Origin of the sequence: Geofilum sp. OHC36d9, from assembly GCF_052400685.1 — a bacterium.
Taxonomy (GTDB): Bacteria; Bacteroidota; Bacteroidia; order Bacteroidales; family Marinilabiliaceae; genus CAZHHH01.
Map to the genome: position 1 here is coordinate 178,238 of NZ_JBQTGJ010000001.1, position 57,671 is coordinate 235,908.

Below are 57,671 nucleotides of genomic sequence, written 5' to 3' on the forward strand. Positions count from 1 at the left end.
ACTGTCTCATGGTATCGGAGGTTACTGTCTCATGGTATCGGAGGTTACTGTCTCATGGTATCGGAGGTTACTGTCTCATGGTATCGGAGGTTACTGTCTCACGGTATCGAAGGTTACTGTCTCATGGTATCGAAGGTTACTGTCTCATGGTATCGTAGGTTACTGTCTCACGGTATCGAAGGTTATTACCTCAAGGCGTATGAGACTACTGTCTCAAGGTGTATGATGCCATTTACTGGGGGTGCCCGATGCCATTTACTGGGGGTGCCCGATACCATTTACTGGGGGTGCCCGATACCATTTACTGGGAGTGCCCGATACCATTTACTAGGGGTGCCCGATACCATTTACTCAAGGTGTATGAGACTACTGTCTCAAGGTGTCCGGGGTTACTAGCTCAAGGAGTGTAGTCCATTTTGTTATAAAAATGCAAATATTACGACCACAATAATGCCGGCTGTGAACCACCAGATGCCACGCCGTATGAAACCGTTTTTTCCCGGCACCATAACGAGTCCTGAAATGGCCAGAAAGATTAATACAATGGCATAGATGTCGGCAATGGGCCCCCAGCCTTTAACCTGGTTTTCGTGCAGTTGGCTCATGAAGATGACCAGCGGGCGATCTTGATAGGTCTCGTAGGTGGTGCTGCCTGTAGCCGTTTGGTAGTTACCCAGACCGCCCGGAAAATAAAATAGCTTTTTGTCTGCCCGATCTTCCACATAAGTGATGCCCTTATAGGTTGTGTGCGCGAGCCATTCGGATTTTAGTGCATCAACCGGAAGATCTTTTTGTAATTGAATGCTTCCTGAAATCGTTTTAACACCCATTTTGTGGTGCAGAAAGAACCCCGAAAGCGCATACATCAGGGTTATTCCTACTACCAAATAGCCGGCATCGCGGTGGATTCGGCGCAGCCATAATCGTATTTTGTTTTTTGCCAGCATAAATTTTATTCTACAATTTTGTAATTAGTTCCGTCCACATAAAATACAGAGTAGAAATCTTTATTATTGGCCGTCATCCAATCGCGCATTTCCTTAATGTTAGATAACTCCGCACTGCATTGGTTTTGGTCAATTTCGGCCTGCTCTTTTTGGTTGATAGTTTTTTGTTCCCATTGGTTAATGTATTTTTCAGAAAGCCGTTTTTCCCGGATAAAACCTTTTACCACCATACGTGTTCCGTTTAGTTCTGAGTTAAATCCGCCGATGTCTCCTTTTGCTTCTATCCGTATGGAGGTGTCGGTACTTTCGTCTTTTAAAAAGCAGCGTTTCCCTGAGTGTTTGCACACATGTGTGACGACTCCTTTTATGACGATTTCCTGATCGACGTTATCGGCTGCTATTTTCATGAGCCGGTCAACATTTATCGCTTTGGAAGTGTCTACGGTAACCGCTTCTGAAGTTTCAGCAGGGATGGTTTCTGTTGTGTTTTTAGATTTACTGCCCGACGACCCACAGGCTGTCAGTAAAAATGCAGTTGTCAGTAAAAAGAATAGTTGTTTCATTTTTTTGAGATTTAGTAATTTATTATTTGTGTTGCTATTTTAATTGTCGGCATTTTCACTATCACCAAGAATCAATGTGCTCAGTAAACCAAAGATCCCGGTTAGCGCAATTAAGATCACGGAATAGACGGGTACCCTTCGTTTTTGTTTTTTGCTGACGAGGAGGTACCCCAAAAGTAGTAAAACAGCTGATATGAGGTAGCCAAAACCGGTGAACTGTAATCGAGGCTTTACGTATTCGTCATTAACCGAGGTGAAATTCAGGCTAAACGGGAAAAGTGCATTGAATGCCATACGTTTTTTTTCAGGACCCTGAAATGACAGGCTATCCTTCAATTGATAACCGGAGCCATCGATGGCATAAATGGTTTGTTTTTTTTCAGAGGTCACCTGAACATTCCAATTGAAAAGGTTACCCATTACCAACAGGTTATCTTTTTCGGGGTCGAAAGGTGAAGCAGGTATTTCTTTTACAGCGTATCCATCTGTGAAAATTGTAAACAGGCGGCCATCTTCCGATATAAGAAATGCATAGAACTGCCGAGCACTGTACTCGGTAACTGTTAACCATATTGGCGTGACGTCAGCAGGCAGCTTGATATACCCCACATAAGGGCGCCCATTAACCATTTTTAAATGAAACAGATGGTTGTGGCTGTCCACAATGAAGTAACCCTCATCGTAAGCTTTGCGTGTTGTAGGGTTTCCTGCCACTATTTTTGCAGGGCCTTGAAATCCTTTATTTTGCAGGGCGTCATCGAACCTGATGCTCTTATTTTTGTCGATGGTATTGCTTTCAGGTTTCACAAACGTCAGGTGGTTCGTCAGTCTGAAGCGGTCACCGGGCATTTCCAGATCCACTCTTTTGGGCATCGACTCAAAGAGTGTATACAGCGGAATGGAGGGCTTGTTTTTGTCGGAAGGACGGTAACGGAAATAGAAGCTGTTACGGGAAATGATGCTTTGATTTATTTCCACGCCGTGAATGGAGTCGGGCAGGTTGCCTTCCCTCGCCAGTTGCCGGTAATACACCATCGGCAGGAGACTGTCGAATTGTGTCTGATTATAAGTATTGCCGTGTGCATCTTTTAAAATCGTTTGTTCATTTATGGTTTCCCTGATTCCAAAAGTTTCGGCCACACAACTGTAATAAGTAAACGGATAACGACTTTGACTGTCGGTGGCAATTTTCCATAACCAGGGTAGCACCCAGGCTAGTATGAATACTGTTGTGATGGAAAGTAATATTTTAATGATCTTCATTGTTATTATTTTAAATAGTGTTTGTCTATCAAGTCAATTACTATGTTGTGATTTTCATAAAAAAGTTATCTATGAAAAGTCAACGCCTTGATCTTTATGGCTTCACAAGCCTTGTTTTTAAACACTTAGTTTACGGCAGGGCTCTCAATTGTGTTCCGCTTCTTTAGTTTCCGCTTGCTTTGTATGGAAAATGTCTAAAAATTCATGTGAGACATTGTGTTACTTATTGTTTTCCCACTTTTAATCGGTAGACTGATAGCCATAGAAACAATATAAGCAAGATGGTAATAACCACCATTGGAATGGTCATGTGGGCATAGGCAGCCGGGAAATCCACCAGAAAGAGCATCCTGATCAGAGCGACTGAAATAAGTATGTTGGGAATGCGCATTCGCCAGGTGGGTTCTACGGCCACAAATACGCAGGCCAGATAGGCCCATACGCCGGCCACATACCACGGAATGACGGTTAGGATGCCCTGAAGGACAATTTCAGGTGCAAACAATAGACGCATACCAGTGATTAATGCTGCTACCTGAATTATGAATAGAGCTGTTAATAGTACGAATCCATAGCCGACCATCCATGTGGTGATGGTTTTTTCGGGCATGGGTAAATGAAATGTAAGTTTAATACGACGGCTTGTAATTTCCGGGATAAACTGCGACAGTCCTAGCAACGCACCGTCAAGTAATGGCAGAAATTTCAGCTCCGAAAACAAAAATTGGTTACGGGTTATGACGACGTCCCAGATATGTTCTGCTCCCACCAGCCGGAAAGAACGTCCTACACGCATAAACATGTATATGTGTAACACCATTCCTACTATGGCAATGGCCAGCAGAAACCAGCGTGTTTTGATCCATTCTTTGTATAATAATCCTTTTATCATAGTTTTAGTATTTACCGGTCAAGCCGATGAAGGCTTCTTCGAGCGTTAACGATTCTTCCTGTATGTTATTGGCCTCAAATCCCTGTTGCTGTAATTTTTGTATTATGTTGTCTTTTCCGGCGTCTGAATAGAATTCGATTTTATTGCGGATGCTTTCGGGATTTACAACGGGCATAAGATGCCATTGCGGCGGCGTGTTGGTGACCATCCGATAGCGTTTAAAGGATTCGAGGAACTGGTTTACGGGTTTTTGAAGCAGTAATTTGCCATAGTCCAGAATCATGCAGTCGTCTATGAGTCGTTCCATGTCCTGAATAATGTGTGACGTCACGAATACCGTTTTTTCTTCGGCCTGCGCATATTCACTGAGATAATCAACGAAGAGACGCCGATAGCCCGGATCCAGACCCATGGAGAAATCATCAAGGATTAGCAGATCGGCATTCTGTGCTAAAATAATGCCCAATGCAACCTGTGAGCGCTGTCCGCATGACATTCTGGCTATTCGTTGTTTGGGGGCTATTCGAAGTTTGTTCATCAACTCCCAGAATGGCGTCTTGTTCCATTTGGGGTAAAATGAGGCATAGAATTTTTCTATCTGTACAATATTCATAAATGAGTATTGTACATGCCCTTCAAGCAATAGTGCCACCTTCTGTTTGACAGCGGGTGTTAGTCTGCCGGCTTGTTGCCCAAACATAAGACATTCTCCTGACTTGGGTTGCAGGTAACCGTTAAGAATATTGATGGTGGTTGTTTTGCCGGTTCCGTTTTTACCCAATAGGCCGACGATTCGTCCTTTGGGTATAGCAAAATTGAGGTTTTCGTAAATGCATCTGTCTCCATAATAATGGGTCAGATTTCGGCATTCAATGACGTTTTCCATTTTATGTCTTTTTCTAACTTTTTGTGTAACCTTCCTCAGTTTATTTTAAAATCAGTCCCAGCGAAATGCCCAGACTGACAGCCGGGCTGCCTGTTGTCTTTATGAATTCACAATTGGTTTTTATTTGCCATGCGACGTCTTTTTGGGTGTTTTGTATTCGTTTTACCTCAATAGTTGCGAATATTTTGTTGTCTGACCGATAATTGAAATCAGGAATCAGGGTGTTTTGCACGATGAGGTTATTTTTATCCACCAGCAACTCATTACTGATGTTGCGCAGCCACCCTCCTGCAATTTTTATCCCGGTAAAAGATTGGCTTTGCAGTCGTTGTATTTCAAAGGAAGGATGGATGATCCATTGATTTACCGATTCTTGCCAGGCGGTGGTTTTATATTCGGAGGCAGTGGCTAACAGCCCTGTTTTTAATCCGGGAATGAGTATCAGATTTTGGTGTGTGAACCACCCTTTGACTAACAGCGTTATTGATGAGTTTTGTTGTTTAAATTTTTGATTTTTTGACAGAAGCCGTGTTTCTTTAGTTGCAGTAAGTGAATCTACAATAATGGTTTCGTAATAATATTCGGTTCCTGTGCCCACAATGTGGTTGGCATTCAATGTTATTCGATATTGGTGATTGGCCGGTTTCCATTGATGACCGCCAATAATATTTGTGTTTCGGGTAGTGAAGCTGCCCCTGGTGCGTTGGCTATAACGGGCATTTATGGTTTCTTTTGTATATGGAATTTTTAAAAACCATCCCTTTTCTTTTAGGGGTTGAAGTTGAAGCTGTAATGTGTAGTTGTTACCCTTGTAATCGGCTGAGTAATTTGATGAGGTGCCCGATAGGTTTTGGTTGAAATAGCCATAGCCGTACATGAAGTAGAACAGATCGGTCCGGTTTTCTTCATACGATTTGATACTTAATTGTTGGTCGTATCGCCCGTATGTTGCAGATATAGCTGCCAAATGCGACGGCCCTATGGGGCTGGCCCATGCGGCAGTCATTTTAAAGTCGGAGATGACTGAATAACTTCGTGGGTCTTTGGTGCGGTAACTGCTTTGAGCCCGGTAATGCGCCGACAGGCCATAAATACCAAAATTGGTTTGGTGGGAAAGGCCGCCTGACAACAGATAGGTTTCATATTGTTTGTTACCGGTGGTGCTGTCGGCAATGATATATGGGCCTATGCGTTGTTGATCGTCCACCTGCGACCATGTTATGTTTTTGATGTTACCGTTGACGTAGACGGCTTCTCCAAATATCGCTGTGTTTTTGTTTTTGTGATATCCAATTGCCCTGCTGGTGAAATTGGTGTGTTTGTCTCCCTGGTAGTGATAGTGGAGTGATTGGTTGTTTTGATAGGTGGTATTTGTCGCAATGGCCGTGTATTTTTCCAAAGGGAAAAAGTATTTGAGGGCCGGCTGGTTTTCTGCCAGCCGGATTGAAAGATGTGCGTCGGAATGCCAGAGATGGCTGCGACCAATAACCGATAACGTATCGGCACCCTGCATTTCCGCCTGACATACAAATATTAATATCATGATAAGTCGTTGGGTCATCTTTTTATCCCTCAATTCTTTTTTTTATTCTTCTATGATGCCGGGTTTTGGATCTACGGTACTCAGGAAGTCAACGGCCGAGTTGTTGGTGTCCATATAGATTATGCGGTTATCTTCGACTGTCTGCACTTTTCTGCGTACTACTTTCCCATATCTGGCATCGTCACCGTCACCACAGTTGATATAGCTGAGGTCGAGAGCCGGAGAGAGTGCTTTGCTGAGAAAATCTGAAGGGGTTCCCATTTCCACCGCATCTATGATTGAACTGTTTGATACCTTATAACGAATGGAGGTACTACCATTGGCATTTTGCTTTTCAATGAGGTTGGTTTCCATGAAGTCCGTCATTGCTTCTTCCGGTCTGAAAATGACATAAGACTTAAAGCCGCGGTTGTGAGGCGTCCAGATAGATGCTGAGGAGCTGAAATTTTTGATCAGATTGGGTACTTCCGGAACATCCACATCCAGTTTATGCTCGTCGTACCATTCAAAATCGGCTCCCGATAAATCTATGGAATTGGCATTGTCAGCTGTATGATCTATCCCAACATCGGCCAAAACAAGGCTTTCACCCGGTTGCACAGGATATTCAGAGCCGCTCCCCGGAATGGTATAAATCACCTGTGTTACAAAGTAATCGTCAATAATGTTGGCCCAAATATTGAGTTCCGACGAAGTGGTATGATCTGATTCTCCGATGGAAATGCCATCTGCATATAGCACCTCACTGGTGTTGTTATAAATTTCGAAGTATTTATCCTTATAGTAACTCTTTCCTTCGGGGGTTTGCGATCCGGTTACGTATAATTCTTTAAACACCCATCCCTGGCCGGCAGATGCGATGAAGAGATTTATTTCTGTGTTGAATGATGTGCCGGAGATGCTGATATTTTCAGTTAATCCGGTGAGTGTTACAGTCTGTTCAAACTGGTCGTCTCCAATTTGTGAAATATAACTCTTTTCACCGCTAACCAGAATGTTGTATATTCCTTCCTCCAGCGTTACGGTATAGATGCCAGAGGCGTTCAGCACGTCTGTTGTTTCACTTCCATTGATGGTGTTGGTCAGCGTTATTGCCAGACCTTCGGCAGTTACATCGTCATCCATTACTTCGGGTAGTGTAATTGTTATGGTAAATTCCGACATGGGGATGGTTTCGTCATCGTCGCAGGATGCTGCAAAAAACAACATTGCTACTGCTAATAGTAGGTTTATGTACTTCATCGTTTATTGTTTAAATTATAAATTTTAGTTCCATTCCAAAATAGGGTTGTACACTGCGTATATATGTGGTTCCTGTTCTAAGTTTATATTCGGGCAGATAATTGATGAGGCGATTCACATAAAAGGCAAATGTCAGGTGGTCTCCAACTTCCTTGCTTACTTTGAGGTTGATGCCTAAATCGATGGGCGTTTTTTGTACATCAAAATGGTATGGGGTAAAGGTGCGTGTTAAGAGCCCCAGTATCGGGTCGTTCTTATCGGCCTCTGTGTAGGGGTGGTAATTGCCTTTGTTATCCAGATAAGCTATGGGAGTTCCGTCATAGGGCAGATACCTTTCCTTTTTGTACCAGGTGGTTTGAATAGCCAGTGTTAGCAGTAAGCGGTGTTGAGACAGGTGCGTATCAAATCGGAAGTTGGTGTTTAACAATTCTTTTTCTTCGCTGTCGTTATCGTTTACTTCAAAAATTCCAACGTAAGGAAATTCTGCTCCTTTATATATAATGGACTGTTTTTCATATTGCGGAATGGAGATATGATATCTGGTTTTAAACCATGCACCGCTAATGGTTATTCGGGTCTGTATTTGATTTATTTTTGGTGTCACCAGCTGATATTCCAACCCTTTTTTGTGAAGTTCAGAGCCGTTTACGTATTGGCTGAAGTTGTATAGCTGGCTTTTTTCCTCCGAAGTAAAAAGGTCAATAGTGGGTGGTGATTTCAGATTAGTTGATGCGACGGATGTGGCGTCGTAATAATTGTAAGTATACGACACAAATTGGGATGCGGCAACAATTCCATTGTCGAGAAATTCATCAAAAAGCGATAGCGAAAGACGCGTTTTTCCTATGTGGGCATCCAATCCTATTTCTTTTTTAAGATTTGTGACAGGCTGGAGATTATAATTGGTACGGTCTTCAATTTCTGTCATTACGTATAATTGGCGCAGATCAGGGTTTTGAGAATAATAGTTGAGTTCAACAATGTCGAAATATTCTTTCTGGGGATAGAGCATCGCAAGCGACGGCATGCGTGTCATTTGTCCCAGGGCGGCATTGACTGTGACACTAACCTTGCGTCCGGCAACCCTGATGTTTGGTGCGGTATAGGAAATATGTCCGCGTAAATCCATGAAGTGTTTTCCGTGCATCTCAAAATCCGGACTCAGACCCGGAAGCATCTGAACTCTGACTCCGGGTTTCATCTTAATACGATGTTCATCTATTCTGAAGGTTAATTCTTCTTCAGCATAAAGTGAGAGGTTGTTGAGGGCCGGGACGTTGCTGAAATTGTATGGTCTGCCTCCTTGTGTCGGGGAAATGGGGCGGGAAACATCAAACTGGTCTCCTTTTCCGATGTTTTTAAGATATTGCCAGTCAATACCGCTGTTAAATTGATGCCTAAAGCTGTTTTGTGTTCCGTTTAATGAAAAATCCAACGAGGCATAGATATTTAAGGGCTGGTCATCTCTCTCGAAATTGGCTTCGTAACGCGATGGCAGGTATTCGCCGTAACTTTTTCCTTCTTGCGTAGCGGTGGGAATGGGTTGGGGGCCTGTTAAGGAAACTATTTTTTCCCTAATGATGGCGTTCTTTGTGTGACTCGCTTTTATTTTTAACGCCAATATTTTATTAATATTTCCAGGAACTGTCAGTTTACTTTGAATGCTTAAGTCTGTTTTAGATAGACTTGAACGATATTCATCTTTCATCCCGTAATTTAACTGCGGGTCATCCTTGTCGCGATCAATGGTTAGAAGATAATCCAGACCTGTTTTCAACATTATGGTGCTTTCTCCAATGTTATAATAGTTAGAATATCGCAGGGAAGACTGGTTTCTAAGATAGGATTCGAGCGGATTTCGAGGGTCGGCTTTATACGACAAAAGTTCTGTCCCTATATTCAGAATGCCGCGATTTTTTCCAAGATTTATGCCTTTACTGATTGCGAAGACTTTGTTTGTCAGGTCGGTCTTGGCACGCGCTGTAAGGTGTGTTGCTCCCCATTTTCGGGTTATGATAATCGCCCCCGAGGACAGATTGCCCTGTTTTACCGACGGTAGGCCACGTATAATTTCAACTTGCTCAATATCATCAGTAGGAATCTGACGCATATCAATACCATTTGCCACATTGATGCGGCCCTCGACCTTGATGTTGGTTGATGACAAATTGTTGCCCTCCATAGACGCATCGGTGCTGACTGGCATGCCATCTACATAAAAAGCGGTGCCATAAGCGGTGTTGTCGTCATTGTCAACCTGACGGAGGCTGATGCTATTGATTTTTGATAAATCTTGTTTCTCCCAGCGGTATCCCGGTAATAATTCCTGTAAATCACCAAAACTTGATGGTTGAAGGTGCTGCATGGCTTCCCGGTTGATGATTGATGTCCCCGATTCATTGGCTTTTTCGATGGCCGTTACGGTTACTTCTTTAATTTTGAGATTGAGATCAGACAGGTATATGGTTTGACTCCATTCGTCTTGAAAATTAATTTCTTGTTCGATGTTTTTATAGCCAAGGCAATGAACCACCAATGTGTATGTGCCCGAAGCTATGTTTATAAAGCTGAAGTTGCCTTTTGTATCTGTATATTGCCACCGGTTTAATTCTTTTATGCCTACAGCAGCATATTGGATGGGCTCATTATTGCTTTTTTCAATAACGGTCCCCGAAATAGTATGGTTTTGCTGTGCAAATGATTGTGCCGATAATATGGCAAGCAGCAAAAAAACTACACCCTTTTTTGCTGTCAGTTTGAGAATTCGGTTTCTTTTTAATATTCCTGTATTTTGCAACTTCAATGCAGTATTTTTTTATTGCAAGACAAAAATAGAAGATGCGTTTCGAAGCATCAATCCCTATTTATAGGGGGTTTTGAAATGATAATGGAGCACAATAAAGATCCAAATCAGCGCCTGACAGGGGTATCGTTTAGTGAAATACTAACTTTTGTTGTTATAAAGGGACATCCCTTTAAATGGGGATCCTGAAGCGCCAGGTAATTTATGACTGTTGTTTGTATCTAAAGTTTATTACTATTGTACCATCTCTCAGACTTGCACATTTTACCGAAATACACAAATGAAAAGAGAATATGCATATCAGTAAAACAGATTCGTTTTATGAGTGAAGAAAAATTTAAACATAAATACAGGATAAAATCAGCGCGGCATCCGGATTGGGATTATGCAAATTTTGGGGCCTATTTTGTAACCATTTGTACACACAACAGGAGATGTTATTTTGGAGATATTATAGATGGGTCAATGATTTTGTCTGAAATTGGTAAAATTGTCGAAACCGAATGGTTAAAAACGTTTGAAATGCGCCCGGATATGAATTTACAAATGGGCGAATATGTTATTATGCCCAATCATTTCCATGCCATCATTATTATTGGAGAAAATGAATATAATACCAAACGTGGTGATGATGGTTGTGGTGGCGGTGATGATGAATGTGGTGATGATGGTTGTGGTTCCCGTAGAGACGCAATGCATTGCGTCTCTACGCCCCATCCCACCCCTCATCCCACCACCAATAAATTCGGCCCGCAATCAAAAAATTTGGCATCCATTATTCGGGGTTTTAAAATTGGGGTGACGAAAAATGTTCATAAAATTCATCCCGATTTTGCATGGCAATCACGTTTTTACGACAGGATTATTCGAAATAATCATGAATTTGAAAATGTGAGGGCCTATATTTATAATAATCCCCAAAATTGGGTAAAAGAGAACCTGAAGAAACGATGAACGGAATGTTATCAAAAGACAGATCGAATTATCGATATACTTTGTCGCGATGACGGTATTAGCGGACCAATGCGTTAACCTGACCAATTTCATGAATTTTATTTTTGAAAAAGACGGGTTGGTCTCAAGGAGTCTGAGACTACTGTCTCAAGGTGTTCGGGGTTACTACCTCAAGGCGTGCAGTCCATTTTGTTATAAAAATGCAAAGATTTTGACCACTATAATGCCGGCTGTGAACCACCAGAAAACCTTTTTCCCGGCACCATAAATAGTTCAGAGATAGCCTGGAAGATCAATATTACGGCATATATGTCGGCTATGGGTCCCCATTCTTTGACCTGATTTTCGTGTAGTTGGCTCATGATAAAGCCCAAGGCTGAAACCGGGATGTTATTCCATATTGCTCCATTTAAGGAACGAGAACTCGACGGCTACGTGTCTCCGCCGCCTTCGACAGAACCTGATTGCGACCTGAATAAGTTTTTAGAAACTAGGTTAAAGAAAAAAGCAACTTATTTTGAAACACGTAATTAAAACTACTGGACAGGGTTCAGATTACTCTCCCCTTCCTTTTTACTTGATAAAGAAATTTTATCTTTGCGATATTATCTATTAAATAAAAAAATGGAATATTTATCTGTTGTAATTATCACCAAAAATAACGAATCAATTATCGAAAAGTGCTTGCAATCTGTAGCATGGGCAGATGAGATTGTTGTTATAGACTCTGGATCAACAGATAACACTATTGGTATTTGCAACAAATATAAATGCAAAGTTATAAAAAGTGATTGGTTAGGTTTTGGTCGTACAAAGCAATTAGCTGTAGAACATGCTTCACATAATTGGATATTTTCAATTGATTCTGATGAAGTGTGTACGAAAAAATTAAAAGAAGAGATTATTCAAATAATTAATAATGAAAATGTAGTATCTGGATACCGTATTAAAAGACAGACCTATTATTTAGATAAGCCAATACGTTATTGTGGCTGGCAAAATGATTATCCATTAAGATTATTTCGTAGAGACAAAGGTACTTTCAACTCTAATGAAATTCATGAATTTGTTGAACTGGAAGGTGAAATTAAAACTATTCCGTCTTTATTATTACACTACTCATTCCCAACAATTTCATCACACTTCGAAAAAATGAACAAATACTCCTCCCTTAGTGCCAAGGTCTCGTTCGAAAAAAACAAACAATCTTCTTTATTATCTGCACTATTAAAAGGTTCCTTTAAATTCTTTAAAATGTATATTCTTCAGTTGGGTTTTATGGACGGAATGACTGGTTTAATACTTTCAAAGAACTCTGCATTTGGCGTTTATATGAAATATATAAAGATTTACGAATTGAATAAAAAACAGCATGTTTAACCTATTTTTAAATCAAAAATGACCCAACACAAAACTATTTGTTTTATAAACTCGGTTAAATCATGGGGTGGCGGAGAAAAATGGCACTTTGAAATGGCATTGCGCCTAAAAAATCAAGGCCACAATATTATTTTTATATGCAGGAAGAATAGTGAGCTTGATAAAAAATTGAGGTCGAGCGATATACGGGTGAAACATTTTGAAATAAGCAACTTGAGCTTTCTTAATCTTTTTAAGATAAATAGTCTCCGTAAATTTTTAGAAATAACTGAGGTAGAAATATTAATCATGAATTTTTCGGCCGATATTAAAACAGCCGGACCCGCAGCTAAAATGGCAGGAGTAAGGAGAATTATTTACCGAAGAGGGAGTGCAATTCCCATAAAAAACTCAATCCTGAACAGGTTGCTTTTTAAAAAAGTACTTACAGATATTATTGCAAATTCAGAAGCTACAAAAAAAACAATACTTCAGAACAACCCAAATCTTTTCAACGCAGAAAAAATAAGGGTAATATATAATGGAATAGATATAGACAAAACAGATAGCTCAATATTTTATAAAAGAAGGAATAACGAAATTTTATTGGGCAACGCTGGTCGGTTGGTTCATCAAAAAGGCCAACGTTTTCTAATCGAAATAGCTAAAGCATTAAAAGAAAAAGGGATTAACTTCACCATACTGATTGCAGGCAATGGTCCTTTAGAAAGAGAATTAGCTGAACAGATAAAAACAGCTGATCTTGAAAACGAAATTAAACTAATGGGTTTTGTAAAAAACATAAATGAGTTTATGAGGTCAATAGATATATTTCTACTAACCTCACTTTGGGAAGGTTTTGGCTTTGTTCTGGCAGAGGCTATGCTCAATAAAAAGCCAATTGTAGCCTGGGATATAAGCTCTAATCCAGAGTTAGTAAACCACAATGTAAATGGCTATTTAGCCCCTCCTTTTAAAGTGGAAATATTTACACAACAAATCATTAATCTGATAGAGAATCCCGCTAAACAAACCGAGTTTGGTGAAAAAGGGAGAGTTCTGGCTGAAGCAAAATTTTCTTATGACGAAACAACTAATCAGTTATGCCGTTTTCTAGATATTTAAACATTGGTTATAAATACTCATAAAGCTATTCCCTATGTATTGGGGCGTAAAACGTTGCGCATAATCGTAACCTTGTTTGATCATAGAAGACTGCAAATCTTCGTCATTTAGGACCCTCAAAATAGCCTCTTTCAATTCTTCAACATTAGTTGCATCTACATAGATACTAGAAGGACCACCGGCCTCAGAAAAACAACCATCTTTCGAAGTAATCACGGGGGTGCCGGAAAAAAGAGCTTCTATAATTGGAATTCCAAATCCTTCAAATAAGGAGGGATAAATAAAAAGTTGGGCCAATTGATAAAGCATAGCCAACTCTTCATTTGAAATTCCTTTTAAAAAGGTGACCTTTGATGCAATATTATTTGCCGCAATATATTCTTTCACCTTTTGAGTATAGGATGTTTCGGCTCCAACAATTACAAGATGTGTATCAATGTCTTTAATGGCTTTTATGCCTGTAAGAATATTCTTTCGCTCTTCAATTGTCCCAACATTCAAAATAAACTTATCCGGAAGATTAAATTTTTGTTGAACTAAACTTTTAGCCTCAGCTGAAAAATTTTGCTTGAACACATTCTGACATCCTTGATATATAACTTTTATTTTTTCAGGTTTAACATCAAAAAACTCCACTATATCATCCTTTGTCTGTTCACTGACAGCGACAATAACATCGGAATTTTTGACTGCATACTTAGCCTTAATTTTATGAATATGTCTGTCAAAAAAGGTGTAAAATTGGGGGTAACGCAAGAAAATTAAATCATGAATAGTTACAACAACAGGGATGCCTGTCTTTTGAATCCCAAGGGGAATTTCTCCGGTTAAGCCATGAAAAACATCAATTTTATCTGCCACAATATCTTTGCAGATATTTTTTTGTCGCCATAAATTATAAAAGAATGTATTTATTCTGTTTTTTGGCCTTTTTTCAATCACATTGGCCGCAGGAGAAGTAAATAAATTATTCTTAGATGCCTTTGGATTATATAATAAATACTCATTATCAGGATAATAATGATTCAATATACGAACCAGATCCCTGCTGTAATTGCCCAAACCGGTGCGGTTATGGTATATCCTTTTCGCATCAAATCCTAGTTTCATATCTTTATAATTAGATTTTTAAGTTGCCATGTGAAACTCACAGGGATAATAATCCACCTTTATGATAGATTTCTCTCATGTTCGTTTCATATGATTATATTTTGTTTTTTAAGGTCATATGGAACTCGCCAGGATAATCATACTTCTGTGTGTGAATCAATTCCCATGGCTCGTTTCATATGTTTAAATTTATCTTTCAATGGTCATATGGAACTCTCGATGAATTTTAATCATTCTACTGTGTGTATTTTAGAATGCTAAAATTCATGTTCGTTTCATATGATTATAATTTATTTTTTTAAGGCCCCTTATTCTTGCGTTGATAAACAGAAGCTTAAACGCTTTAATTTCCCTCCATACAATTCTGCATAGTTCTATGGAAGTACTGTTGAATTGTCAAAAGGCTAATTAATTTTTCTTGTTTTCTATCCAGGAATTGCTCAACATGTTTGTGAGCATTTTCAATTATTTTCAATGCTTCATCTGAGTGTTCCGTATAATAAATCAACTTTTCTTCCAGGTCTGAATAATCATCAGCAATGGAAACATAGTGGTAATCCGGGATTAATGTCCCTTCCATAAACCAGGTTTCATATCTGGGAACAGGCATTACGGCCAAAGAATTAGATGACATAACCCACTTCAAATTTGTTGCTACATCATTACCTTCCAGACATAATATAAACTTGTAATTCAAATGTTGCCGTATAGATGCCTTCGGAACCAACCATTGGGGGTTTCTTCCATCATCATTAATTTTTCCTATATCACAAAGAGGATGATTATGATATTTCTTTAAAAACAATTCTCTGTTTTTATGCAATGCAAATACTTTTGCCCTACCAAAAAGGATGTTTTTTTTATCTTTAAAAGGTACATTATCTTTAACAAAATTGAAATGACGTACTGCATTTAATTTAAGCAATACCGAATTCCGATTATTTGTGCCTACGGGACGACTTTTTACAAAAGCAGGGACCAAAGGGACCTCTTTTACATCTCCAAAAAGATAATGAAAACGACAATCTCCCTGAAAATAGCGTAAGTATTTAATAAGGTCAAAAAAATAAGTTTTTAGTTTTGGCCGGTACTTAAATTGATCAATACGAGAGGCCGTATTATCTATTATACTTTCGGGTAAAAGTTTGTTGTAATAGTTAACTCTTTTCAAAATTATTTCCTGCTCACAATCCAACATGCCATTGCGAGCACGTTTAAATGCCCCTTTATAAAAGATGTGAGGTATTAAAAGCCGTAAATAATTAGTAAAATAGTAGCAGAACTTATTTTTACCCATAATCTGAATTCTTTAATTACTGCTTTTTACGTTGTATTCTAAAAAATAATGTTTATACCATCTGGAAAACTGATTCAGACCTTCTTGTATTCCTATGCGCGGACTATATCCAAAGTCTTTTTGAGCAGCCGAAATATCGGCACAAGTAAAGACGACATCGCCAGCCTGCATTGGAAGGTAGTCAATTTTAGCTTTTCGGCCTATAGCAGTTTCAAGAGACTTAATGAAATCCATTATTTTCACCGGCTGATGATTGCCCAGATTGTATATTTTGTAGTTATCCAAATGGTCAATATTTTCAATGAGTTGGTTTACGCCTGCGGTAATATCATCTACATAGGTGAAGTCGCGTACCATTTCGCCCTGGTTAAATACCGGTATTGGTTCACCTTTAAGTATTTTTTTTGTGAAGTTAAAGTAGGCCATATCCGGTCGTCCCCATGGCCCATAAACCGAGAAGAAACGTAATCCGATGGTCTGAATGCCAAATTGCTGTGCATAGCTATAAGCCATCACTTCATTGGCTTTTTTTGTGGCGGCGTATAGTGATTCGGGATGATCGGTGTTACACGATTCACTAAAGGCTCCATCTGTGCGGTTGCCGTACACCGAACTGGACGAGGCAAAAATTAATTTTTTGATTTGTTGTTGACGGGTAGCCTCCAGAATGTTCATGAAACCGATGAGGTTGCTTTCGGCATATTTGTGGGGCGCATCCAAACTGTAACGAACACCAGGTTGTGCCGCCAGATGAATAACCAGATCGAATGAATTGGAGGCAAAAAGGGCTTCTACATCTGTACGGTTACAGATATTAACGCCTGCGAAGCTGAAATTCTGATATGGTTTGAGAATTTCCAGCCGGTCTTGTTTTATCTGCGTGGAATAATAGCCGTTAACTGAATCTACACCAAATATTTCGTCACCTTTATCAAGTAAAAGTTTTGAGAGATGAAAGCCTATAAATCCGGCGGCACCGGTAATGAGAATTTTCATATGATTATAATTTGTTTCTCAATTGCCATATGGAACTCGCCGGAATAATCATTCACCTGTGTGAGAGCTTACTCTCATGGCTCGTTTCATATGTTTAAATTTATCTTTCAATGGTCATATGGAACTCTCGATGAATTTTAATCATTCTCCTGTGTGTATTTTAGAATGCTAAAATTCATGTTCGTTTCATATGCTTATAATTTTTTTTTAAGGCCATATGGAACTCACCGAAATTGATCATACTCCTGTTTGTGAAGCAATTCCCATGGTTCGTTTCATCCTATTTACGATTCAATTATTAATTTCGCGTTTGCTTTTCTTTTCAAGAAAGGCTTCCAATTCATTAATCATTTTGTTTTCCGAAAAGCTGTTGCGCATTTTTGCTAACGCATTTTTACCCATAAGTTGTCTGGCTGTTGCATTGTCGGCTACCTGGCATATTCCGTTATATAATGCTTGGGCATCATGCGGTTGCACCAATATTCCTTCTTTTTCGTTGTCAATAAGTTCATTATTGCCGTTTACCGATGTTACAACACAGCATTTTCCCAGCCCCATGGCTTCCATTACCGCATTGGGCATGCCTTCGTAAAAGGAAGGAAGCACAAACAGATCAGCTCCTTGCACATAAGGCAGCACATTTTCTATAAAACCTAAAAAGAGAACCCTTTCTGTTAGTTTTTTAGTGGCGGCTATTTGTTTGAGTTTATTTTCCAGTTTTCCTTTCCCGGCAATAAAGAAAAACCAGTTCTTTTGATTTTGAGATGCCATTTCGGCGGTACTCAGAAGAATATCTAATCCTTTTTGTTGGGCCAACCGTCCGGCACTAATGATAATAATGGCGTCGTTGGGTAGGTTAAACTTTTTTTTATAATCAAATGGCTGTACGTTTTGGGGTGGTGTAAAACCATTGTGAATCACCTCTACAAAGTCGTTTTTAAACCAGCCATAGGCGTCGTAAGTTTGTTTGATTGAGGCGGAGTTGGTGATAATACCGTCGACCAAATGGCTGAAAATATATTTGTATTTGATTTTTTTGCTGATGAGTTGAAGACCGTGACGTGCCAGTACCGTTACGTTACCGGTGCAGCGGGCTGCTATGGCGCCAATTTTGGAGTCCTTATTTTGGCCACAAACCAGATGTGTTATTTGGTATTTTTTGAGGATCGTTAATAAGCGAATGAACCCCGGAAGATCAAAATCGGAATTGAAGGATATGTTTACAATCGGGAGCGCTAATGTTTCGGCATTTTTGCGGATGACTGAATTTTTGGCGCAGCCAATGAATGCCTGATGACCTTTACGAGTCAGTCCGGCTGCAGCCATGAGCATCCATTTTTCGCCACCGCCCCATTTTTTTCTGCCAATGGAATTCAAAAATAAAATCCGCATATGTAATGCCTTTGATTTTTTTATTGGGTTATTATCAGATTAATTTTTTCTTTCACCATTTCGGGCGTTATCAGTTGCATACAGGCAAAGTCGCCCCGGTAGCATTTTTTATTCCCAAAAACAGAACATGGCCGGCACGGCAAATCTGTCTGAACCGCCCACTCAACGGGCTGTTGCCAGCCATAAAATCCGGCATAAGGATGAGTGGCGCCCCACAGGCTGACCACTGGGGTGTTTACCAGGCGGGCTAAGTGCATATTTGCCGAGTCCATTGATACCATAACATTTAGTAATGACATGGCCTTGAGCTCATCGTTGATGCTGAGGCGCCCGGCCAGACTGTGAATCTGTTCCATTCCGGATGCCCAATTTTCCAATATTTGTTGTTCTTTGCCACGCCCGCCAAATAAATAGACCTGATGGCCTTCGGCTGCCAGTTGGGCAATGAGTTGTCTCATTTTTTCTTCGGGCCATGTTTTCCATTGATGACCCGCAAATGGGGCTACTCCTATATGATGCCCCGGCTGCTTAAAGGCTGTGTGGGGGGGCTCAAAAGCTGATGGGATATATTGTTTTCGTCCGTCAAAGATTTCCAGTTTAAGGGGATATCCCGCAGCAACAAATACATCGCGATAGCGTTCGAAGGTGGATTTGAGAGGTTTTAACTGTTTGTCATTTTTGCGAACCAACTTCTTTTTTTCTTGTCTTCCCTTGTCTATTATATAGCAACGGGTACCCGTAATTTTAAAGAAAGTTCGAAGTATTTTGGTTCGTAAAACATCGTGCAGATCGGCGATATATTCATAGGGCCCCAGGCGCTGGAGCTCTTTGAACAGGCGCCACAAACCGATAAACCCTTTGTGCTTGTTTCTGGCGTCTAAAGCGACGAAAGTAATTTGGCTAAATGGTGCCAGAAGTTCTTTGGCAAAAGGTCGCGAAACCATGACTATTTCCTTTTCGGGATAATCATGAATCAATGAGGCAATGACCGGTATTGTCATTGCCACATCACCCAGTGCGCTAAAGCGAAAGATTAATATTTTCCCTTTAATGCTCACTTGCCGGTTTTATAAAGTACCGGATTCAGAGAAGGATCATTGTACATCTTCATTTGCTTGTACAATTTCATGTATTTTCGTCCGGTTTTAATGTCTTCCAGCAACTCGTCAATGGCACCACTCAGGTCAATTCGTTGAGTCAGTAGCACGTTGAGTTTGGTTTGGCAATTGTCGATGTGCTCTTTGGATGCGTTGGCCCGTTTGGTCTCCTGTTCCATGTGGTATATTTTGAGCGCCAAAATGGAGAGACGGTCAACGGCCCAGGCCGGCGTTTCGGTATTTAAACCGGCATTGGCCTCAGGGGTTATATCTTTGTATTGGTTCATGAAGTAACCATCGATATATTCAACCAAATCGGTACGATCCTGATTTGACTGGTCAATTCTTCGTTTTATTTTGAGTGCTTCAACGGGACTAATTTCGGGGTCGCGAATAATATCTTCAAGGTGCCACTGCACTGCATCAATCCAGTTTTTGGAGAATAGCAGAAATTCAAGTGAGCCTTGCTGGTATGGGTTAACGGGTTTTGCATCCACATCATCGGTTACATGGTAAAGAGCTGTTGTCTCTCCAAAAATTTTGTTACACAGTTGGCTAAAACTCATATTTGGATAGTTTAAAATTTGCTAACAAAGGTATCATTTTTATTGCAAACCTTGAAAGTCTAAATGAAGATTGGTCTTTTAATAACGGCCGCTTATCAAATTGGGAGATGAAAGAAGCTTGAACTGTTTGTGTGATGTAACAGGACGATAGAAAGAATTAGTGGCTAATTGTTTTTTTTGTCCATCTATTATTTTGATGGTCAGCATAACAACCATATTGGACTCTCCCTTCTGATTTTAGTTATTGTCTGCCCATAAAGCCGGGAGTTTTAGCAAGAAAGTTCAAATTTGAGGTTTGCACCGCTTGAAAAGTGTTAGTTTACTAACATAAATGGCCATTTTGAAAGCGAGTGTAACAAAGAAATAGCCTTTTTTGCTAAGGCTGTTTAGGTTTACTCCGGAAAATCCTATAGGGCAATAATTTTTACGTGATTTTGATATTTTTTATTTGGTCTGGGTTGATAATGGTGAGCTATTGGGAAGCCGCATTATGTTTTTTTATTTATCAGATTCCTTCTTTTCTACATCTTTTTCTTTAGGGGTGTTATCGTCCATAAGTATTACCACCTTGTCATTAAGACACTCAACAACTCCTCCTTTGCATGGAAAGAGATGTTCGTTTCCGACTCTGCTTATGACCCTAACGGTGCCGGTTACCAGATTTGAGATGATAGGGCCGTGACCGCGTAATAGTGTAAAGCGGCCTGAAGCCCCTGGAATATCGACTAAACCAATGGGGCCTTCAAATAATATTTCGTTGGGTGTTACAATTTCCAGGTGCAGATCGCTCATTAGTGTGCCTCCTTCAATAATTTTTCACCTTTTTCTATGGCCTGTTCAATGGTACCGACAAGGTTGAAGGCTGCTTCCGGATATTTATCCAGTTGGCCTGACAGTATCATGTTAAATCCTTTAATGGTTTCTTCGATGGGTACTAACTGACCCTTAAGGCCTGTGAATTGCTCGGCTACGAAGAATGGTTGAGACAAAAAGCGTTGTACGCGTCGGGCGCGGTGGACTACAATTTTATCTTCTTCGGAGAGTTCTTCCATCCCCAGTATGGCAATGATATCCTGAAGTTCTTTGTAGCGCTGTAATATTTCTTTAACGTTTTGAGCACACTGATAATGCGCTTCACCAACAATGTCGGGTGATAAAATACGCGATGAGGAATCCAGCGGGTCAACTGCCGGATAAATACCAAGTTCCGATATTTTTCGGCTAAGAACAGTTGTGGCATCGAGGTGCGAAAACGTCGTGGCCGGTGCCGGGTCGGTAAGGTCATCGGCAGGAACATACACAGCCTGAACCGATGTTATGGAGCCGTGTTGAGTTGAGGTAATGCGTTCCTGTAGAGCCCCCATCTCCGACGATAATGTTGGTTGGTATCCAACGGCCGACGGCATTCGTCCCAATAAAGCCGACACTTCTGAGCCTGCCTGCGTGAATCTGAATATGTTATCGATAAATAACAAAACATCATTTCCTTTACCTGTTTTATCACCATCACGAAAGCCTTCGGCAATGGTAAGGGCTGAAAGGGCTACACGGGCACGGGCTCCCGGTGGCTCGTTCATTTGACCAAAAACCATGCTTACCTGGCTGTTTTTCATTGCTTCCAGATCTACTTTGTCGAGGTCCCAATGTCCGGCTTCCAGACTTTTGCGAAATTCTTCGCCATAATCAACGATACCCGATTCAACCATTTCGCGTAGTAAATCGTTGCCTTCACGGGTGCGTTCGCCAACGCCTCCAAATACTGACAGACCTGAATAGCCTCTGGCTATGTTGTTTATAAGTTCTTGTATGAGTACGGTTTTTCCTACGCCGGCACCACCAAATAATCCAATTTTGCCGCCTTTGGAATAAGGCTCTATTAAATCGATGACTTTAATGCCTGTAAATAATATCTCTGTTTCTGTTGACAGATCTTTAAATTCCGGCGCCGATCGGTGTATAGGCTGTGTTTGTTCGGTTTTAACTTCTGGAAGTCCGTCAATAGCGCGGCCTACAACATTCAGAAGGCGGCCTTTTACTAAATCGCCTGTTGGCATTGTAATGGCATTGCCACGTGCAATGACCGTCATGCCTCGCTGAAGCCCATCGGTCGAATCCATTGCAATACAACGAATGGTGTGCTCGCCAATGTGTTGCTGACATTCAATGACTATATTCTGAATTTCTGAAATAATGTCGAGCGCTTCGTCAATTTCCGGAAGTTCTTTTATCTGGGCGTCAAATTCCACATCAACCACCGGGCCAATGACCTGTATAACTTTCCCTTTGATCTGTGCCATAATGGAATGTTGTTTAAAAAACTCAACTAAGTTAAGTAAAAACGATGAATTGTGTTATTATGCCAAAGGATATTTATCCCTAGTTTACCGGGATCGGGTTATCATTTGGTGTGCTTGCTGAATCAACTCTTCCTTGATGAGATCAGAACCATTGATTTTGTTCAGCGATTCGATGGACCTTTCGAAGTAGTAATTCATGATCTTTTTTGTCTGCTCCGAAACGTTGGCAACCTTATAAAGGTTACGAACTGAGGATATTTTTTCCTGCTTATCAAATTTTTTTTGAGCGCACCAGTTTTCGAGTTCTGATTTTTGTTGCCCTGGTAAATTGTTGAGCGCTTTGATTAACAGGTAGGTTTTTTTGTTATTAAGGATGTCGCCACCTATTGGTTTTCCAAATTCGGCTTCATCGCCAAAAACATCAAGCCAGTCATCCTGAAGTTGAAAGGAAAGACCGATGTTAACGCCAAAGTCGTATAGGAGTTGTGCGTCGTTTGCGGGAGCGCCACCAATGATCGCTCCGATTTTAAGGCTTCCACCCAGTAATACCGCTGTTTTGAGGCGTATCATTTCAAGATACTCTTCTTCCTTTACATCGTTTCTGGTTTCAAAGTCCATATCATATTGTTGGCCTTCGCATACTTCCAGTGCTGTTTGGTTAAAGACTTCCAGTATTTGTGGCAACTTCTCGGACGGACTTTGTGCTAAAAGTTGATAAGCCAGTATTACCATTGCATCGCCCGATAAAATTGCGGTATTATCATTCCATTTTTTATGAACAGTTGGTTGATTACGACGTATGGGCGACTGGTCCATAATATCATCGTGCAGCAGTGTGAAGTTATGAAAGACTTCCATCGACAATGCGGCAGGCAGACAGTGGTTAACCATTTGTTCGTTAAAAAGGGCACAGCCGGCCAGGCAAAATGCCGGTCGCAGGCGTTTCCCTCCAAGTGAAAGAATGTAATCAACGGGCGTATAAAGACCCGTCGGTTTTTTTTCTTCGTTAAGCGTCTTCAGTGCGTTTTCTATCTGAATACGGTATTTTGATATAACAGACATTTTTTTTGTTTATTGGTCATCTTTTGCAATAATACTGTTTTTTCTGTTAGTTGGGTTTATTACCAGTTCATCAATCTCTATGTCTTCGTCTTCGTTATATATTTGAAGTAAGGGTTCTTTAAAGTGCTGGTTGGTTATTAACCGTTCAAAGGCTAATAAGATGGATGGCAGCAGAATTAGGTTTGAGAACATGGCAATTAGCAATGTGAAGGCAACGAGAAGGCCTAGTGCAACAGTGCCTCCGAAGTTGGACAGACTAAAAACTCCAAATCCGAAGAATAATATGATAGATGTGTAAATCATGCTGATTCCGGTTTCTTTAAGTGCCAGAATGACTGCTGTTCGAATGTTCCAGTTAGTTTCGCTTAATTCCTGACGATATTTTGCCAGAAAGTGAATCGTGTCGTCAACCGAAATTCCAAAGGCAATACTAAAAACAAGGATGGTTGACGGTTTAATAGGAATTCCAAAATAGCCCATGAGGGCCGCAGTCATTATCAGAGGTATCAGATTGGGTATCAGTGATATCAATACCATGCGTTTGGAAGTAAACATCCACGCCATAAAGGAGGCTATCAGGATTATGGCAAGAAGTAAACTGGTAAATAAATTGCGAATCAAATAATTGGTGCCCTGTGCAAAAACGATGCTTGAACCGCTTACCATGGTATCATATTTATCAGATGGGAATACATCATTGATTTCACTGTTAATTAATGAATCCAGAGATGCCATGCGGGTGGTACCGATGTCTTCCATGCGTAAACTGATTCGGGCTTTTTGTCGTGTTGAATCAATAAAGTTGTTAACCAGCCCTTTGGTACTGTTTTCCTGGCCTGCCAGGTAGGATAGCAGGAATGCCCGTTCGCGCGAGCCGGGTAGACTGTAATAGGCGGGATTGCCATTGTAATAGGCCTGACGGGCAAATTTTACGGCATCAATGTATGAAACAGGACGCGATAATTCGGGTATTTTGTTTAGCTTTTGTTGTAGTTTATCCATTTTTTTCATGGTAACTACCTGAGTCGCCATTCCTGGTTTACGCGTGTCTATCACTATTTCAAGGGGCATCAAGCCATTGAAGTGCTGTTCAAAGAATTTTAAATCTTTGTATAGTGCATGACGATGCGGAATGTCATCGAGCATGTAGCCGGTTGTTTTCATTCTTGAAATGCCATAGCCACCTGCCAATACCATAACCAGAGTAAAAGCAAACACTTTTGAACGATGATTCAGTGAAATTTGTACAAGGTTGGCCACCAGACTGGTCATGTATTTGTTCTCGAGATGCTGAATGTGACGTTCCTTCGGATCGGGTAAAAAACTGAAAATGATGGGTATGAGCAATAGACTTAGCAAAAAAACGACAATAATATTAATGGCGGCTATAATGCCAAATTCTACCATTATTTTGCTGCTGGTAAAAATGAAAGTGGCAAAGCCGCTGGCTGTAGTTAGATTGGTCAGAAAGGTGGCGTTTCCGATTTTTCTTATTACCCGTTGCAGGGATTTGATTTTATTGCCGTGTTTGCTGAATTCCTGATGGTATTTGTTTAGCAGAAAAACAGAATTTGGGATGCCGATGACAATGATCAGAGGCGGAATCATTCCTGTAAGAATGGTGATTTTAAATCCAAGCACAGCCTGGCTGCCCAGTGCCCATATAACAGCCACACCTACCACCAGCATCGAAAACAAAACCACTTTGAAAGAACGGAAGAATAAAAATATTATAAGAGCTGTTATAGCCAGTGTTAGATAAATGAACATACTCAGTTCTTTTTTTATCATCTCGGCCGTTTCAACTCTAATATAAGGAAGCCCTGAAATTTTTACTTCATTTTGACTGGCTATTTTATACTTATCAACAGCAATTTTAATGTTATCAACCAGTTGAACCCTGTCGGAACTACCAAGAATTTTTGGGTCGATGGTTATAGCTACCAGGTAAGTATCGGTTGCCCGGTTATAAATAAGGTTATCGTAAAAAGGAAGGTGTTCTAATTTTTGTTTTGCTGAATCTAATTGCGCTTGTGTGTTTATATTTTTAAAAACAGGAGTTAGCTGAAATTTTCTTTCCCGGGTGTTTTTAACCAGATCAAGAACGTTAAATACGGAAAAAACCTCTTCAACACCAGAGATGGTCTTCAGTTCCTGAGTCATTTTTTCCCATTCCAAATAATGGTTGTAGATAAATAAGTCTTTTTCTTGAACGCCCAGCACAATGATGCTGCTTTCTTCTCCAAAAAGATCTTTGAAATTTTGGTAATTAAGATTTGTGGAGTCGTCTTCAGGCAACAAAGGTGCATATTGATACGACATTTCAATTTTTTGAGATTGAAATGCCATGAAAATGGTAACGACTCCTAATATGGTTAATATTTGAATTCTGTTTTTTAAGATTGTTCGGGCAATTCTAATCCACATATACTCTTCCCCTCCGATGGTATTTTATTAAACGACCATGATAAAAGATTTAGCTTCACTGATCTGTGATTCTTAAGCACGAGTTTGATTATTTCATGAGAGTTTTATACGACCATAAAAACAAAATTTCATCACATGAAATATTGCGCGAATTTAATTAAATTTTGGTAGGAGCCATTTTTTTTGCGGTCGTAGAGACCCATTTCTAGTGGCTGAGAGTCGTAATATATTGATAGATACGCAGATAATAAATACATGAAATGTTTAGCTTTGGACATAATGGCTATACATTTTACGCAACTTTAAATGTTGTTGTTAATCGCCTGAGAGTATGATTTTTTTAGAAAAGAGAAATGTAAAGTAAAAAAAATAGAAACCTAAATTGAATACTTTCGTAACAAACGCAAAATACAGAACGGATCATTATGAAGAAAATTTATTTAGTGCTGCTTTTAGGATTGTTACCATTAATGAAAATCTCAGCACAGGAGGCGAAGTTTAAGGCGGTTTTCACCCTGAATTTTATTCGTTACATAGGCTGGCCCGAGAGCTCTTTAAAGGGGGACTTTGTAATTGGGGTGATAAGGAATAGCGAAGTTGCGCGCTGGATCAAAGAGCAGTCAGGCGGGAAAAAGTTCGGATTTCAAAATATCGTTGTCAAGGAGTTCAAGAGTGTTGATGAGCTAACAAATGATTGTCAGGTTATCTTTGTTTCTTCTTCAGCCAATATACGAAGCTCTGCTGAAACGCTTATGAGTAAGGCAAAACAACGACACAGTCTTATTATCTCCGAATCGGAAGGCGCGACTAAATATGGGGCGGCCATTAATTTTGTAATACGCGAAGGTGTGTTGAAGTTTGAACTTCATAAGATTAATGCGGGTCAAGTGGATCTGAAGTTTAGTTCCCGTTTAGAAGGGATGTCTGCGGCCATTGTGCTTTGAAGCTTATGAAATGAATTTTACAGTCCTGACAGTTTATTTTATAGTAGTTTCTACAAAATGTTTTTGTAGAAACTATTCTGTTTTGGATTTTTAGTATCTTCCCGCTTTTATTTCGTTGACGGCCTTCTTTGTTTAGTTTGCAGGCAGGAAACGTTTTTTGTATTTATTAGAAATAACAAGACTCGCTCTTTAAGAAGTATTGATTTTTCATCGTTTGTTGTTGAATCTTAATTTTGGCTGATTTCTTAAGGGCAGTGAACAATAAAATTATTCACACATGAAGTTTAAATTAAACATTGGTCAAAAACTGATTTACGGTTTTGGTTTAATTCTGGTAGTGGTTTTTTTAAATAGTATTCTTACTATTTTTACTTTGGTCAGAAGTACCAGTTTGAACAGGGAAGTTACAGATATTTATGGGCCTTCAGTAACGGATTTGAACAATATGAATATGTTGATCACCCAAAGTAAAATGTTAATCCGTAATTGGGTGTTTGTCGATAACCAACCTGGTACACCTGATAAGTTGCGTTTAGCTGAACTTCACAGTACCGATTGGCCCCAATTAAAAGAATCGTTGCATCCTATTGCCAAGGAGTGGGAAGACAAAGATGATATTGTTAAGCTGGAGTTGATTTTTCAACATATGGATTCTCTTTTTGGTCTGCATCAGGAAGTGATGAAAAGCTTAAACTCTTTTGAAGCTTATGAAGATGTGATGGTCTTTTTCCAAGCCGAAGATATGGTCATGGAAGGCCGGGGTATCATGAAGCTTTCTGAGGATATTAGTGATGAAATCACGGCCCTAACGGATAAATACACCAAAAAGAATGATACGGCATTGGCACAAATGCATAAATCTTTTTCAGTGTTGGTGTGGACTGTCGTTCTTATGGGAATAATACTTTTGGTTGTCTCCTTAATAACCGGCTTCTTACTTTATAATTCCATTGTAAAACCCTTAACCAAGGGCGTTTCTTTTGCCAAGGCCATTGGAGTGGGCGATCTTACGGCGGAAGTAAATGTCGAACAGGATGATGAAATAGGTATCTTATCAAGAGAATTGAGTAATATGGCTATCAACCTCAAGAAAACGGTTGTTGCCATTAAAGAGAATGCCAATAATTTGGTTTATTCGAGTGAGACACTTAAAACCAGTTCTCAGCAACTATCCCGGGGGTCTGCTGACCAGGCGGCCTCTGCCGAAGAAGTATCAACATCCATTGAAGAGATGGTGGCAAATATTGATCAGAATACCGAAAATGCTGTACAAACAGAAAAAATAACGGTGGAAACCGCCAAGGATGTGAATATTGCTGATGAGTTGACTTCGGAAGCTGCTAAGGCTATGACAGCCATCTCTGAAAAGATTTCAATTATTAGTGATATTGCTTTCCAAACAAATATTTTGGCGCTTAATGCTGCGGTGGAAGCGGCTCGGGCCGGTGAGCATGGACGCGGTTTTTCAGTGGTTGCAGCAGAAGTGCGTAAATTGGCTGAACGTAGTAAAGTGGCTGCCGATGAAATTGTGACGCTTGTGGCCCGGGGACTTAAAGTTTCTAAAGAAGCCGGCGACAAGGCTCGTGCGCTTGTCCCTGATATTGAAAAAACAACCTTGTTGATTAAAGAGATCGCTGCTGCCAGTATGGAACAAAAAACCGGCGCTGACCAAATCAACATGGCGATGCAACAGCTTAATCTGATTACTCAGGAAAATGCCTCCAGCTCTGATGAGTTGACACAAAGTTCCGATCAGTTATCTGTTTTGGCGCAGAACCTTAAAGAAGCTGTTAGTTATTTTAATATTGGTGACGAGGAGATTTCTCAGGAGGCAGCTGAAAGTGTTAAAGGTAAAACCTCTTCTACCTCTAAAAATACGAAGGAAAAAAGCGGAAAAACCAAGTCAACTCCCACTTCAAAATCATTTCAGCCAAATTTGTCAAATTTGGAGAAAGAATTTGATTTGGATAATTATGAAAAATTTTAAACAGACGTTCTGGTGGATGGATTTTTCGTTTTTACTGAGAAATAAATTATTATGACTGATAGCTATAAAATTGCTCACAAAGAAAAAAATGGCGAGGTAAATCTTGTGTTTAGCGGGCAGTTGACGATTAATAATATCGAAAAAATTGCGTCTGAGATTAAGACGATTCTCGAAAAACCGACAGCAGTAAATATTCAGGTTAAAGAAGTGGAGAACCTGGATCTTACGTTTGTGCAATTGATCTATTCCATAAAAAATAGTGGAAAGAAGAATAATTTTAAAGTGACTCTTTCTGTGAGTCTGTCAGAGGAACTTAATTCATTGGTTGCAAATGCTGGATTTGACTCTTTTTTAACTGAAAATTAATTAAACATCATATAGTTATGGCAAAAACCGTTCTTATTGTAGATGACTCTGAGAGTATCCGGGAAGTGGTAAATTTTACACTCCAGAATGAAGGGTATGAAGTGCTTGTTGGGGTAGATGGTGAAGATGCGTTGCAGTATCTTGATGGCCGTCATATAGACATTATCATTACCGACCTCCACATGCCAAATCTTGATGGGCTGGGTTTAATCAGGAAGGTGAGACAAAATGATACTTATAAGCATATCCCGATATTGTTTTTGACCACAGAGTCACAAACCGCCAAGAAAATGGAAGCCAAGGAAGCGGGTGCTACAGGTTGGATCATTAAACCATTTGTTCCTGCCAAGTTATTGTCAGCCATATCGAGAGTTATCAGATAGCGAACCAATGTTAGAGGATCTTAAAAGGAAGTTTTTTGACCAGATTTTAAGCGAATTGGAGAATTTGGCTGTTATTTTGGAAAAAGAACCTGATGGCGATAAGCTCGATGATACCGTCGAACGGATCTTTACAATTAGTCATCAGATAAGTGGTACAGCTCCAATGTTGGGCTATGAAGTGATGCCAAAGCTTTCGAGAAAGGTTGAACGTGCCTTTTATGAGGTTCGCACCAATAATAGGGATATTTCCTCACAGTTTCTTCAGCAAACGCGGAGAACTATTTTATCTATGATAGAAACATTGAAAGACGAATCAAAAGGAATGGCCCAAGTGTCTAACTAAAAGTACCAGACTGATAGTCATAATTGAAGGTAACTCATGATTGATAAGTTTAGAGCAAAATTTGTAGAGGAGTCCAAGGATAATGTTCAGGATCTGGAAGAAGCATTGTTTCTTCTTGAGAAAGACATGGAAAACCGGGAACTTATAGAGCGTATCTTTAGGGCGATGCACTCTCTTAAGGGTGGTGGCGCTATGTTTGGTTTTAATGACTTAAGCGAGTTTACTCACCACTTAGAGACTATTTTTGATGGTGTCCGGAACCAAAAGATTCCCGTTACTACTGACTTAATTTCGCTGACGTTTCTGGCTATTGATGAGATAAATATTTTGCTCAATACCGGTGATTTAACCGAGGCAAAAGATAAAGAAGAGTTGGCGGGCATTACCAATCGCATAAAAGATTTTATGGGGAATGGTTCTGAAATCCCAGCTGACACTTCTGCTAAAACGACCGTATCATCACCTACTGTTAAGGTACCCCAACAGCAAGAAACGAAGAGTGAACTTACTTATTTGATTACTTTTATTCCTCAGTTGGATTTGCTGCAAAACGGAACTAATCCGTTTTTTTTAATGGACGACCTTCATGCGCTGGGTACAGCCATGTGTGTAGCTTATGTGCATAAAATTCCATCACTCGATTTATATAGCCCGACCAGTAATTATTGTGTCTGGCAGATTTTGTTAAGTACGGTTGAATCCGTTAATGAGATTAAAGACGTTTTCATTTTCGTGGAAGACGAGTGTGAATTGAGCGTTGATTTGATCGCCAACAGACCTGTCGTTGATTTGCCTGCTGTTAAGTCAATGGTTGACAAGGCAAAAGAGCGAAATCTCCTTCTGAAAAAAGAGGACTTTGACGACGCTGATTGGAAAAAAGAAGCCGTTGCTAAACCGACCACAGCTCCTAGAAAAGTAGCTGTTCAGGAACATAAAATTTCCAGCATCAGAGTATCGTCGTATAAGATTGATGAGCTGGTGACGTTGGTGAGTGAGTTGGTAACCATTCAGGCGCAGCTGAGTCTGTATGCCGAAAAGAGTGGCGAACCATCTATAATGGCCCTTACCGAGAATATTCAAAAATTATCGCGCCAGCTGCGTGAAAATGCCTTTGATATTAGCCTTATTCCTTTGCAGAGTGAATTGATGCGTTTCCAGCGATTGGTACGCGACTTATCCAAAGACCAAAATAAGGATATTGATTTTGTTATTGAAGGCGGTGATATAGAACTGGATAAAAATATCATAGAGAATCTGACCGATCCTTTGTTGCACATTCTTCGTAATTCAATTGATCACGGTATTGAGTTGCCGGATGATCGTATTTCGGCTGGGAAGGCACCAAAGGGAACAATTTTGTTTAAGGCTTATTACTCAGGCGCCAATGTTATTATTGAGGTGTCCGACGATGGTAAAGGTCTTGATCCCGATCTTATTCTTCGAAAGGCTATTGCCAAAGGCATTGTTGAAGAAGGAGCGCAACTTGAAAATAAAGAAATATTGAATCTAATATTTCTTAGCGGTTTTAGTACCCGTGATGCCGTAACCGAAGTGTCGGGCCGTGGTGTTGGAATGGATGTTGTTCGACGTAAAATTGCAGAAATACGTGGCGAAGTAACTGTGGAATCGGAATTGGGTAAAGGAACAATTATCTCTATCCAATTGCCTATGACATTGTCAATTATTGATGGATTACTGGTAAAGGTAAAAGATAATCAGTATGTTATTCCTATTTCCGCCATCGAAAAAATTCATGCGTTGGAGTCGACAAAGTTCAGGAATACCTTTAATCGTGTTGTGGAGTTAGACGGCGAGCAGGTGCCTTATATAAATCTACGGGAGGCTTTTAATCTTGAGCCATTGGACGAAAACAATAACGTTGTACAGATGGTTGTTGTTAAATCAGGCGACAAATTGGCCGGGATTGTTGTTGATAGTGTGATTGGTGAATATCAAACTGTGGTTAAACCTTTGGGAAAGTATCTGCGTAGTCAGAAAATTTTGTCCGGAGCCTCTATTATGGGCGATGGAAGTATTTCGATGGTTATAGACACCACGCGTTTGTTACAAATCCGAAAAGGAAAGAAATAGATTGTTAATATTCTATATAAAGGCAGTATAAAATGGAAGTACAAGACAAAACACTTTTGTCGTTTCAGATTCAGGATGATATTTTTGCAGTGAATGCCCTTACGGTAGCTCACATTCTGGAACTGCCGCCTGTTATTACGTCGGTGCCAAATACACCGGAATTCATGAAGGGAATCATTAATCTACACGGGAATATTGTTCCGGTGGCTGATATGCGTGTAATTATGGGGCGTGAAAATTTTACAAATGGGGCCGATACCTCCATTATTGTTCTTAGCCCTAAGGGCGATCAGGATGATAAAGTGGGTATTCTCGTAGATATGGTTCAGGAGGTTTTTGAGTACAAATCGTCCGAATTAAAGGAAACCGTCTTGCAAGGGAAAAAAGGAATGCTTGACTCGTTTGAAGGTACTCTTTTGAAAAATGGCGATTTTATTCATGTTATTGATATTAAGAGTTTAACGCATTTAATAGAAGAATAAGAAGCATGGCAACTAACAGTAATTCGTATCTTACATTTAAAGTTGGCCAGGAAACTTTTGGCGTTAACGTGGTTAAAGTAATGGAGATACGTGAATATGTAACCCCACGTGTGTTACCCCAATCGCTACCTTTCGTTAAAGGCGTGGTGGAGTACCAGAATGAAGTTATACCTTTGATTGATACTGGACTGAAGTTTGGTCTGGACGAAGTTAAAATTGATATCGACACCGTGATGATTGTTTTGCAGCTAATCAGTGATACATTAAGTAAAACGTATCGCGTTGCAATTCTGGTGGACGCTGTTTCTGATGTGCTTGAATGCGATACTTCGGAACTTAAATTGATTTCTGATGACTATCGGCCGGGGTACATTCAATCAACCTATACTCAGAATGATAAATTTATTTACATCCTGAATAGTGATTTAGTTTTTAATCAGAAAGAAGTTATTTCGATGCTCGATAGTCTTAAAAAGATAAAATAATTAGTCATCCAGAATAGTATGGATAAAACATCTTATAAACCGGAAATGATGGACTGCTTCAAGGCAGAGCTGTCCGAGGAAGACTTTAATGTTTTCAGTCGGTTTATATATTCTGAGTTCGGAATTAAGATGCCGCCCATAAAAAGAGTGATGCTGCAGGGACGTTTGCTGAAAAGAATCAGAGAATTAGGCTTTAATTCTTATACCGATTATAAGGAGTTTCTATTTAGTAAAGAAGGGCTGGACAAAGAGTTATTGCATTTTTTGAGTGTCGTAACAACTAATAAGACGGATTTTTTTAGAGAACCCGGTCATTTTATTTTTTTGAACGATGAGGTATTGTCAGAGTTTGTACCTTCGTCGGCGCAACCGCCATTGAAGGTCTGGAGCGCCGGTTGCTCAAGTGGCGAAGAACCATATACCATTTCGATTGTTCTAAATGAATTTGAGCGACTTAACCCTTTTTTTAAATTTGAAATATTGGGTACCGATATTTCCTCTAACGTTTTGGAGAAGGCTGCACGGGGTGTTTATCCATTCGAGCGGATTTCAACAATTCCTTTGGAACTCAAAAAACGTTATTTTTTGAGAAGTAAGGACAGTCAAAATCCAACCGTCAGGGTTAGTCCTTTATTGCAAAAAAAAATGCGGCTAGCCTATTTGAACCTAATGGATCCGGTTTATGATATTAAAGAAACATTTGATGTCATATTTTGTCGCAATGTTTTAATATATTTTGACAGAGCCACGCAGGAGAAGGTGATTAATAAGCTTTGTAACCATTTAAAACCGGGAGGCTATTTTTTTATTGGGCATTCAGAATCCTTATCAGGGATGACGGTGCCGTTGGAGCATATTAAACCAACAATTTTCAGGAAAAAATAAAACGAAGTAAAACGACGATAAATTACATTCAAGCATTATGGCGAACATTTCGGACAGACAACTTTTAAAGGAGCTTAGAGGGCGACTTCAGGAAGGTGCTAAATTTGAGCAGGAAGTCAAATACCTCACACAAGAGCTTCAGGATGTTACCAAACGTTTTAAGGAATCGGAGGCATTGAAAAGCCATTTCATTTCAAATATATCCAATGAAATTGTTAATCCCTTTACCTCTATTTTGGGCTTATCCAAAAGCATTCTTTCTGTTGAGAAAAACGACTGGAAAAAAGTTGTATCAATGGTGGCCCTCATACATAGTGAGGCTTTTAACCTTGATTTTCAATTGAAGAATATTTTTGTGGCAGCTAAGATTGAAGCTGGCGAAGTGGTTCCCAATATTGCAAAGGTCAACGTTAAAAACGTGATTCAAACTATCATTGAGTCATTTAGCCTGGTCGCGCGAAAAATGGGTATCGAAATAGAATTCAATTTTAATATTGAGTATGGCTTTGGAAAGAATTTTTATTTCAAAACCGATAGTGAAAAATTGAAGACTATCATGAGCAACCTGCTCAATAATGCCCTTAAATACAGTTATAAGGACAGTAAAGTTATAATCGTTGTTACAGCCGATGAAGACGCGCTGACCATCTCGGTTAAAGATTTTGGCACTGGTATCTCCGATAAAAATCAAAAAATCATTTTTGAACGCTTCAAACGTCTCGATTCAGGTATTAATTCAATTAACCGTGGTCACGGCCTTGGTTTATCAATAACAAAAGCATTGCTTGATGTTATGGGCGGTTATATTGAAATTGACAGTAAAAAAGGTGAAGGTTCTACTTTTACGGTTCGCATTCCTGAAGCAAAAAATGTTGTAGATGGTTTTAGTGGTGAAGGAAATGACATCTTCTTTGATGATGATGATGAGATTTTTTAAGGGATAATAATGGATCAATATTTACAACATTTTTTGTATCCGTCAACTCTCTTTGCCAGCCGGGATTCGTATGTGGTGAAAACTATTTTGGGGTCGTGTGTGGCAATTTGTCTGTGGGATCCAGTGGCTAAAACAGGCGGCATTAATCACTATATGCTCCCGACCTGGAATGGCAATGAACTGGCTTCCCCAAAATACGGCAATATTGCTATTGAGCGGCTTGTGGAGCGGATGTTGCAGTTGGGATGCAAAAAAGAGAATCTACAAGCAAAAATTTTTGGTGGCGGTGATTTGATTTCCACCGATCGCAGCGCTATGTTGATAGGAGAAAGAAATATCCGTATTGCCCGAATGATTTTGGAAGAGAAAGATATTCCGGTAGTGGCTTCCAGCACCGGAGGACGAAAAGGCAGAAAGATTCTTTTTTTTACCGATACTGGCGAAGTGAGGCATAAGTTCCTTGATAAGACCAATCAATAGGATGGTTGGATTGTTTTTAGAGTAAATTATGGATAAAAAAATTAAAGTACTTATTGTTGACGATTCTGCTGTTGTCAGACAGAGTCTATCTTCAATTTTGGAGTCTGATCCACAAATTGAGGTCATGGGTACTGCTGCTGATCCTATTATTGCTGTAAAAAAAATTCTGAAGGAAGTCCCCGATGTTATTACGCTCGATATTGAAATGCCCCGTATGGATGGGCTTACTTTTTTGCGTAAAATAATGTCACAGCTTCCTATCCCTGTGGTTGTAATATCATCTTTAACCAATGAAGGCACAGAAGTGGCTATGAAAGCCCTTGAATATGGGGCTTCTGAAATCATTGGAAAGCCGGCCATGAATGCCGCACAGTTTTTTAATGAATCAAAAATTATGCTTTGCGATGCTGTTAAAGCAGCAGCACAAGCAAAGCTTTCCAGGCTGAAAATTGGCAAGACACCCGATGCGATGTTGGTCCAACCGAAATATTCAGCCGATATTATTCTGGAACGTTCTGGTGTTAAAACACGTATCGTCGATACCGAAAAAATAATTGTCCTCGGTGCTTCCACCGGTGGGACGGAAGCTATCCGTTTGTTTTTGCGTGCACTTCCGCCACGTATGCCTGGCATTGCCATTGTGCAGCATATGCCCGAAGGATTTACAAATTCGTTTGCCAAAAGTTTAAATAGAATTTCGCATTTAGAGGTAAAAGAGGCCGAAGACGGTGATCATTTATATCAGGGGAGAGTTCTTATTGCACCTGGTAACCATCATATGCTGCTGAAGCGGAATGGGAAAGGATATGTTGTTGAAATTAAGCAAGCGCCATTGGTTAACAGGCACCGGCCATCGGTAGATGTCCTTTTTCGGTCAGCAGCCCGCTATGCCGGACAAAATGCCACCGGCGTCCTTCTTACCGGTATGGGGGCCGATGGAGCTAAAGGTCTGTTGGAACTTAAAGAATCAGGCGCTGATACCATAGCTCAAAATCAGGAAACATCCATCGTTTTTGGGATGCCCAGAGAAGCCATTAAGCTTGGTGGCGTTAATAATATACTGGGAATTGAAGAGATTGCCCCATTTCTGGTAAAGAAATTTCTATGAAAACACCCTTAGGGTTTGTTATTTATAGGTCTAAATTTAAGGTCTGAAGAATGAAAAAGAATAAGTATAAAGCGTTAACCTCTAAGTCGGCCCTGCAGGGAGCTGCTGTTGGTTTGATGGCCGCCATAATTATATTTCTCTTAAGTATGGACTCGCCGGCATTGGCTAAGGTTGAGCGTATTTCCCTGGCTGATGTCTTTTATTTTTTCCCGGGGTTATGGGCTGTTTTGACCTTGCCTTTTTTGTTTGCTGTTACCAATTATTGGATTTCCAGAAAACTTTCTGGCATCCTTAATAAGCAGTTTCGTAAGATTAAAAAGGAGGCAGGCAGAACCAGGCAGGTACTCGCTTTTATTGAAAATATACGTCAGGATAAGCTTGATATTCCACTAAAAAATAAAGATAAGAAAGATCCTTTAACTCTTTCTTTAATAAGCTTGCGTGAGTTCATGATCGAAAGCAAGCAGGAACAGCAACGCCGACGAATTGAAGAAGAACAGCGTAACTGGGTCACTAAAGGCTTGGCCGAGTTTGGAGAGATACTTCGAAAATCAAGTGATAATCTTGAAGAGTTATCTTATCAAATAATTCGTTACCTGGTTAATTATATGAATATTAATCAGGGGGGCGTTTTTTTGCTTGAAAATCGTAAAAATGGCGAGCAATATTTCGAGATGACGGCTTGTTTTGCTTTTGATCGCCGTAAATATGCTGATAAAATTATTAATTGGGGCGAGGGTCTGATAGGCCGTTGTGGTCTCGAAAAGGAAACCATTTTGTTGACCGACGTGCCCGATGATTACATTCATATTACCTCCGGATTAGGAGAAGCCAATCCTGGCACTATTTTATTGGTGCCTTTAAAAACCAACGATGAGCTGTATGGCGTTATTGAGTTGGCTTCTTTTAAAGTGCTGGAGGATTTTGAAATAGGATTGGTTGAAAAATCGGCCGAGAGTATTGCATCAACTATTGCTATGGTTAAGACCAATATTCAGACCAATAAATTATTGCGCGAAACACAGATTCAGGCCGAAAAAATGGCCCAGCAGGAAGAGGAATTACGGCAGAATCTTGAAGAGATGAGGGCGACACAGGAGGAGAGCGATAGGAGAGAAGTGGAACGTAAAGGAATTCTTGATGCCATTGATCATGCCGCTATTTCATGCGAATTTGACGCAGCAGGCAATTTGCTGTCGGTGAACGAAAACTTTCTTAGTGCTTTTAAGTATCGGCCCGAGGAGATTGAGGGTCAGAATCTTCGTATTTTTGTGTTTAAAGAAGATGTTAGTGAGCTGGATAAAGTGTTGGCCGAAATTCAGAATGGAAATAATTTTAGAGGACGTGTTCGGCGACGTACCAAATCAGGCGAAGAAATTTATTTGTTATCGACTTATAGTCCGGTAATCGATCACAACGGGAATATTCTTAAAATCCTGAGTCTGGAAAATGACGTGACTGATCAGGTGAAAATGGAGGATGCCTTGAAGCGATCGAAGGAAGAGTTGGGCTTGTTGCTCGAGAAAGCGCGCAACGAAATGAAAGAACAATTTAAGGAGATAGAGTCCGTAAAAATCAGAAATGAAAAAACCCTCGAAGGTGCGCTTGATGCAATTATCACAACCAACCATGAAGGCGTTGTAGAGTTTTTTAATGCCGCAGCCGAAAAGCTCTGGGGTTATGACCGTAAAGAGATATTAAATAATAACGTGAATATGCTTTTCTCCAAGGAGACGGTTAAAACCAATGATTTCATTTCCCGATTTGTGTCAAATGAGAATAATAAAATAGTGGGCGAGCGACGTGAAGTACCCATCAGGACCAAGTATGGTGAAGATATTCCTGTATTAATGCTTCTTTCTGAGGCTGAGGTTGGTGGTGCATTCTCGTATACTGCTTTTATTCAAAATGTTGAAGTAGAATTGTTTTAATGTTTGAGGGCTTTAGCATGCAGGAGAGTAGTGGAGGGCATAATCAGTATCGGGAGTATTTGCAGGTTCTTAAGGCGTGTTCACCTTATGACTTCAGCGGGTATTCCAATAATTCGATTGAGCGACGCATCGATAAAATAATGCGTGATAATAATTTGAACCTCGATCAGCTCATTTACAGAACACGCACCAGCGAAGAGTTTGTGGAATATGTGGTTGAATCAATTACTGTTAATACCACTGAACTATTTAGAGACCCTCCGCTATGGATTGATTTGTATCAGAATGTCTTACCTGCGTTGATCGATAAACCAAAAATTCATATCTGGCACGCCGGCTGTTCTACCGGTCAAGAGGTATACTCTAATATTATTCTTTTGCATCAGTTGGGGTTACTCGAAAAGAGTGAAATATATGCCTCTGATATTAGTCGGAATGCGATTTCGCAGGCTAAGAAAGGTTCTTACCGGTTTAGCTATAATTATGAATCCTATTTTCATAATTTTAAACGGATTTTTCCGACGAATACAAATGCGTTGTTCGAGAAGTTTTTTTCTGTTAATAAGTCTGTTGAGGATTCCTTTTCAATACATCCTGAGTTTATTGAAAAAGTAAAGTTTTTGCGGCACGATTTGGTTAAAGAAGCTTTTCCGGCCTTTTCGAAGTTTGATGTAATTTTTTGCCGTAATGTATTGATCTATTTTAATGAGGATTTACAAAACAATATTGTGCAAAAGTTTTATGAACGATTATTTCCCGGAGGTTTCCTCATTTTGGGATCGCACGAATCGCTTCATGGCTTTTTTAAAACTAAATTTGTTCATCATAAACAGGTCTATAAAAAGACGTCATCGTTTCATTTGAAATATTAAAACGTAACACTGGTGACTTTTGGAATAACTGAAATAAAAGAGTTGACAAAATCTATGTCCGCATATCCCGACATGGACTATTCCGATTATAGTCTGTCTTTTTTGGGACGTCGGTTGCCTTATGTTTTTTCCGCTTTAAATGTCAGACAGATTCCTGTGTTTCAATCAAAATTATTGGATGATGATTTCAGGGATAGGGTGAAAACGCTTATGAGTGTCGAAATAACTGAAATGTTTAGAGATCCTGCTTTCTGGCGTTTATTTCGTGATAAAGTGATGAAGAGTCTGCCAACTGGCTCCGATACGATTTGGATACCTCATGCGCCAAGTGGCGAGGAAGCATTCTCTGTTTCAATTATTATGGAAGAGTCGCTTTTGACCGATAATTATTGTGTTTTGTGTAATACGCCATCTCTTGCCATTGCTTTAAAGATAAAGGAAGGCCGGTTTAATAAGGCATTTAGTGACGTGAATCAAACCAACTACCGGCGGCTTGAAGATAAGGATGCTTTTCAGAGTTATTTGGAGGAGCGGAGAGGTGAGCCTGTTTTTTGTGGAGAGATTTCTGGCAGAGTTAGTTGCATTCCCTCAACATTAGCAACCCAGTTGCCGGTGAACAGGAAAATTGGAGCCATTTTATTCAGAAACGTTTCGTTGTACTATAATCACAGAATGGCTGAAAGAGTCTATGCTATTCTTTTGGATGTTTTAATGCCGGGCGGGTTTTTAATGGTCGGCATAAAAGATAGCCTGCCCCGCGAGATAGAAGAAGAATTGATAGTGCTTGATCCTGCCGAGCGAATTTATCAAAAACCACTGTCAAAACAGAATTATAGTTATGACTTATCCTGATTTTAAAGTAATTGTGATTGGTGGATCGGCGGGTAGTTTTTCTGTTATCTCAAATATATTATCGCGCCTCGATCCCGATTTTCGAATTCCTATCGTTCTTTGCCTTCATCGACTGAAACACGTTCGTTCGGGTCTCGTGGAGGGCTTAAGTCTTAAGTCGGTTATTAATGTGGTGGAGCCGTTTGATAAAGAGAAGTTACGACCAAATACTGTTTTTCTGGCGCCGGCTAATTATCATATGTTCCTGGAGTTGGATGGCACAATTTCTCTTTCAACGGAGGAAAGTCTGAATCATAGCCGACCTTCAATTGACCACACCTTATTGTCTGCTGCCTATGTGTACAGAGACAAGACGCTGGGTCTATTATTAACGGGGGCCAATAAAGATGGAGCGGCAGGTATTAAACGTATCCATGATGTGGGGGGGTATACCATTGTTCAGGATCCGGCAACCTGCGATATTGATACCATGCCTAAAGCTGCTTTGCAGTTGTTTGAGCCCAGCTGTATTGCTTCACCCGACAAGATTGCAGAGATATTAAATGGGATACATCGGGAGTTGAGAAGTAAGTGATCATAACCGTACGGCTCTTTTTTCGTATGTTTGATTTTATAAAGGGCAAGCGATGAAACGAATCTGTTTGCGAAGTGACGTAAATATTTGTGGAACTGGCAAATATAGTGTTTATCCGATCTCTGTAAACAATGTTTTTGAGTATGAAACGAACCATGGGAATTATTTTACAAACAGGAGTCTGATTAATTCCGACGAGTTCCATGTGGCAAAAACAAAGAAATTATAAACACATGAAACGACCATGATAAAGGATTTTTCACACAGGGAGATGATTATTTTCATGGGAGTTCCATGTGACCTTAACAAACGAATTATAAACATATGAAACGAGCCATGAGAACGTGTTCACACACAGAAGAATGATTATTCCGGCGAGTTCCATATGGCAACTGAGAGACAAATTATAAACATATGAAACGAGCCATGAGAATTGATTCACACACAGAAGTATGATTATTCCGGCGAGTTCCATATGACCACTGAGAGACAAATTATAAACATATGAAATATAATATTGACAAATATCCGGTTTTACAGCTGTTGTTTATTTTTGCAGGGGTTGCTTTTGGTTTGGCGATGTTAAAAATATTGCTTTTTAGTCCTGTTGTGGGTCTCTGGTATTATTTTGTGGAATTTGGGGCTTTGTTGTTGTTTCTTTGTGTTTTGTTTATTGCCGATGTTAGTATTCGTAATTATAAGAAAGTAGTGGAGTCCCTGTCCAAAGAAAAACAAGACATGACCGAGATCTGGAGGAAGGAAAAAGAAGCCTTGCTAAAACGACTTTCTTATTTTGAAGAGCGTGATAATGAAATTAAACGATTCGCTTCATACCAGGAAAAGATGATGCGCCGGATTTTTGATGAAGGTCATGTCGCAAAGGATGGTTCTCATTTTTTACATCTTCTTGCTGAAGTTTTTCAGGCCAGTGCGGCAATTCTTTACAAGGAAAGCGAACCCAATGGGCAATTTGTCGTACAAGCTACTTACGCAGTGTCTGAAGATTTTCACCCTGAACCGTTTTCTGTCGGCGAAGGTTTTAATGGTCAGGCTGCGGCTGATAAAGCACCAATGGTGATTGATGATATCCCTGAAGCATTTTTAAGTGTCTCTTCCGGGTTGGGAGAATTGCCTGCTTCGGTACTTTATCTTTTGCCTGTGGTGAAAGAAGGACATTGTACGTATTTGATAGAAATGGCCTCCTTTAAGAAAAATGAAATCGAAAGAATGTGGAATGATCTGTCAGCCAGGATGGTTGAAGAAGGTATTCTTTAAGTATAAGCAATGAAAAACAGTTTCTGGATTAATAATAGGAGGTTGAAGTTACTTGCGGCGGATGTATTGACTGTTCGGGAAAGAGCTTTTTTGGGCTTGGCTGTTGTTTTGTTACTCATGCTGGCATGGTCGGGGTTTACAGCTTTTATGCATCGGCCGTTTTCCTTTCTGAATATTCTCTTTATTCATCACTACTTTCCGGTTTGGATTGTCGATTTTTTTATTCTGGCTTTTCCTGTCATTATTGTAATTCTGAAAAATTTTCTCAGAAATTATATTGCCGGGGTTAAAAAGTCGTTAAACGAAAATATTGAACGTTATGAACGAAATATTCATTTGGCCAAGGCGCTCAAAGAAAATAATTTGGGTACGATTGAGCCCAATGGTGATGTTTTATCGGAAACGTTGCTCGATTTAGGCAAAAGTATTCGCATAAGTAAGAAAAGAGAGGAAGAGCATAATTGGATAACGCGTGGCAAGGATCAGATTTCTGACATTCTTAGGAATGCTCATAATATGGATGATCTTGCTTTTAATACGCTTAAAAGTATTATTGATTACATGGGTGGTGTTCAGGGGGCCTTATATATATTGAATGACAATGTGTTGAAACGGGCGGCGATGTATGCCTATGGCCGCAGGCGTTTTGAATACCATGAAATAGCCATTGGAAAAGGTCTCATTGGCGCCGCTGCCTACGAAAAGGCGATGATATACCGCACCGAAATCCCTGATGATTATTATATAATAACCTCAGGCCTGTTAGGCGAGCAGAAGCCTAAGAGTATTGTTATTTTGCCATTGCTTCAGGAAGAGAATTTACAAGGCGTTATGGAGATCGCTTTTTTGACGCCTTCGGTTTCGGCGTTAAAGCTTCATTTTGCCAGTGAGGTTAGCTCTATTATAGGGCAGACTATTTATAATTTGAGAATAACAACGCGTACGCAGCATCTGCTGAAAGAATCTCAGGAGATGACTGCTGCCTTGCGCGAAAATGAAGAAAAGCTCAGGGAAAATGCACAGGAGATGATCGCTGCCCAGGAAGAGCTTGAGAAATCAAATAAGTTACTGGAGACGCAGGTTCAGGAAGTGGCCAATGCCCGCAAGAGGTTGGAGGCATTGCTCACCAACGCTTCTGAGTTTATTTCTATTTATAACGAAAAACAGGAGTTGGTATTTGAGAGTCCTTCGGTTAAACGTATTCTTGGATATAATGATGATGATAAAATTTCAGGCATCGATCCGGAAATTTTAACCCCACGTGGCTTACGTACGATCAATAATTTGTTTCAGTTTTTGTTGGATACCCCTGGCGGTGAGCAAACAGCACAGTACACGTATTTGCGTAAAAACGGCGAAAAGCTCTATCTTGAAACCAAGGGGAAAAATTTGTTGCACGATCCGGCTATTCGCGGTATTATTTTTAATACACAGGATATTACCGAGCGGCGTAGAGCCGAGAAAGAAGAGCGAATGAAAAGCCGTATGCAGAGTTTGTCTGAAAATTCGCCCGATATGATCATGCGGGTAAATTTGTCGGGTAAACTGGCCTACGTTAACCCTGCGGTTGCAAATTTTATGGGCGTTTCTGCCGCTGATTTGCTCAAAAAGAGAATTCAAGAGTTGTCGGTGGATCAGCGTTTGATTGATTTTATGCAGAAAACGATAACGCAGATCCGTGATAATCACCAACAATCAATTTCGGAAGTTGCTATTGGCTCTGACAGCGGGGAGCGCGTCATGGAGATTAAGTCGATTCCTGAGTTGAGTGAAGACGGAAGCCTTGACACTATTTTGTTTGTGGCTCATGATATGACCGAGATCAAGAAAATTGAGGCTGAGATAAAGGAAAAAAACAAGAAAATTTCTGATAGTATCAATTATGCGCAACGTATTCAAACTGCGATTCTCCCCGATACCCGTTTGATTCAGGAATATTTCCCGCGTTCTTTTATCTTCTATCGTCCCAAAGATGTGGTTAGTGGCGATTTTCCATGGTTCTTTCAGAAAAACGATATTTCGTATGTTGCTGCCGTCGATTGTACGGGGCATGGTGTCCCGGGCGCTCTGATTAGTTTTATAGGGTATTTCCTTCTGAATAATATTGTGAATGCTCAAAGCGACAACACGGCGGCTCAGATACTTGATGAGTTGCACCAGAGCGTTCGCAGCACCCTAAAACAGGATAAAGAAGGCGCGATGGGGCGCGATGGGATGGATTTGGCTTTGTGTATCATTGACCAAAAAAATAAGGTGTTACAATTTGCCGGTGCACACCGGCCGCTTTATTTGTTGCGTAATGGTGAGCTGATAGAGTATTCCGGAACCCGTAAAGGGATTGGTGGTATTCCGTTGGCTAAAAAGGTGGAGAAGGATTTTGAAAATCATATTATAAACTATCACGACGGCGATCAAATTTTCTTTTTTAGTGATGGTTTGCCTGATCAGATTGGCGGTGATAAACGTAAGAAATATCAACCAAGACGTATTAGGGAGAATTTAACCTCAAATCCGGATGCCAGTATGGCGTCTTTTTCGCGTTTGTTTTCTCGTGATTTCTACGATTGGATGGGTGACGAGAAACAAGTTGACGATGTTTTATTGATAGGAATCGAATTGTAGTTATATTTACATAATTTTTGGACCTTTTTGAATACAATATGGAAATGGAAAATGAAAAACAAAGTTTTTTAGAGTTTGCTTATCAACTCTATAAAACGATGAAGACCAACGAGATTAGTCTGGTTTACGAAGGAGAGGTTACGCAGGACATTACCAAAACATTTACTTCTCTTACCGAGAAAAGCCTGTCTAAAAGTGCAGAATCAAATACCGTTCAAAAAAAGGTTTTCAATGTGATGGTAGAATGTTTGCAGAATATTAGTAAACATGCTGATTCACTTCACGACGAAGACGAAGAAAGAAGAGGTATTGTAATGGTTAGTAAGGGCGATGACTCTTATAATATTATTACAGGTAATATGATTAAAAATACGAAGGTGCCTGAGCTTAAAAGCAGCCTTGAGTTAATCAATAGTCTCGATAAGGAAGGCCTTTCCAATTTGTTTAAACAACAAATTAAGGAATCTTCATTATCGGATAAAGGTGGCGCCGGTTTGGGCCTGATTGATATTGCCAAGAAAACAGGTAGCAAACTCTCATACCAATTTAAGGAAATTAATGAGCTAGTTTCCTTTTTTATTCTGACATCAACTATTAAAAGAAATTGATTTAAAGTAAAAGAATATGGAAGTTATCAACATTAAGGGAACCGATGATACACCAAATGTCATTCTTGATAAAGCGAGCGGACAGTTTGAACTTTCCGGAAGATCGCTGCCAGAGGATGTGAGTATGTTTTATGAGAAAATTTTGGACTGGATTGATGAGTATGCTAAAGATCCGCTCGACAGAACGGAGTTTAATTTTAAACTTGAATATTTTAATACCGCTTCATCAAAAGTTATTTTAGACATTCTTTTGAAATTTGAGGATATCGTGGAAAGTGGAAAAGAAGTGGTTATTAAATGGTATTATCAGGAGGATGAGGAGGATATGTTAGAGGCTGGTGAGGAGTATTCTGATATTGTCGAGATTCCTTTTGATTATGTTGTGTACAATGCCTAAATCTTAATTCCGGTACCTGTAGAAAATGAGCGAAGAAATCCTAAAAGCACTGATGCAGTTGTTTGGCCTTATCACCAAACAAGATGGAGGTGTTGAATCCAGTGAGACAGAGTATGTCCGGATGTTTCTGAAACAGCAGCTTAACACTGAGGCTGTGGAGGCGTATTTTGCCCTTTTTCTTAAATATTCGGCCGATGCCAATAAAAAAGCCGATGATGACGGCGGAAAAGTCAGGCTGACGTCGATGAAAGATTCGGTACGGATTTTAGGTATTTGTAAGAAAATTAACAAACAGCTTAACCGGGATCAGAAAGTGGTGGTATTGGTTCGTTTGTATGAACTTATCAGTACCGATATGAAGATCACAGAACAGCGGATGGCCATCATTAATACGGTCGCCGATGTGTTCAAACTTCCTAAAAATGAAGTGCAGGCTGTTGAAATTTTTGTTCTTTCCCAGGAGAAAGAGAAGTTTAACCATCCTGATTTTTTGTTAGTCAACAATTCTGAGGCTTCGGAGGTCCAAAACAAACATATTCAAGCTTCAGGATTGGATGGCTCGGTTATCATTCTGCGGATAAAAAGCGCTGATTTGTATTTTATGCGCTATGTGGGAGAACAGGAGTTGTTCCTGAATGGAATGGTAATTAGTAACAAGCGCATTTACCTTTTCCCTAAAGGTAGCTTTATCCGTATTCCAAAAGGCAAGCCGGTTTATTATACCGATGTGGCAGGACATTTTCTTTCTGATTCAAATTCTGCCCGCATAACATACGAGGTAAAGGATGTTATGTATCGTTTTAAAACGGGTACTGTTGGCCTTCGTAATATTAATATCGCGGAGGAACAGGGACGTCTTATCGGTATTATGGGTGCTTCCGGTGCGGGCAAAACAACGTTGCTCAATGTGTTGTCAGGAACAGAGTCGCCTACCGAAGGCGAAGTTTTGATAAACGGATTTAATCTTCATACCGAAAAAGATAAGGTGGAGGGCGTTATTGGTCTTATACCACAGGATGATTTGCTGATTGAAGAACTGACCGTTTTTGAAAATCTTTACTACAACGCCCGGTTGTGTTTTAAGGATAAGTCGGAGGAGGAACTAAATACCATGGTTGACGATACGTTAGTCAATCTTGGTTTGTACGAGCGTAAGGATTTGAAAGTAGGTTCGCCTCTTAATAAGATGATTAGTGGCGGCCAGCGTAAGCGGTTGAATATAGCGCTTGAGCTGATACGTGAACCCGCTATTTTGTTTGTGGATGAGCCAACATCGGGTTTGTCTTCGCGTGACTCCGAGAATGTGATGAACCTGCTTCGGGAGTTAGCCCTTAAAGGGAAGCTTATTTTTGTGGTTATTCACCAACCTTCGTCAGACATTTACAAAATGTTTGACAAGATGTTTATTCTCGATACCGGCGGTTATCCCGTTTATTACGGTAATCCCGCAGAATCTCTCATTTATTTCAAACAGCTCGATTCTCAAATTAACTCCGATCAGGGTGAGTGTCCTACATGTGGAAATCTAAATCCGGAGCTTATATTCAATATTATTGATGCCAGCGTCATTGACGAATATGGCCATTATACCAACAAACGTAAGGTCTCACCCGAAGAGTGGCACGAGCATTATAAAAAGGAGAATCCGATCCCTACTGTTAAGACGGTCTCCAATCCACCCCCCAGAAGCTTGAATATCCCATCGTGGTTTAGTCAGTTCTGGATTTACACTTTGCGTGATTTTTTTGCTAAAATCAGCAACACGCAATATATCGCACTAAACCTGCTGGAAGCACCATTTCTGGGATTTTTGTTGGCTTATCTTATCCGATACATTGCCGACCCCACATCAAACGTTTATATCTTTAGAGAAAACGAAAATTATCCCCCTTATGTTTTTATGGGCATTGTCGTGGCGCTGTTTTTTGGTTTGATTATTAGTGCGGAAGAAATTTTTAAAGATGCCAAGATTTTAAAACGTGAATCATTTCTTAATTTGAGCCGGTCTAGTTATTTGGCATCGAAGATTCTTTTGTTATTTACCATTTCGGCTATCCAGATGGTGTTATTTGTATGGGTGGGCAACAGTGTTTTGGGTATAAAAGACATGTATCTGGAGTTCTGGATCGCTTTGTTTTCTATTTCAGCTTTTGCTAATATTCTGGGGCTAATATTATCTGCATCTTTTAATTCTATTGTAACCATCTATATTCTGATACCTTTGGTTATGATACCTCAGATGGTGTTAGGTGGCGCCATGTTTACCTTCGATAAGCTAAACAAGGATTTTACCAGTGTAGATAAAGTTCCCGCTGTAGCAGAGTTTATGCCTTCACGGTATATTTACGAGGGGTTAATTGTGCACCAGTATAAGCATAATAACTTCAAAAAGAATTTTTTTCATGTTGAGATGGTCGAAAGTCAGGCCGACTTTAAGCAAGTGCACTATATTCCCGAGCTGAGAGACATTCTTAATAAATGCTCAATGCACATCTTTGATGGTAAAAGCCGCGAGGATAAGGGTTTTGTTAATGATTTGGAATTGCTCCGCAACGAGTTTCGTAAAGAACAACAACGGGTGCCTGAAATATCATTTGATGCCGTTAATCAGTTAATGCCTGCGGTTTTTAATCAATCTGTAGCCGAAAATGCTGATGGTTATTTGAATCAGCTACTCGATCATTATCGGAAGATATTCTCGGCCGCCAATGCCAAAAAGGATCAGTTTATATCGTATAACCTGAATGCTGACCCGGTGCGGTTTAATAAAATTAAGGACGATTATTTTAATGAGAGTATCTCTTCGGTGGTACGAAAGGAATTCGAGAAAAACAAATTGGTTCGTCAGGATAATGAATTGGTTCAAATGGTAGACCCTATTTATCAAATGCCGGAACCCGACAATTTCTTTGATTTCAGAACTCATTTTTTTGCGCCTGTTAAATATTTTGTCGGTCATTTTTTTGAAACGCTATGGTTTAATATTGCCATGGTCTGGATTTTGACCATTATATTGTACGTAATCCTCTATTTTGATTTATTGAAAAAATCAATGAATTTTGTGTCTTCAATTAATTGGCTCAGGAAGTAACCTTTAAAAAAACATCGGAGTATAAACCCTATAGTTTAAATACCTAAAAAATTTTATCATGTTTAAGAACTTTATTTTTTCTTTGTTAATATTAGTTGGATTACAACTTGTTGCAGGTTGCTCAGGTTGTTCTGAACAAAAAAACAAAAGCGACAAGGATGCTTTGACGCTTCCCGATTCGCTTATTAACGACGCTCCTTTGAAGCTTTCTGAAGAAATCATGGGCGAAGTAATTGGTAATATTTCTTCTCCGGTTGAGATGGCTGGTTTGTTTAAAGCTTCGGGAGTTGGTTTTACGCAACGTATTTTGAATGACCCGGATAAGGTGAGTCATTATGAAACGAGTTTTAAGCGCGCTTTGAATTTGGGTGTGTTCAGTGCTGATTTGGGTTACATTAATACGTTTGATAAAAATAATATTGTTGTATCGTATTTGATGGCCGTGAAAAATTTGGCCGATGGAATTCGTGTCGGTCAGTTCTTCGATTTTAATGCTTTACACCGTTTGGCTACCAGTTCCACCAATCTGGATACTTTGATGGAGATGTCGGTTACGAGTTTTAATAAAATGGATTCTTATTTACGCGAGCAGAATAGAAGTAATGTCAGTTCTTTAATTATTACCGGTGCATGGATTGAGGGTTTGTATATTGCTTCGAATGTGGTAAAGGAGTCTGGCGATAAAGATTTGTCCATGAGAATTGCTGAACAGAAAAATATTATCAATATTCTTGAAATTATTTTGAGTAATTACGAGAAGGAAGCTAATTTTGCGGCGCTGGTTAAAGAAATTAAGAAGCTTAAAGTGGCTTATGAACCCATCCGTATTACCACAGAACTGGGAGAACCTAAGCGTATTGAAAAAGACGGTAGCCTGATTTTTATTCAGGATGAAATTAGTACCGTTAATTATGAAGATGAAGATTTGAATAATATCATGTCTATCATTGAAGACATTAGAAATTCGATTGTTGAATAAATAGCACAGCTGGCCCGCCTTGGATTCGGTCGGGTTGAAGCTTTATTACATATAGAGGCCAGATGTGTCTCAGATGGGTAATCATAATAGTAGTTTAGGCTTTACTATTTTGTTTTTTGAATCATAAGCCTAAACGTAATTTGTATTTTAACACATGTAACACGCCTTGGTATCTTTTTTGTAAATAGCATGGCAGGTTCCATCTGGTATTAATAAAATTTCAAACAGATGAAAAAGGTATTAATTAGTTTTCTGTTAGTCTTCGGTCTTGCAACTTTTTCGGTTTCTGCCCAATGTGGTGAAGCTGTTAGAAAAATGGCATTACAGGAGATGGGTGACAGTCAGTATATTAAAGATTTCTCTATTGAATTGATTAAGAATAATGGGGAGCTTAAGACGGGATTGGTTAAGTTCAACGTCTTACTTAACAGCCGAAACCACTACCGGTTAAATGTTGTGAATGGCAGTTCAAATGCCAGTCCTATTATCATGCAATTGTATGATAAGGATAAATTGGAAGCCAGCAACTTTGATGGTGGAAAAATGTATAAAGCTTTTGAGTACGTTTGTCGAACAACAAAGGTTTATCAACTCGTTTTTTCTTTTCAGGGAGGCGAAGAAGGCTGTGCCGAGGCTGTTTTGTCGTTGGTTAAGCAATATAGTAGCGGAGAAATGGGATTTTAATATTTTACTAAAGCATCTTTAAAGATGCTTTTTTTTATGCGCTTAATTGTCCAATGCTTGATTTGGCAGGCTGTTAGCTGTTGCGGAAAGGCGCTCTCAGGGTGGTGTCGTTTCACGATTTTATATGCAACGTTTGAGATTTGCTGCTTAGGGTTGCATCTTAGTAAGCCGTGGAAGGAATGTCGTAAATGACAGTTAAGATTGGGGGTAATACAATGGTTATTTCAGCCTTGTTATTTTGGCGGATAGTTGTGATACGTTGTGCCTGCACGAAAAGGCTGAATTCTGTGTTCAGCTTGTCCTCATACTAGTCATTTGTTATATTAAAATTATAATTTTTAGGCCTTTGCTAGTTTTGGAATTGATTATTACCTATTAAATATTTGAGTCTTCGTGCAGATAATATTAAGGGGTAGAAAATTTGTTTTCCACCCCTTTTTTTAAAACGGAAAGTCTTCTTCAAATCCGACTTCTGCTTGCTCTTCAACTACCGGACTGGCTGCCGTTTGATGTTGATTGTTGCCATTAACGTATATAGCCTTATAGGGGGCAGGCACGGGGCAGGCATATTCACAGGCGCCACATCCGATACAAATACTTTGATCAACATCAGGAATCAGTAACTCGTCTTTATAAGGTATCATCTTGACGGCTTTCGTGGGGCAGTGTTCTGCACAGGCGCCGCAGTTGGTGCCGTCGGTGTTAACCACACAGTTTTGCTTCAAGAAGATTGCTTTGCCCAGCTGGATATGTTGTTTTTCTTCGAGCAGTAATGGCATGATAGCCCCGGTTGGGCATACATCACCGCAAATATGACAATCAAAATTGCAATAACTGGTGTTGTAATCCATGAACGGCTGCATGAAGCCTGCCAGTCCATATTGTGTTACCGCGGGTTGTAAAACGTGCGTGGGACATGCCGATATACACAGCGAGCATGCAGTACACTTGTTGTTGAAGCGGTTGACGCTGCCTGATCCCGGAGGAGAGGCAAAGTGATCTCGTTTGTTATAGGCCCAATTTGGGTTGCTTTTAGTGCTTTTGTTGTTTTGAATGGTGGCATATAGTTTTGTGCCGGCTACGATGGATAGTCCGGTTAGCAGCATTTGGCGACGCGAAGTGTTTGAGTGATGTATTGCCGGTTTTGGCGTGGGCATTACTGCTTTTTTTGCTGATTTTTTAATTCCAATCGTGATCGCTGAATCTTCACATACCGATAGGCAGTTAAAACAGGTTACGCACCGGGATGTGTCAACTTTTTGTTCTTTTATGCTGATACATTCGCTTTTGCATACCGAAGCGCATTTGCCGCATTTGGTGCAGTTGTCAGAATTAAATTTGATTTTTAGTAATGACAATTCAGATACCAGCCCCAAACCACTGCCTACGGGGCAAATGGTGTTACAGAAGAATCGTCCTTTTTTCCAGGCCATTAACGCTATTATTACGGCTGATAATAGCGTTATTGAGAGTGTTGTTACGGAGACATGGGGCAAAGCAATATGCTTTAGCGTATATAGATTGGCGGCCTCCAGTGCCGTGGCTGATCCATTATTTATTAGCGTGACGGTAGGTTCGGCCAGATAGGTGAAAAACCGGCCGGCCAGACTGTATGGATCGAGCCAGGCAACAAAAAATCCGGTGCCGGAAATCATCGCAATGGCCATTATGGTCATAATGATGTATCGCCATGCCGGGTGTCCTTTTTGGTATTTGTAAAAAACCCTTTTTTTAGATGCTTTTTTCGAAATATAAGATATCAAATCCTGTAATATACCAAGCGGACAGATGGTGGAGCAATAAATACGGCCCATTAAAAGGGTCATTACTAGAACGACGATAAAACCTCCGGCAGCTATAAATGATGTTGTCTGTGCGAATTTCAGAATTGACGGAACAAATTGCAGCCATACTATTTTGCTGAAGATGCTTGTTGGTAGTTGTTCATATAAGTCTATAAAAAGAGAGAGTGTGAGTGCCAGAACGATAAGTCCGATACCCACTCTCATTTTTTTGAGCAGTGTAAAGAATTTCATAGGACGGCTTTACGCTATTTTTATTCGTTTAATTGACATGCTTTTTAAGTCCATATTCCCAAAACCCATCTCTTGCGCAATGCGCAGGTGCTCTATATCTTCAGGTTTTGAACCAAACATCAGTGTGGCAGCTGCGTCCACCGCAACAATGTCGGTGCCGGCAATAAGTGCTTTTAAATCTGCTACATCGTTGGTTGATATTCCTTGCGGACCATTGCGCGTTAGCATCCTGTAGCCATCGATTATGTTGAGGTCGGGCTTGCGATAGGATAGGAAGTCGGCCAGGCATTGGCTTAGATTATTGCGGTGGTAAAAGCGACGATCCCATACAACCCCCATTAGATTTTTAACTGAAAGTGATACGGTTGTGGATCCGTGGTGTTTTAGGATTGGAACATTTATGAAGACATCGGCATTAATCAGTTGCTCGTGTACTTTGGCGGTTTTCAGAATCTTACCACCCGGAATGACTACTTCTTTATAGTTTGTTTCATTGTGCCCGGGTACAATGATGCCGCCATTGTTTTTTACGGCTTCTTCAATTTTGCTGTTTTGATAGCAACGGTCGGCCTGATCGCAGGTGTGGTCGAAAACATATACATTGGACGCGCCGGCTTTCAATGCTTCCTTAACGATGTGTCCGATTAAATCGGGATTGGTATTTGCCGCCCGTTCCGGGGGAGCATCCCAGCCAATATTGGGTTTTATTAAAACACGTTGACCTGGTTTTACAAATCGTTGAATGCCGCCCAGTGCTTCAATCGCTTTTTCAAACATCTGGATGGGGCCTCCACCTCTTATTGCCGCCAAATTATAGGTGCCGTCGGATTGGGGGGTGCTGGCCAGTGTTTCCAGACTTCCAAACATTGGCGCAACAGCTCCTAGCAATCCTACACTTGCGGCGCGAGTCATAAATTCACGTCTTTTCATTGTGGTGTGTTTTTACGGTTTTATTTTGGGTATTGATGGGAAGGTTTAAAAATCAATTAAATATACAAATAGTATTAGCTCGTAGGAACAGCCTTGTGTAGTTTGTAGTTGGTTTAAATAAAAGAAGCCTTTATACTTTGCTGATCTTTGGGGTATTTGTGTATAACGCAGCCACCTTGTTAACAATCTGTTAACAAGGTGGCGATCTTTATTTTTGTTTGTCTTGCTATTTAGGACTTCTCCGAAAAGTCAAGTGTTTGACGGGAAATGTTCAAATTCAAGGCTCGCGAAGTAAAAATAATGTGAGTTATTTGTGTAAATGATTGTTTTGCAAACGAACGCAACGAATAGTAATTTTTTTGCTGATATGAATCAATAGTCTTTGGTGGCTGTTATTTCTCCTTTCCCATTTTTGATGACCCAGGTCCCCGTTTTTTTCCCTTGCTTGTAGAACATTTCGTAGCGCTGTATGCCATTTTCGTCCCAGATGCCCCACTTTCCGTCTTTTTTACCATCGGTATATGATGCTTCTGCTATTTTTTGTCCAGCTTCGTTCCAGGTAATCCAGATGCCATCCATTTTGTTATTCTTAAATGACCGTTCTTCTTTTTTGTGGCCATTTTTGAAGTAGAGAGTTGTAATGCCGGTTTTTTCACCATTCACCAGATTCATCTCTATCTGAACTTCCCCTGAAGGATAATATTCAATGTACTTCCCGTTGAATAGTTGATTGTTATGGTCGTAGTATTTTCCATCTTCTTTCTCAAGAAGTTGCGCGCTGGTTATTCCTATTGCAATAAATAGGAATGTAAATGTCAAGAAAAATGTCTTCATGGCTTTTAAAGTTATATAATTTCTTTGGCCTTCCGACAAACCTGTGTTGCAAAAGTAGCACCAGAGTTGTCTTTTTGCAATTTTTGTGGAAGACTAAAACAGAAAAGTCCTCACCTTAAAAGTGAAGACTTTTTAATATTTTAAAAATGAATAGATTGTGTTGTCAAGACTTAATTATTCAGCAATCGATTTCAACATCAGATTTAAAGCGTGTAGTTCATTGCTGTTTACACGGATAGTTTTGGTCTCGTTTTCCTGATATGAAATAAGGTTGGCCGAAATGGTATATTGTCCTGAGGATATGCCCTCCATCGCAAATTTACCATCGAAATCGGTGTAGGTTTTCACATCGGTTCCTTCAATCTGTATTTCAACGCCGGTAAGTGGCTCGCCTGTTTTATTATCTAATACGGTTCCTGCGATAGTGTTTGTTGCCGCTGCGGCAGGACTCGCTTCTATTGGTTTTTTTTCACCGGCAAAGACCATAGAGGTGATCATTAGCATAGCCGCCAGAATCATTTTTGTTTTCATAACTTTTTTCTTTATTGAATGGTCTGAATTTATTAAAACCTTTTTCGGTTTATTTATATGGCAAAGATATGGCAGGTGTGTTAAGTAATTGTTAACAGGTAGTTATGAGTTGTTTAAGTAATGGCTCTTTAACGTAATTTGTATGATTCCTTTTTTTGGGTGATGGCTCAGAGGATTGTCGGTTCTATTATCTCTAAAACAATATTGTTGATTTAGATTTTACTATGAGTTATGTTTTTTTTGAGTTTAAATGAGAATAAATGGCTGTAATGAAGACTGGGCATATCGCAAACCTGAAAAGTCCTGTGGCAGATAATAAAGCTTCATTTTTGTGTTTTTCGAAGCTTGAAAAATATGGGTTCACTGGTGCTTATGATTATTTATAAGTTCGAGTTACGAAAACAAAGACGTTTATTGGTTGACGCTTTGTCGCGATGCATGTTGTTTGGCCTAAGGGGTTAATATGGGTGATTTAACTTTTTCGGGGGCTGATCGTGTTTTTCTAAGCGATATTACATCAGTTGTATTGGCCGTTGGGATTTCTTTGATTCTGAATGGGTAAAAGCCTTAAATGATTAAACAATGAATCCAGTAAATAATTAATTTACTGGATTCATTGTTTTTATAAGACGTTTTTGTGGGTTGTACTGGATTCGAACCAGTGACCCCTACCCTGTCAAGGTAATGCTCTAAACCAACTGAGCTAACAACCCGTCTTGGTTTGCAAAAGTAATATTTTTTTTGAATTTTGAGTATGGATTTTGAGTTGCTATAAAAAAAGAAAAAGCTCCGGGTCGGGAGCTTTTTCTTTTGGTAAAAGCTGATTTGATGAAGAAAGGTTAAACTTTCGGTCGCAAAAATAAACAAATATTAACAATAACGACTGTTTTTTATAAAAAAGCTAAAGTAGATTGAGGTTTTTTTATAATTATTGGAGAAACAGTTTTTGTTGTTGATAATATTAGTCTTGTTTTTCTGATGCGCGGCGTTGATTAAGTTCTAACATAATCTTCTCAATCTTTGTATCGTCAAGCTTATAGAAAAACATAAACATACCCGATATTAATGCACTGAGGGCGGGCACGTAGCTCATCATGTATTTAATTCCTTTTATCGTTTCCGGCGACTGGGATACGTTGGATTCGAATCCGAAGATGGCCAGTAACCACATGGTTATAGCACCACCAATTGTCCAGCCCAGTTTTTGCGACATGCTTGATGCTGAAAAGACCAGTCCGGTAGCGCGTCGACCCGTTTTCCACTCTGAATAATCGGCCGTATCGGCATACATCGACCATAAGAGGGGAAAGATGATACCTGCACAAAAACTGATTAATGCCTGTAAGGCAAATATCATGAAGGTGTCTTCGCGTCCTATATAGAAGAAGAGTGTACTTAAGATAGCCGCCGTGAACATTGCATAGATAAACGTTTTTCGTTTTCCGATTTTTGCTGAGACAGGTTTGGCTAATATGACGCCTACCATATTGGTGGCCTGACCTAAAAACAGATAAAAAGTGCTGTAGGCGATGGTCATGGATGAAAACAATACTGATGTTTCCTGATTGATATCGTCACTGATGAAGTACTTAAAGTAGTATACGGCCACGCCATCGCGTACCGAATTAAATATCAGAGTCATTACGCCAGCTCCCAATAGAACGAACCAGGGAATATTATTTAATAGATTTTTGATGTCCTTTTTAAGACTGTTCTGTTGTTCTTTAGGCGGGGTAATGCGTTCGCGTGTCCAGGAAAAGGTTAATAGGAAGAAGCCTACTACAATGGAACCAATTACTACCATTGTTAACTGGTAGGAGGTGTTAATATTTATGTTGTTGGTTTTAAATATATCAAGTAGTGGCTGAAAGATGGCTACAACCAATAAACTGCCGGCAAATGCAAATACCATTCGGAATGAAGCAAATGAAGTGCGTTCATTTGGGTCTGAAGTCATTACGCCCAGTAAACTAGCGTAGGGAACATTAATAGCCGTGTAGGCCATCATCATTAATGTATAAGTGATGTAGGCAAAAATGATTTTTCCTTTAACCGATAGTTCAGGTGTTGTGAATAGCAGAACGCCGATTATTGCAAATGGAAACGCCAGCCAGAGTAAATATGGTCTGAATTTTCCCCATCGCGTTTTGGTTCGGTCACCTATAATGCCCATTATTGGGTCGTTGGCGGTGTCCCAGATACGGGTCAGCAAAAACATGGTTCCAACAGCAGCTGCCGGAATGCCGAAAACATCGGTATAAAAAATGGCCAGATAGAAAGTGAAAATCTTCCAGAACATGGATGAGGCAGCATCACCAAAACCATAACCTATTTTTTCTTTAAGTGTTACTTTGCTTGTTTTCATTCAAATAATATTTGTTAAGATTTGAGGCTGAGTTTTTAATCGCTTTTGTTTTATGTGCGGCGTTTTCCTATCGAAAGGCCGCTTGTATGAATCCGTTTCGTATTAGTACTCATTTATAAAGGTTTATTGCAGACGGTTATAGATTTCCATCAGGGCCCTGGTGCTGTGATAGGGGCATTTCCAAAAGCCAACTTTAGGATCGGAGTTTATCGGGTTGCCATCCACGCCTATTCGCAGGTGCCATTCGCCGTCTGTTTTGTCAATAATGTGTGCATCAACGTATTGCCAGATTGATTTCATCTGATCGAGGTAATAACTATCACCGGTAATTTGCCAGGCGTTGGTGAATCCAACCATTGCTTCCGTTTGTACCCACCAGTGACGTTCCTTTTCTATGTGGTCTGAGGTCAAATCCTTTTCATAAAACAGGGAGTGGTCAGGCGCCAATCCATCTGAAATTGTCGCATTGGTCATTTTAAGAGCTATGTTTTTAGTCTCTTCAAGGAGTGCTTGGTCGTTGAGTACTTCGGCTGCTTCACACAGCAGCCAGGTGCCTTCAATGTCGTGACCATAGCTTTCCATGTTTGATTTGACGGTCCAATCCATGTCAAAAAACAGGTGAAAATGTCCTGTTTGTGTATTAATGATGTGGTTAATAAAGAGGTGAATCAGATTTTTGATTCTTTCTGCCAGTTGCTCGTTGGGCCATACCCGGTATAGATTGGTATAAGGCTCAATGATGTGCAGATGTGTGTTCATTGATTTGGGTTCGTTGGCA

General features: G+C 39.9%; 50 protein-coding genes and 1 tRNA gene (1 of these 51 cut by a window edge). 26 read left to right on the plus strand and 25 right to left on the minus strand.

Translation table 11 applies throughout. The features are described 5' to 3' along the window. Nucleotides 1–419: 419 nt before the first annotated feature. From ACT3CD_RS00635 to ACT3CD_RS00670, 8 genes are all read right to left on the minus strand, one after another. Nucleotides 420–947, minus strand: coding sequence for a PepSY-associated TM helix domain-containing protein (locus tag ACT3CD_RS00635; RefSeq protein WP_444641941.1), 528 nt, complete (start codon nt 945–947; stop codon nt 420–422). A 5-nt stretch (nt 948–952) separates the two neighbouring features. Beyond that, nucleotides 953–1,510 (minus strand): hypothetical protein, encoded by a 558-nt coding sequence (locus tag ACT3CD_RS00640; RefSeq protein WP_444641943.1) that lies wholly within the window; start codon nt 1,508–1,510, stop codon nt 953–955. 39 nt (nt 1,511–1,549) lie between these two features. Further along, nucleotides 1,550–2,773, minus strand: a complete 1,224-nt coding sequence (locus tag ACT3CD_RS00645) for a DUF4857 domain-containing protein (RefSeq protein WP_444641945.1) — start codon at nt 2,771–2,773, stop codon at nt 1,550–1,552. A gap of 223 nt (nt 2,774–2,996) precedes the next feature. Continuing rightward, nucleotides 2,997–3,665, minus strand: coding sequence for a hypothetical protein (locus tag ACT3CD_RS00650; protein ID WP_444641947.1), 669 nt, complete (start codon nt 3,663–3,665; stop codon nt 2,997–2,999). Between the two features lie 4 nt (nt 3,666–3,669). After that, nucleotides 3,670–4,551 (minus strand): ABC transporter ATP-binding protein, encoded by an 882-nt coding sequence (locus ACT3CD_RS00655; RefSeq protein ID WP_444641949.1) that lies wholly within the window; start codon nt 4,549–4,551, stop codon nt 3,670–3,672. Between the two features lie 40 nt (nt 4,552–4,591). Beyond that, nucleotides 4,592–6,094: a DUF6850 family outer membrane beta-barrel protein gene (locus tag ACT3CD_RS00660; protein WP_444641951.1), complete on the minus strand. Its 1,503-nt coding sequence runs from the start codon at nt 6,092–6,094 to the stop codon at nt 4,592–4,594. Between the two features lie 42 nt (nt 6,095–6,136). Then, nucleotides 6,137–7,336 carry a DUF4876 domain-containing protein gene (locus tag ACT3CD_RS00665; protein WP_444641953.1) on the minus strand — a complete coding sequence of 400 codons (1,200 nt, stop codon included), beginning with the start codon at nt 7,334–7,336 and terminating at the stop codon, nt 6,137–6,139. Nucleotides 7,337–7,346: 10 nt separating this feature from the next. Continuing rightward, complete coding sequence (locus tag ACT3CD_RS00670; RefSeq protein WP_444641954.1) at nt 7,347–10,139, minus strand: TonB-dependent receptor; 2,793 nt, start codon at nt 10,137–10,139, stop codon at nt 7,347–7,349. Nucleotides 10,140–10,460: 321 nt separating this feature from the next. On the opposite strand from ACT3CD_RS00670, the gene ACT3CD_RS00675 reads away from it, so the two are divergent. The 3 genes from ACT3CD_RS00675 to ACT3CD_RS00685 all read left to right on the plus strand — a co-directional run bounded on the left by ACT3CD_RS00675 (nt 10,461) and on the right by ACT3CD_RS00685 (nt 13,577). Then, a complete protein-coding gene (locus tag ACT3CD_RS00675; RefSeq protein WP_444641956.1) occupies nt 10,461–11,093 on the plus strand; it encodes a transposase in 633 nt (210 codons plus the stop codon). Between the two features lie 624 nt (nt 11,094–11,717). After that, nucleotides 11,718–12,473: a glycosyltransferase family 2 protein gene (locus ACT3CD_RS00680; protein ID WP_444641958.1), complete on the plus strand. Its 756-nt coding sequence runs from the start codon at nt 11,718–11,720 to the stop codon at nt 12,471–12,473. Between the two features lie 18 nt (nt 12,474–12,491). Then, nucleotides 12,492–13,577: a glycosyltransferase family 4 protein gene (locus ACT3CD_RS00685; protein WP_444641960.1), complete on the plus strand. Its 1,086-nt coding sequence runs from the start codon at nt 12,492–12,494 to the stop codon at nt 13,575–13,577. Here ACT3CD_RS00685 and ACT3CD_RS00690 read toward each other — a convergent pair. From ACT3CD_RS00690 to ACT3CD_RS00735, 10 genes are all read right to left on the minus strand, one after another. Next, the gene (locus tag ACT3CD_RS00690; RefSeq protein WP_444641962.1) at nt 13,566–14,606 is read right to left on the minus strand and encodes a glycosyltransferase family 4 protein; all 1,041 of its coding nucleotides are present in this window, start codon (nt 14,604–14,606) and stop codon (nt 13,566–13,568) included. The two genes, ACT3CD_RS00685 and ACT3CD_RS00690, sit on opposite strands and share 12 nt — an antisense overlap. A gap of 424 nt (nt 14,607–15,030) precedes the next feature. After that, nucleotides 15,031–15,984 carry a glycosyl transferase family 90 gene (locus ACT3CD_RS00695; protein ID WP_444641964.1) on the minus strand — a complete coding sequence of 318 codons (954 nt, stop codon included), beginning with the start codon at nt 15,982–15,984 and terminating at the stop codon, nt 15,031–15,033. 12 nt (nt 15,985–15,996) lie between these two features. Next, nucleotides 15,997–16,980, minus strand: coding sequence for an NAD-dependent epimerase/dehydratase family protein (locus ACT3CD_RS00700; protein ID WP_444641966.1), 984 nt, complete (start codon nt 16,978–16,980; stop codon nt 15,997–15,999). 291 nt (nt 16,981–17,271) lie between these two features. Beyond that, the gene (locus tag ACT3CD_RS00705) at nt 17,272–18,372 is read right to left on the minus strand and encodes a glycosyltransferase (protein ID WP_444641968.1); all 1,101 of its coding nucleotides are present in this window, start codon (nt 18,370–18,372) and stop codon (nt 17,272–17,274) included. Nucleotides 18,373–18,392: 20 nt separating this feature from the next. Beyond that, a complete protein-coding gene (locus ACT3CD_RS00710) occupies nt 18,393–19,430 on the minus strand; it encodes a glycosyltransferase family 9 protein (protein ID WP_444641970.1) in 1,038 nt (345 codons plus the stop codon). Further along, nucleotides 19,427–20,035: a DUF4254 domain-containing protein gene (locus tag ACT3CD_RS00715; protein WP_444641972.1), complete on the minus strand. Its 609-nt coding sequence runs from the start codon at nt 20,033–20,035 to the stop codon at nt 19,427–19,429. Before ACT3CD_RS00715 ends, ACT3CD_RS00710 begins: the two co-directional genes overlap by 4 nt. 498 nt (nt 20,036–20,533) lie before the next feature. Beyond that, nucleotides 20,534–20,827, minus strand: coding sequence for a F0F1 ATP synthase subunit epsilon (locus ACT3CD_RS00720; protein ID WP_444641974.1), 294 nt, complete (start codon nt 20,825–20,827; stop codon nt 20,534–20,536). After that, complete coding sequence (gene atpD, locus ACT3CD_RS00725; protein WP_444641976.1) at nt 20,827–22,332, minus strand: F0F1 ATP synthase subunit beta; 1,506 nt, start codon at nt 22,330–22,332, stop codon at nt 20,827–20,829. Before atpD ends, ACT3CD_RS00720 begins: the two co-directional genes overlap by 1 nt. An 84-nt stretch (nt 22,333–22,416) precedes the next feature. Next, nucleotides 22,417–23,394, minus strand: coding sequence for a polyprenyl synthetase family protein (locus ACT3CD_RS00730; RefSeq protein ID WP_444641978.1), 978 nt, complete (start codon nt 23,392–23,394; stop codon nt 22,417–22,419). A 9-nt stretch (nt 23,395–23,403) separates the two neighbouring features. Next, a complete protein-coding gene (locus ACT3CD_RS00735; RefSeq protein ID WP_444641980.1) occupies nt 23,404–25,716 on the minus strand; it encodes an efflux RND transporter permease subunit in 2,313 nt (770 codons plus the stop codon). Between the two features lie 530 nt (nt 25,717–26,246). Here ACT3CD_RS00735 and ACT3CD_RS00740 point away from each other — a divergent pair. The 23 genes from ACT3CD_RS00740 (at nt 26,247) to ACT3CD_RS00850 (ending at nt 50,197) form a co-directional block, all read left to right on the plus strand. Continuing rightward, nucleotides 26,247–26,765: a YfiR family protein gene (locus ACT3CD_RS00740; protein WP_444641982.1), complete on the plus strand. Its 519-nt coding sequence runs from the start codon at nt 26,247–26,249 to the stop codon at nt 26,763–26,765. Nucleotides 26,766–27,042: 277 nt separating this feature from the next. Beyond that, complete coding sequence (locus tag ACT3CD_RS00745; RefSeq protein WP_444641984.1) at nt 27,043–28,752, plus strand: methyl-accepting chemotaxis protein; 1,710 nt, start codon at nt 27,043–27,045, stop codon at nt 28,750–28,752. A 51-nt stretch (nt 28,753–28,803) separates the two neighbouring features. Continuing rightward, nucleotides 28,804–29,118 carry an STAS domain-containing protein gene (locus ACT3CD_RS00750; protein ID WP_444641986.1) on the plus strand — a complete coding sequence of 105 codons (315 nt, stop codon included), beginning with the start codon at nt 28,804–28,806 and terminating at the stop codon, nt 29,116–29,118. A gap of 17 nt (nt 29,119–29,135) precedes the next feature. Beyond that, nucleotides 29,136–29,501: a response regulator gene (locus ACT3CD_RS00755; protein WP_444641988.1), complete on the plus strand. Its 366-nt coding sequence runs from the start codon at nt 29,136–29,138 to the stop codon at nt 29,499–29,501. A 7-nt stretch (nt 29,502–29,508) separates the two neighbouring features. After that, nucleotides 29,509–29,844 (plus strand): Hpt domain-containing protein, encoded by a 336-nt coding sequence (locus tag ACT3CD_RS00760; protein WP_444641990.1) that lies wholly within the window; start codon nt 29,509–29,511, stop codon nt 29,842–29,844. Nucleotides 29,845–29,880: 36 nt separating this feature from the next. Then, a complete protein-coding gene (locus ACT3CD_RS00765) occupies nt 29,881–31,935 on the plus strand; it encodes a chemotaxis protein CheA (protein WP_444641992.1) in 2,055 nt (684 codons plus the stop codon). A 32-nt stretch (nt 31,936–31,967) separates the two neighbouring features. After that, nucleotides 31,968–32,417 (plus strand): chemotaxis protein CheW, encoded by a 450-nt coding sequence (locus tag ACT3CD_RS00770; RefSeq protein ID WP_444641994.1) that lies wholly within the window; start codon nt 31,968–31,970, stop codon nt 32,415–32,417. A 5-nt stretch (nt 32,418–32,422) separates the two neighbouring features. After that, nucleotides 32,423–32,902 carry a chemotaxis protein CheW gene (locus tag ACT3CD_RS00775; protein WP_444641996.1) on the plus strand — a complete coding sequence of 160 codons (480 nt, stop codon included), beginning with the start codon at nt 32,423–32,425 and terminating at the stop codon, nt 32,900–32,902. 18 nt (nt 32,903–32,920) lie between these two features. Continuing rightward, nucleotides 32,921–33,787: a CheR family methyltransferase gene (locus ACT3CD_RS00780; RefSeq protein WP_444641998.1), complete on the plus strand. Its 867-nt coding sequence runs from the start codon at nt 32,921–32,923 to the stop codon at nt 33,785–33,787. 37 nt (nt 33,788–33,824) lie between these two features. After that, nucleotides 33,825–34,724, plus strand: a complete 900-nt coding sequence (locus tag ACT3CD_RS00785) for a sensor histidine kinase (RefSeq protein WP_444642000.1) — start codon at nt 33,825–33,827, stop codon at nt 34,722–34,724. A gap of 9 nt (nt 34,725–34,733) precedes the next feature. Continuing rightward, complete coding sequence (locus ACT3CD_RS00790) at nt 34,734–35,204, plus strand: chemotaxis protein CheD (protein ID WP_444642002.1); 471 nt, start codon at nt 34,734–34,736, stop codon at nt 35,202–35,204. Nucleotides 35,205–35,232: 28 nt separating this feature from the next. After that, nucleotides 35,233–36,312 (plus strand): protein-glutamate methylesterase/protein-glutamine glutaminase, encoded by a 1,080-nt coding sequence (locus ACT3CD_RS00795; protein WP_444642004.1) that lies wholly within the window; start codon nt 35,233–35,235, stop codon nt 36,310–36,312. Between the two features lie 50 nt (nt 36,313–36,362). Beyond that, entirely contained in the window at nt 36,363–38,243 is a 1,881-nt protein-coding gene (locus tag ACT3CD_RS00800) for a PAS domain S-box protein (RefSeq protein ID WP_444642006.1), read from the plus strand. Beyond that, the gene (locus ACT3CD_RS00805; RefSeq protein WP_444642007.1) at nt 38,243–39,115 is read left to right on the plus strand and encodes a CheR family methyltransferase; all 873 of its coding nucleotides are present in this window, start codon (nt 38,243–38,245) and stop codon (nt 39,113–39,115) included. Before ACT3CD_RS00800 ends, ACT3CD_RS00805 begins: the two co-directional genes overlap by 1 nt. Nucleotides 39,116–39,127: 12 nt before the next feature. Beyond that, on the plus strand, nt 39,128–39,967 hold the full coding sequence (locus tag ACT3CD_RS00810) for a CheR family methyltransferase (protein WP_444642009.1): 840 nt from the start codon (nt 39,128–39,130) through the stop codon (nt 39,965–39,967). Then, nucleotides 39,954–40,541, plus strand: a complete 588-nt coding sequence (locus ACT3CD_RS00815) for a chemotaxis protein CheB (RefSeq protein ID WP_444642010.1) — start codon at nt 39,954–39,956, stop codon at nt 40,539–40,541. The genes ACT3CD_RS00810 and ACT3CD_RS00815 overlap by 14 nt, the downstream gene beginning before the upstream one ends. Before the next feature lie 504 nt (nt 40,542–41,045). Next, a complete protein-coding gene (locus ACT3CD_RS00820) occupies nt 41,046–41,816 on the plus strand; it encodes a hypothetical protein (protein WP_444642012.1) in 771 nt (256 codons plus the stop codon). A 9-nt stretch (nt 41,817–41,825) separates the two neighbouring features. Further along, on the plus strand, nt 41,826–44,438 hold the full coding sequence (locus tag ACT3CD_RS00825; RefSeq protein WP_444642014.1) for a PAS domain S-box protein: 2,613 nt from the start codon (nt 41,826–41,828) through the stop codon (nt 44,436–44,438). Between the two features lie 44 nt (nt 44,439–44,482). Next, entirely contained in the window at nt 44,483–45,046 is a 564-nt protein-coding gene (locus tag ACT3CD_RS00830) for a SiaB family protein kinase (RefSeq protein ID WP_444642016.1), read from the plus strand. Between the two features lie 16 nt (nt 45,047–45,062). Further along, on the plus strand, nt 45,063–45,443 hold the full coding sequence (locus tag ACT3CD_RS00835) for a DUF1987 domain-containing protein (protein WP_444642018.1): 381 nt from the start codon (nt 45,063–45,065) through the stop codon (nt 45,441–45,443). A 25-nt stretch (nt 45,444–45,468) separates the two neighbouring features. Next, nucleotides 45,469–48,534: an ATP-binding cassette domain-containing protein gene (locus ACT3CD_RS00840; protein WP_444642020.1), complete on the plus strand. Its 3,066-nt coding sequence runs from the start codon at nt 45,469–45,471 to the stop codon at nt 48,532–48,534. Nucleotides 48,535–48,592: 58 nt separating this feature from the next. After that, nucleotides 48,593–49,513 carry a hypothetical protein gene (locus tag ACT3CD_RS00845; protein ID WP_444642022.1) on the plus strand — a complete coding sequence of 307 codons (921 nt, stop codon included), beginning with the start codon at nt 48,593–48,595 and terminating at the stop codon, nt 49,511–49,513. 228 nt (nt 49,514–49,741) lie between these two features. Next, nucleotides 49,742–50,197: a hypothetical protein gene (locus tag ACT3CD_RS00850; protein WP_444642024.1), complete on the plus strand. Its 456-nt coding sequence runs from the start codon at nt 49,742–49,744 to the stop codon at nt 50,195–50,197. Nucleotides 50,198–50,637: 440 nt separating this feature from the next. On the opposite strand, the gene ACT3CD_RS00855 is transcribed toward ACT3CD_RS00850, so the two are convergent. The 7 genes from ACT3CD_RS00855 to ACT3CD_RS00885 all read right to left on the minus strand — a co-directional run. Further along, on the minus strand, nt 50,638–52,233 hold the full coding sequence (locus ACT3CD_RS00855; RefSeq protein WP_444642026.1) for a 4Fe-4S binding protein: 1,596 nt from the start codon (nt 52,231–52,233) through the stop codon (nt 50,638–50,640). A gap of 9 nt (nt 52,234–52,242) precedes the next feature. After that, nucleotides 52,243–53,163: a DUF362 domain-containing protein gene (locus ACT3CD_RS00860; protein ID WP_444642027.1), complete on the minus strand. Its 921-nt coding sequence runs from the start codon at nt 53,161–53,163 to the stop codon at nt 52,243–52,245. A 372-nt stretch (nt 53,164–53,535) separates the two neighbouring features. Continuing rightward, nucleotides 53,536–53,997: a toxin-antitoxin system YwqK family antitoxin gene (locus tag ACT3CD_RS00865; protein WP_444642029.1), complete on the minus strand. Its 462-nt coding sequence runs from the start codon at nt 53,995–53,997 to the stop codon at nt 53,536–53,538. Between the two features lie 174 nt (nt 53,998–54,171). After that, complete coding sequence (locus ACT3CD_RS00870) at nt 54,172–54,528, minus strand: carboxypeptidase-like regulatory domain-containing protein (RefSeq protein WP_444642031.1); 357 nt, start codon at nt 54,526–54,528, stop codon at nt 54,172–54,174. A 638-nt stretch (nt 54,529–55,166) separates the two neighbouring features. Beyond that, a tRNA-Val gene (locus ACT3CD_RS00875) sits at nt 55,167–55,241 on the minus strand. A 248-nt stretch (nt 55,242–55,489) separates the two neighbouring features. Next, the gene (locus tag ACT3CD_RS00880) at nt 55,490–56,893 is read right to left on the minus strand and encodes an MFS transporter (RefSeq protein WP_444642033.1); all 1,404 of its coding nucleotides are present in this window, start codon (nt 56,891–56,893) and stop codon (nt 55,490–55,492) included. 123 nt (nt 56,894–57,016) lie between these two features. Next, nucleotides 57,017–57,671, minus strand: the 3' portion of a protein-coding gene (locus ACT3CD_RS00885; RefSeq protein ID WP_444642035.1) for an AGE family epimerase/isomerase. The gene runs 533 nt beyond the window's last position; the window shows 655 of its 1,188 coding nt (coding positions 534–1,188); its start codon lies off the right edge, out of view; it ends in the stop codon at nt 57,017–57,019.

What these genes read in the sequence shown, in the direction of transcription:
- ACT3CD_RS00635 (WP_444641941.1), bottom strand. Translation starts at nt 947, where the DNA reads ATGCTGGCAAAAAACAAAATACGATTATGGCTGCGCCGAATCCACCGC.
- ACT3CD_RS00640 (WP_444641943.1), bottom strand. Translation starts at nt 1,510, where the DNA reads ATGAAACAACTATTCTTTTTACTGACAACTGCATTTTTACTGACAGCC.
- ACT3CD_RS00645 (WP_444641945.1), bottom strand. Translation starts at nt 2,773, where the DNA reads ATGAAGATCATTAAAATATTACTTTCCATCACAACAGTATTCATACTA.
- ACT3CD_RS00650 (WP_444641947.1), bottom strand. Translation starts at nt 3,665, where the DNA reads ATGATAAAAGGATTATTATACAAAGAATGGATCAAAACACGCTGGTTT.
- ACT3CD_RS00655 (WP_444641949.1), bottom strand. Translation starts at nt 4,551, where the DNA reads ATGGAAAACGTCATTGAATGCCGAAATCTGACCCATTATTATGGAGAC.
- ACT3CD_RS00660 (WP_444641951.1), bottom strand. Translation starts at nt 6,094, where the DNA reads ATGATATTAATATTTGTATGTCAGGCGGAAATGCAGGGTGCCGATACG.
- ACT3CD_RS00665 (WP_444641953.1), bottom strand. Translation starts at nt 7,336, where the DNA reads ATGAAGTACATAAACCTACTATTAGCAGTAGCAATGTTGTTTTTTGCA.
- ACT3CD_RS00675 (WP_444641956.1), top strand. Translation starts at nt 10,461, where the DNA reads ATGAGTGAAGAAAAATTTAAACATAAATACAGGATAAAATCAGCGCGG.
- ACT3CD_RS00680 (WP_444641958.1), top strand. Translation starts at nt 11,718, where the DNA reads ATGGAATATTTATCTGTTGTAATTATCACCAAAAATAACGAATCAATT.
- ACT3CD_RS00685 (WP_444641960.1), top strand. Translation starts at nt 12,492, where the DNA reads ATGACCCAACACAAAACTATTTGTTTTATAAACTCGGTTAAATCATGG.
- ACT3CD_RS00695 (WP_444641964.1), bottom strand. Translation starts at nt 15,984, where the DNA reads ATGGGTAAAAATAAGTTCTGCTACTATTTTACTAATTATTTACGGCTT.
- ACT3CD_RS00700 (WP_444641966.1), bottom strand. Translation starts at nt 16,980, where the DNA reads ATGAAAATTCTCATTACCGGTGCCGCCGGATTTATAGGCTTTCATCTC.
- ACT3CD_RS00705 (WP_444641968.1), bottom strand. Translation starts at nt 18,372, where the DNA reads ATGCGGATTTTATTTTTGAATTCCATTGGCAGAAAAAAATGGGGCGGT.
- ACT3CD_RS00715 (WP_444641972.1), bottom strand. Translation starts at nt 20,035, where the DNA reads ATGAGTTTTAGCCAACTGTGTAACAAAATTTTTGGAGAGACAACAGCT.
- ACT3CD_RS00720 (WP_444641974.1), bottom strand. Translation starts at nt 20,827, where the DNA reads ATGAGCGATCTGCACCTGGAAATTGTAACACCCAACGAAATATTATTT.
- atpD (WP_444641976.1), bottom strand. Translation starts at nt 22,332, where the DNA reads ATGGCACAGATCAAAGGGAAAGTTATACAGGTCATTGGCCCGGTGGTT.
- ACT3CD_RS00730 (WP_444641978.1), bottom strand. Translation starts at nt 23,394, where the DNA reads ATGTCTGTTATATCAAAATACCGTATTCAGATAGAAAACGCACTGAAG.
- ACT3CD_RS00735 (WP_444641980.1), bottom strand. Translation starts at nt 25,716, where the DNA reads ATGTCGTATCAATATGCACCTTTGTTGCCTGAAGACGACTCCACAAAT.
- ACT3CD_RS00740 (WP_444641982.1), top strand. Translation starts at nt 26,247, where the DNA reads ATGAAGAAAATTTATTTAGTGCTGCTTTTAGGATTGTTACCATTAATG.
- ACT3CD_RS00745 (WP_444641984.1), top strand. Translation starts at nt 27,043, where the DNA reads ATGAAGTTTAAATTAAACATTGGTCAAAAACTGATTTACGGTTTTGGT.
- ACT3CD_RS00750 (WP_444641986.1), top strand. Translation starts at nt 28,804, where the DNA reads ATGACTGATAGCTATAAAATTGCTCACAAAGAAAAAAATGGCGAGGTA.
- ACT3CD_RS00755 (WP_444641988.1), top strand. Translation starts at nt 29,136, where the DNA reads ATGGCAAAAACCGTTCTTATTGTAGATGACTCTGAGAGTATCCGGGAA.
- ACT3CD_RS00760 (WP_444641990.1), top strand. Translation starts at nt 29,509, where the DNA reads ATGTTAGAGGATCTTAAAAGGAAGTTTTTTGACCAGATTTTAAGCGAA.
- ACT3CD_RS00765 (WP_444641992.1), top strand. Translation starts at nt 29,881, where the DNA reads ATGATTGATAAGTTTAGAGCAAAATTTGTAGAGGAGTCCAAGGATAAT.
- ACT3CD_RS00770 (WP_444641994.1), top strand. Translation starts at nt 31,968, where the DNA reads ATGGAAGTACAAGACAAAACACTTTTGTCGTTTCAGATTCAGGATGAT.
- ACT3CD_RS00775 (WP_444641996.1), top strand. Translation starts at nt 32,423, where the DNA reads ATGGCAACTAACAGTAATTCGTATCTTACATTTAAAGTTGGCCAGGAA.
- ACT3CD_RS00780 (WP_444641998.1), top strand. Translation starts at nt 32,921, where the DNA reads ATGGATAAAACATCTTATAAACCGGAAATGATGGACTGCTTCAAGGCA.
- ACT3CD_RS00785 (WP_444642000.1), top strand. Translation starts at nt 33,825, where the DNA reads ATGGCGAACATTTCGGACAGACAACTTTTAAAGGAGCTTAGAGGGCGA.
- ACT3CD_RS00790 (WP_444642002.1), top strand. Translation starts at nt 34,734, where the DNA reads ATGGATCAATATTTACAACATTTTTTGTATCCGTCAACTCTCTTTGCC.
- ACT3CD_RS00795 (WP_444642004.1), top strand. Translation starts at nt 35,233, where the DNA reads ATGGATAAAAAAATTAAAGTACTTATTGTTGACGATTCTGCTGTTGTC.
- ACT3CD_RS00800 (WP_444642006.1), top strand. Translation starts at nt 36,363, where the DNA reads ATGAAAAAGAATAAGTATAAAGCGTTAACCTCTAAGTCGGCCCTGCAG.
- ACT3CD_RS00805 (WP_444642007.1), top strand. Translation starts at nt 38,243, where the DNA reads ATGTTTGAGGGCTTTAGCATGCAGGAGAGTAGTGGAGGGCATAATCAG.
- ACT3CD_RS00815 (WP_444642010.1), top strand. Translation starts at nt 39,954, where the DNA reads ATGACTTATCCTGATTTTAAAGTAATTGTGATTGGTGGATCGGCGGGT.
- ACT3CD_RS00820 (WP_444642012.1), top strand. Translation starts at nt 41,046, where the DNA reads ATGAAATATAATATTGACAAATATCCGGTTTTACAGCTGTTGTTTATT.
- ACT3CD_RS00825 (WP_444642014.1), top strand. Translation starts at nt 41,826, where the DNA reads ATGAAAAACAGTTTCTGGATTAATAATAGGAGGTTGAAGTTACTTGCG.
- ACT3CD_RS00830 (WP_444642016.1), top strand. Translation starts at nt 44,483, where the DNA reads ATGGAAAATGAAAAACAAAGTTTTTTAGAGTTTGCTTATCAACTCTAT.
- ACT3CD_RS00835 (WP_444642018.1), top strand. Translation starts at nt 45,063, where the DNA reads ATGGAAGTTATCAACATTAAGGGAACCGATGATACACCAAATGTCATT.
- ACT3CD_RS00840 (WP_444642020.1), top strand. Translation starts at nt 45,469, where the DNA reads ATGAGCGAAGAAATCCTAAAAGCACTGATGCAGTTGTTTGGCCTTATC.
- ACT3CD_RS00845 (WP_444642022.1), top strand. Translation starts at nt 48,593, where the DNA reads ATGTTTAAGAACTTTATTTTTTCTTTGTTAATATTAGTTGGATTACAA.
- ACT3CD_RS00850 (WP_444642024.1), top strand. Translation starts at nt 49,742, where the DNA reads ATGAAAAAGGTATTAATTAGTTTTCTGTTAGTCTTCGGTCTTGCAACT.
- ACT3CD_RS00855 (WP_444642026.1), bottom strand. Translation starts at nt 52,233, where the DNA reads ATGAAATTCTTTACACTGCTCAAAAAAATGAGAGTGGGTATCGGACTT.
- ACT3CD_RS00860 (WP_444642027.1), bottom strand. Translation starts at nt 53,163, where the DNA reads ATGAAAAGACGTGAATTTATGACTCGCGCCGCAAGTGTAGGATTGCTA.
- ACT3CD_RS00865 (WP_444642029.1), bottom strand. Translation starts at nt 53,997, where the DNA reads ATGAAGACATTTTTCTTGACATTTACATTCCTATTTATTGCAATAGGA.
- ACT3CD_RS00870 (WP_444642031.1), bottom strand. Translation starts at nt 54,528, where the DNA reads ATGAAAACAAAAATGATTCTGGCGGCTATGCTAATGATCACCTCTATG.
- ACT3CD_RS00880 (WP_444642033.1), bottom strand. Translation starts at nt 56,893, where the DNA reads ATGAAAACAAGCAAAGTAACACTTAAAGAAAAAATAGGTTATGGTTTT.